We start from the raw sequence: 54,434 nt of genomic DNA, 5'->3' as shown, positions 1-54,434 counted from the left end.
CGCGTGGCGTTCCGCCGTGCGATGCGCAAGGGCCTGCAGGGCGCTCAGCGCGCCGGCGCTAAGGGTGTCCGCATCCAGGTGTCCGGCCGTCTCGGCGGCGCCGAGATGAGCCGCTCGGAGTTCTACCGTGAGGGCCGCGTTCCGCTGCACACCCTCCGCGCCAACATCGACTACGGCTTCTACGAGGCCAAGACGACGTTCGGCCGCATCGGTGTGAAGGTCTGGATCTACAAGGGCGACATCACCAACAAGGAGCTCGCTCGCGAGCAGGCCAACCAGAAGTCGTCGCGCCCCGAGCGCGGTGACCGTGACCGTCCGCGCCGCAACTCCGCCCCCAAGGCGGACGCACCGGTCGCAGCAGGAGTTGAGGCGTAACCATGCTTATCCCCCGTCGAGTAAAGCACCGCAAGCAGCACCACCCGGGACGCAGTGGCCAGGCCACCGGCGGCACCACGGTGAACTTCGGTGAGTACGGCATCCAGGCCCTCACCCCCGCCTACGTGACCAACCGTCAGATCGAGTCCGCTCGTATCGCGATGACCCGTCACATCAAGCGTGGTGGAAAGGTGTGGATCAACATCTACCCCGACCGTCCGCTCACGAAGAAGCCTGCTGAGACCCGCATGGGTTCCGGTAAGGGTTCTCCCGAGTGGTGGGTCGCCAACGTCAAGCCGGGACGCGTGCTGTTCGAGCTGAGCGGGGTCAACGAGACCATCGCTCGCGAGGCACTGACCCGTGCAATTCACAAGCTGCCTCTCAAGGCACGCATCATCAAGCGCGAGGAGGGCGACGCGTAATGGCGATCGGTTCTAAGGAGCTCGCCTCGGCGGAGCTCGACACGTTCGAAGATTCCCGACTTCTCGAGGAGCTTCGCAAGGCCAAGGAAGAGCTGTTCAACCTGCGCTTCCAGTCGGCCACCGGGCAGCTCGAAAGCCACGGACGCCTGCGCTCCGTGAAGCGCGACATCGCTCGGATCTACACCGTCATCCGTGAGCGCGAGCTCGGCATCCGTGCCACTCCCGCCCCCGTCGAGGCTCCGGCCAAGACGACCAAGAAGTCATCCAAGAAGGCCGCTGACGCTGCCGAGACCGAGGAGGCCAGCAAGTAATGGCTAAAACCGAAGAGAAGGTCACGGACGCCGGACACGAGTCGGCCGCCCACGACGTCAAGGACGAGGCAGCCCGCGGATACCGCAAGGCCCGCCGCGGCTACGTCACGAGCGACAAGATGGACAAGACCATCGTCGTCGAGGTCGAGGACCGCGTGAAGCACCCGCTGTACGGCAAGGTCATCCGCCGCACCTCCAAGGTGAAGGCGCACGACGAGACCAACAGCGCCGGCATCGGCGACCTCGTGCTCATCAACGAGACCCGTCCCCTGTCGGCGACCAAGCGCTGGCGTCTGGTCGAGATCCTGGAAAAGGCGAAGTAAATGCTGCAGCAAGAATCACGAGTCAAGGTTGCCGACAACACCGGCGCCAAGGAACTCCTGACGATTCGCGTGCTCGGTGGATCGGGCCGTCGTTACGCCGGCCTCGGCGATGTCATCGTCGCGACCGTCAAGGACGCCATCCCCGGCGGAAACGTCAAGAAGGGCGATGTGGTCAAGGCCGTCATCGTCCGCACCGTCAAGTCGACCCGTCGTCCCGACGGCTCGTACATCAAGTTCGACGAGAACGCCGCAGTGATCCTGAAGAACGACGGTGACCCCCGTGGCACCCGTATCTTCGGCCCCGTCGGTCGTGAGCTCCGTGACAAGAAGTTCATGAAGATCATCTCGCTGGCACCGGAGGTTATCTAGTCATGGCGAACATCAAGAAGGGTGACCTGGTTCAGGTCATCTCCGGATCCAGCGAGGCCCGCGGCGGAGACCGCGGCAAGCAGGGTCGTGTCATCGAGGTGCAGGTCGAGAAGGACCGCGTCATCGTCGAGGGCGTGAACTTCGTCACGAAGCACGTCCGCGTCGGCCAGTCGCAGCGCGGCACCAAGACCGGCGGCATCGAGACGATGGAGGCGCCGATCCACGTGTCGAACGTCGCCCTCGTCGACCCCGAGACCAAGAAGCCGACGCGCGTCGGCCACCGCAACGAAGAAGTCACGAAGGACGGCGTCACCAAGACGGTCCGCGTTCGTTACGCGAAGAAGTCAGGAAAAGACCTCTGATGAGCACCGAGACTGCCGCGCCCGCTGGCAAAATCCAGCCGCGCCTGAAGCAGAAGTACAAGAACGAGATCGTCGCGCAGCTGACGAAGGACTTCGACTTCACGAACGTGCACCAGGTGCCCGGACTCGTGAAGATCGTGGTCAACACCGGTGTCGGCGAGGCCGCCCGCGATGGCAAGGTCATCGACGGCGCGGTCAAGGACCTCACCGCGATCACCGGTCAGAAGCCGCAGGTCACGAAGGCCCGCAAGTCGATCGCGCAGTTCAAGCTGCGTGAGGGACAGCCCATCGGCGCCCACGTCACGCTCCGTGGTGACCGCGCCTGGGAGTTCCTGGACCGCCTGCTCTCGCTCGCGCTTCCCCGTATCCGCGACTTCCGTGGTCTCTCGGACAAGCAGTTCGACGGCCGCGGCAACTACACCTTCGGTCTGACCGAGCAGTCGATGTTCCACGAGATCGACCAGGACAAGATCGACCGCGTGCGTGGTTTCGATATCACCGTCGTGACCACCGCGAAGACCGACGACGAGGGACGCGCGCTGCTCAAGGCGCTCGGCTTCCCCTTCAAGACGGCCGAAAACTCCTAAGCACCACCCCACCCACGACGACCACAGGTCGGCTCGCTCGTAAAGCGTGTCCGAAACCAGGCGCGAAAGGCAACACATCATGACAATGACAGATCCGGTCGCAGACATGCTGACCAGACTGCGCAACGCGAACTCGGCACACCACGACACCGTGTCGATGCCGCACTCGAAGCTCAAGTCGCACATCGCCGAGATCCTCAAGTCGGAGGGCTACATCTCCGGCTGGGAGGTCGCCGACGCCAAGGTCGGCCAGACGCTCACGCTGAGCCTCAAGTTCGGCCCGAACCGCGAGCGTTCGATCGCGGGCATCAAGCGCGTCTCCAAGCCCGGTCTCCGCGTCTACGCGAAGTCGACCGAGATCCCCACCGTGCTCGGTGGCCTCGGCGTCGCGATCCTGTCCACCTCCTCTGGTCTCCTCACGGACCGTCAGGCGAGCAAGAAGGGCGTGGGTGGGGAAGTCCTCGCCTACGTGTGGTAACCGACAATGTCACGTATCGGACGTCTTCCCATCGACATCCCCACCGGCGTCACCGTCTCGATCGCCGGCCAGGACGTCACCGTCAAGGGCCCGAAGGGTGAGCTCGCGCTCACCATCGCCGCTCCCATCGCCGCCACGGTCGAGGAGAACCAGGTTCTCGTCACCCGTCCCGACGACGAGCGCACCTCGCGCTCGCTGCACGGTCTGACCCGCACGCTGATCGCCAACCAGATCATCGGCGTCACCACGGGCTACTCCAAGAGCCTCGAGGTCGTCGGCACGGGTTACCGCGTCGCCGCCAAGGGCTCCGGCGTGGAGTTCGCGCTCGGGTACTCCCACCCCATCTCGGTCGAACCGCCTGCGGGCATCACGTTCACCGTCGAGGGAAACAACAAGCTCACGGTCAACGGCATCGACAAGCAGGCCGTCGGTGAGGTTGCCGCCAACATTCGCAAGCTGCGCAAGCCCGAGCCCTACAAGGGCAAGGGCGTGCGCTACGCCGGCGAGGTCGTTCGCCGCAAGGCCGGAAAGAGTGGTAAGTAAGCCATGGCTACTGGAACCAGAGGAAAGTCGAAGTCCGCAGCCCGCGACCGCCGGCACGCGCGACTCCGCAAGAAGGTCGAAGGCACCCCGGCGCGTCCGCGTCTCGTGGTCACCCGTTCGGCTCGTCACGTCTTCGTGCAGGTCGTCGACGACAGCAAGGGCCACACCCTCGCGTCGGCCTCGACCCTCGAGACCGATCTCCGCAGCTTCGACGGTGACAAGACCGCCAAGGCGAAGAAGGTCGGCGAGCTCGTGGCCGAGCGCGCCAAGCTGGCCGGCATCGAGGCCGTGGTCTTCGACCGCGGCGGTAACCGTTACGCCGGTCGTGTCGCCGCGATCGCCGATGGAGCACGAGAGGGCGGTCTGAACCTGTGAGCGAGAACATCAAGGAGCCCGACGTGGCAGCAATCACCGAGGCGCCCGTGGAGACGGCCGCATCGAGCGGCCAGAACCAGAGCGAGCCCCGCGAGGCACGCCGTGGCGGCCGTGAGCGCAACCCCAACCGCGGTGACCGCGGCGGGCGCGACGCCGACAAGAGCCAGTTCCTGGAGCGCGTCGTCACCATCAACCGCGTCTCGAAGGTCGTGAAGGGTGGTCGTCGCTTCAGCTTCACCGCTCTCGTGGTCGTCGGCGACGGCAACGGTCTGGTGGGCGTCGGCTACGGCAAGGCCCGCGAGGTCCCGACCGCCATCTCCAAGGGCGTCGAGGAGGCGAAGAAGAACTTCTTCCGCGTCCCCCGCGTCGGCAACACGATCCCCCACCCGGTTCAGGGTGAGGCGGCCGCCGGTGTGGTGCTCCTGCGCCCCGCCGCCGCCGGTACCGGCGTCATCGCCGGTGGCCCGGTGCGCGCCGTCCTCGAGTGCGCCGGCATCCACGACATCCTCTCGAAGTCGCTCGGTTCGTCGAACACGATCAACATCGTGCACGCGACCGTCGAGGCACTGCAGCAGCTCGAAGAGCCGCGCGCCGTCGCCGCTCGCCGTGGCCTCGACTTCGAAGACGTCGCCCCTGCCCGCCTCGTGCGCGCCGAGGCCGACGCTCTAGCTGCGAAGGCAGGTGCATGATGGCGAACCTGAAGGTGACCCAGATCAAGTCCAAGATCAGCGAGAAGCAGAACCAGCGGGACACGCTGCGCAGCCTCGGACTGAAGCGCATCGGTCAGACCGTCGTGCGCGAAGACAACGCCCAGAACCGGGGCTACGTGCGCACCGTCGCACACCTGGTGAAGGTCGAGGAGATTGACTAATGGCTGAAGAAGAAGCCAAGGAGACCGCTAAGGCGGCTCCGAAGAAGGCTGCTGCCCCCAAGAAGGCACCTGCCGAGAAGGCCGCCCCCAAGGCTGCTGCGGAGAAGGCTCCGGCCAAGGCCGCCGCTCCCAAGAAGGCTGCTGCGCCGAAGGCCGCCGCGCCCAAGGCCGACAAGGCCGCCGACGCCGAGGTGAAGGCTCCGGCCGCCGCCAAGGCGCCCAAGGCCGCTGCCAAGTCCGACGAGGCCGCTGCTCCCCGCGAGCAGGTCCTGAAGGTGCACCACCTCCGTCCCGCTCCCGGCGCCAAGAAGGCACGCACGCGTGTCGGCCGTGGTGAGGGCTCGAAGGGTAAGACCGCCGGCCGTGGCACCAAGGGCACGAAGGCCCGCTACCAGGTGCGCGTCGGCTTCGAGGGTGGGCAGATGCCGCTGCACATGCGCACCCCGAAGCTCCGCGGTTTCAAGAACCCGTTCCGCGTGGAGTACCAGGTCGTGAACCTGGACAAGCTCGCGGAGCTCTACCCCGCCGGTGGAGATGTCACCATCTCCGACCTGGTGGCGAAGGGCGCGGTTCGCAAGAACGAGAAGGTCAAGGTCCTCGGTGATGGCGACATCTCCGTGAAGCTGACCGTCGCGGTCGACAAGGTCTCCGGCTCCGCTGAGCAGAAGATCGTCGCCGCGGGTGGTTCCGTCAAGTAGGTATCGCTGATCCGGTGACCCGATCCGTAGACCGAGCACAGATACGTCACGAGAATGATGTAGCCTGTCGAGGCCACGAATCGGGTCACCGGATTTCTTGGCATTGAGCCACACGAACGCAGGAGGCCCTTTTTGTTCAAAGCCGTCGCGAGGATCTTCCGTACGCCGGATCTCCGCAGAAAGATTGGCTTCACGCTCGGCATCGTCGCGCTGTTCCGTCTGGGATCATTCATCCCCGCCCCCTTCGTGGACTTCGGAAACGTGCAGACCTGTCTGGTGGCCAACCAAGGCACGTCGGGCCTCTACGAGCTCGTCAACCTGTTCTCAGGTGGCGCGCTGCTCCAGCTGTCGATCTTCGCGCTGGGCATCATGCCGTACATCACGGCGTCGATCATCGTGCAGCTGCTGCGCGTGGTCATCCCCCACTTCGAGACCCTCCACAAAGAGGGCCAGGCCGGTCAGTCGAAGCTCACGCAGTACACGCGCTACCTGACCATCGCCCTCGGCGTGCTGCAGTCGACGACGCTCATCACGGTGGCCCGCTCGGGCGCCCTGTTCGGCACCTCGACCGTCGCCGAGTGCGGCCAGCTCATCACCAACGACGCCTGGTACGCCATCCTGCTCATGGTCATCACCATGACCGCGGGCACCGGCGTCATCATGTGGTTCGGAGAGATGATCACCGAGCGCGGCATCGGCAACGGCATGTCGCTGCTGATCTTCACCTCGATCGCCTCGACCTTCCCGTCGTCGCTCTGGCTCATCGCCGAGACCCGCGGCTTCGAGACGTTCCTGCTGGTGCTCGGTGTGGGAATCGCGGTGGTCGCGGCCGTCGTGTTCGTGGAGCTCTCGCAGAGACGCATCCCCGTGCAGTACGCCAAGCGCGTGGTGGGCAGGCGCACCTACGGCGGCAACAACACCTACATCCCGATCAAGGTCAACATGGCCGGCGTCGTGCCCGTCATCTTCGCGTCGTCGCTGCTGTACCTGCCGGCCCTCATCGCCCAGTTCAACCAGCCCGCAGCGGGGGAGACCCCGGCCGGCTGGGTGACCTGGATCAACAACTATCTGGTGCGCGGCGATCACCCGCTGTACATGCTGTTGTATTTCCTGCTCATCGTCGGCTTCACCTACTTCTACGTCGCGATCACCTTCAACCCCGAAGAGGTCGCCGACAACATGAAGAAGTTCGGTGGCTTCATCCCCGGCATCCGTGCGGGGCGGCCGACGGCCGAGTACCTCGACTACGTGCTGACGCGCATCACGCTGCCCGGCTCGATCTACCTGGGTCTCGTCGCGCTGCTGCCGCTGATAGCACTCGTGCTGGTGGGCGCGAACCAGAACTTCCCGTTCGGTGGCGCGTCGATCCTGATCATCGTGGGCGTGGGTCTCGAGACCGTGAAGCAGATCGACTCCCAGCTGCAGCAGCGGCACTATGAGGGACTGCTTCGATGAGGCTGCTGCTCATCGGGCCGCCCGGTGCCGGCAAGGGCACGCAGGCGGCCCGGCTGTCGAAGACCTACGACATCCCCGCGATCTCGACCGGCGACATCTTCCGCGAGAACGTCAAGGGCGGCACGGAGCTCGGCCTGAAGGCCAAGGAGTACATGGACGCGGGGCAGTACGTGCCCGACGCGCTCACGAACGACCTGGTGCGCGACCGCCTCGGCCAGAGCGACGCGGCCGACGGGTTCCTGCTCGACGGCTACCCGCGCACTCTGCAGCAGGTCGAGGAGCTCGACGACATCCTGGGTGTGGCGGGCGTCACGCTCGACGCGGTCGTCGTGCTCACCGCCGACACCGACGAGGTCGTCTCCCGGCTGCTGAAGCGCTCGGCCGAGCAGGGTCGCAGCGACGACACCGAAGAGGTCATCCGCAAGCGGCTCGACGTCTACGCCGAGCAGACCGCTCCGCTGATCGAGGTCTACGCGGGGCGTCAGCTCGTGCTCGAGGTCGATGGCCTCGGCAGCGTCGACGAGGTCACCGAGCGCATCGTCGCCGCGCTGTCCGGCCACTGAGCAGGATGCTGGGTCGCAACAAGGGCATCTACAAGACGCCCGCCGAGCTCCGGCTCATGGTCGAACCCGGCCTCGTGACCGCGGCCTCTCTCGCAGCCGTGAGGGCTGCGATCGCCCCCGGCGTGTCGACCCTCGAGCTCGACGCGATCGCAGACAGGGTGATCCGCGAGCGGGGCGGCCGCTCGAACTTCCAGCTGGTGCCCGGCTACGCGCACACCGTCTGCGCGTCGGTCAACGACGACATCGTGCACGGCATCCCCGGTTCGCGCCTCCTGCAGCCGGGCGACATCGTGTCGATCGACAGCGGAGCCGACGTGGGCGGGTGGAACGGGGACTCGGCCATCACCGTGGTGCTCGACGACCCGACGCGTCCCGACGAGGTCGCCGCGCGCCGCCTCCTCTCCGAGGTCACGGAGCAGTCGCTCTGGCACGGCATCGCCCGGCTCGCGACCGCCCGGCACCTCAATGAGGTGGGCGAGGCGATCGAGGAGTACGTGGAGGAGCATCCGTCGGTGGCCGAGGGAGCCGTCTACGGCATCCTCACCGACTACATCGGGCACGGGATCGGGCGCAGCATGCACGAGGCGCCGCCGGTGTTCAACTACCGCGTGCGCCAGCGCGGCCCCGAGGTGAAGCCCGGGCTCGTGGTGGCGATCGAGCCGATGATCACTGCCGGCACGACCGAGACGTTCGTGCGCGACGACGAGTGGACCGTGGCCTCGGCCGACGGCAGCATGTCGAGCCACTGGGAGCACTCGGTGGCCGTGCACAAGGACGGCATCTGGGTGCTGACCGCCGAAGACGGGGGAGCGGCGGCGCTCGCGCCGCTCGGCGTGACGCCCGTCCCGATCCCGTAGGCTCCGACGGCGCTCAGGCCTCCATGACGTGCACGAGCTCGTCGATGAAGGAGGCGAAGTCGTTCGAGCGGCGCACGATGCGCTGCAGGTCGTCCCGGTCGGAGAAGACCTCGACCAGCTGGTCGAAGACGGTCTGGAAGCCGCGCCTGCCGCTCTCGCTGAAGGCGATCAGGGCGATGACGTTCACCCGGTTCTCACCCCAGGGCATGGGGGTCTCGTTGACGACGATCGAGATCGCCGTGCGGCTCGCGCTCATCACCATGGCGTGGGGAACGGCGATGGTGTCGGTGAAGGCGGTCGACGACATCCGCTCGCGCTCGATCGCGCCCTCGACGTAGCTGTCGTCGATCACCCGGAGTCCGACCATGGCGCGGCCGAGCGTGCGGATCATCTCGGCCTCGGAGTCGGCAGCGAGGTTCCGCCAGAAGAGGCGCTCGTCGAAGTACTGCAGCAGCTCGTCCTTCAACCGCATGCGCCGACGATGGCGGCGCACGGCGGTCACACCACGGCGGACTGCTTCGATATCGGCCTCGGTGAGGAAGGGCGGCACGACGACGACGTTCTCCCGCGCGGCCTGCACGGGGATGGTGGTGACGACGATGTCGGAGGAGAGGGCGTTCCAGTCGACGTCGGCGCGCGTGATGACGACCTCGACCTCCAGCTCGGAACCGAGAGCGGCCTCGAGCCGCTCGCGGAGCGCCAGGTGCATCTCGTAGTAGTTGGGGCTCACGATCGCGCAGCTCACGCGCTCCTGCCGGAGATTCCTCCGCTCGAGATACGAACCGACGTGCAGGGCGATGTAGGCGATCTCGTCTTCGTTGACCGTGATGTCGTAGCCGCGCTGGATCTGGCTGGCGATGAAGACAGCGAGCTCGTAGATCATGGGGTACGAGCCCTTGATGGAGCGCGTCATGGGATTGCGGGAGAACGAGTTCTCCTGAGCCCGCGCCACGAGGTTGCGGATGTGGAGGCCGAGCCGCACGGTGAAGTCCTCGTCATCGAGGTCGACGAGGTACTCGTCGCTCGCGAGCCGCACGATCCGCCGCATCTCGGCGAGATCCTCGGCGCCGAGATAGGTCTCGGCCACGAACTCGGTGGGTTCGTTGTGCCCAGGGGTCAGAACCCGCGTGGTCAGGAGCACCGAGAGGTAGCTGAGCTCACGCACGCCGAGTGCCGCGTCGAAGTGCGAGCGGATGAGCTCGTCGAGGTGACCTGCGACCTCGCGGATCGTCTCGGAGGCCTTCGGGCCCTCCGCCGGCTCGATCGAGAGGTTCTTGCCCACACGGTCGACCGCGATCACGATGTGCAGCAGCACGTTGTCGATCGAGTACTCATTGACGAAGTAGCCGTTGCCGTCGAGCATCGCGATGAGGTCCGACTTGAAGCCCGAGAGGTTCTCCGAGGAGAACTCGCGCTGGATGTTCTCCAGGTCGAGGAAGCCCTGCGCGCTCTCGTCGCGGAACACCCGGCTGAGCAGCCGCCGGCGATTGAGCTCGCTCCCGGCGAGCGACACGGTGCTGCCACGACGCACGAGCGAGAGCCCCGCGTCGTCGACGAGGAGCTTGGCCTTCCGGAGATCGGCTTCGACGGTGGACTCGCTCACGAAGAGGTTGGCCGCGAGGTCGTAGATGTCGAGTCCCGCGGGGGCGTCACCGAGCGCCCGGATGATGAAGTGGACGCGTTCGCGGGGACTCCCGGTATCGGTCTCGCGCGAACGGCGCGCGGCCATGAACGTGGCGTAGGCATCCCGGTTCAACCGGTACCCGCTCGTGGAGGAGGCGATGACCTCGAGCGGCTTCGCCGCCGTCTTGACGCTCGTGACGTAGCTCCGCACGCTCCGTGTCGTGACCCCGAGCCGGTCGGCGAGCTCGCCCGCCGTGACCCAGTCGTCGGCCGCCGCGAGGTAGTCCAGCAGACGCTCGTACTTCGCTCTCATCACCAGTCACCCTAGACGCTTCCGGGGGTGCGGAAGGAAAGCTGCTGGATGCGCGGGCGGGGATGACGGAGTATCGATGAAGATCGAAGCAGGACGCGAGGAGGCGTGCGTGGACAAGGTGCTCATCGTCTGCGGTGCAGGAGCATCGAGCACCTTTCTCGCGCTCCGGTTGCGCCGGGTGGCCCGGGATCGCGACCTCGATCTGATCGTCGAGGCCGGCACACTGCCGGACGTCAACGAGAGGCTCGCCGCCACGAGCGTCCTGATGGTCGGACCCCACCTCTTTGCGCAGTTCGAGGAACTGAACAGGCGCGCGGCAGCGGTGGGTGCGAGAGCCGCCCTTCTGCCGGACACCGTGTTCGGGCCGGAAGGGGCGGAGATCGCCGCCGACATCGTGACAGGACTCCTCGGTGCGCCACGGGGACCGCAGAACATCGCTCAGGGATGAGCGGGAGCTAAGGAGATTGACTGATGGCTGAACGTACCGTCGAGATGGCATCCGCCCATGGGCTGCACGCGCGCCCGGCGTCCCTCTTCACCCAGGCCGTCGCGAAGGCGGGCCTTCCGGTGCAGCTCTCCAAGGGCGACAAGTCGGTGAACGCCGCGAGCATCCTCGGCGTGATCTCGCTCGGGATCGAGCAGGGCGACACCGTGACCCTCGTCTCCGAGGCCGACGGCGCCGACGCTGTGCTCGACGAGCTCGCCCAGCTCCTCGCCACCGATCTGGACGCCGCCTGATGGGCGACGTGCTGCACGGCACCGGCATCGGCCGCGGCATCGCCGTGGGCACCGTGCTCCGGATGCCCGAACCCCTCCCCGAGCCCGCCGACGACACGAGCGCCCTGACGCCCGACGCCGAGAAGGAGCGCGCACGTGCCTCCCTCGCCGCCGCCGCCGCGATCATCCGCCTCCGCGGCGAGCGGGCGGGAGGCTCCGCCAAGGAGGTGCTCGAGGCGCAGGCCTTCATGGCCGAGGACCCGACGCTCATCGACGACGTGGGTGTGCGGATCGACTCGGGCAAGACCGCCGAGCGCGCCGTCTACGAGGCGTTCGCCGCGTTCCGCGACCTGCTCGTGAGCATGGGCGGTTACATGGGGGAGCGCGCCACCGATCTCGACGACGTCTCCCAGCGCGTGGTCGCTCACCTGCGGGGCGTGGCCGCACCCGGCGTTCCCGACCCGGAGCATCCGTTCGTGCTCGTCGCCCGCGATCTCGCGCCGGCCGACACCGCGCTCCTCGACCTCTCCAAGGTGCTCGCCCTGGTGACCAGCGACGGCGGACCGACCTCGCACACGGCCATCCTCGCCCGAGAGAAGTCGATCGTCGCGGTCGTGGGAGTCACCGGCGCGCTCGAGCTTGCCGACAGCACTGAGATCGTGGTCGACGCGGCGACCGGTGACGTGACGGTTGCGCCCGACGAGGCGACCCGCGCGGCCGCCCTGGCGCGTGCCGCCGAGCTCAAGGCCGCACGGAGTGCCGCGACCGGGCCCGGCGCGCTCGCCGACGGCACCCCGGTGCCGCTGCTCGCGAACCTCGGCTCGGCCGACGGCGCGGCGGATGCGGTGGAGAAGGGCGCCGAGGGCGTCGGGCTCTTCCGCACCGAGTTCCTGTTCCTGGATTCCGCGACGGCCCCCACGGTGGAGGAGCAGAAGGCGCAGTACGTGCGCCTCCTGCAGGCCTTCCCCGGCAAGAAGGTCGTCGTGCGCGCCCTCGACGCCGGCGCCGACAAGCCGCTGAGCTTCCTCAACGACGCCGCCGAGGAGAACCCGGCCCTCGGGCTCCGCGGTCTCCGCGCCCTCCGCGCCAACGAGCCCATCCTGCGCGACCAGCTGCGCGCGCTCGCCGAGGCCGACGCCGAGACCGACGCCGACGTCTGGGTCATGGCGCCGATGGTCTCGACCGTCGAGGAGACCCGCTACTTCACCGCCCTCGCGCGTCAGCTCGGGCTGAAGACCGCCGGCGTCATGGTGGAGGTGCCCTCCTCGGCGCTGCTCGCCGATCGCATCCTCGCCGACGCCGACTTCGCCTCCATCGGCACCAACGACCTCACCCAGTACACGCTCGCGGCCGACCGGTTGCTCGGCTCGGTCGCCTCGTTCCAGGATCCCTGGCACCCGGCCGTGCTGAAGCTCGTAGGCGAGGTCGGCAAGGCGGGCCGCACGACCGGCAAGCCCGTCGGCATCTGCGGCGAGGCGGCGGCCGACCCGCTGCTCGCCGTCGTGCTCGTGGGCCTCGGCGCCACGACGCTCTCGATGTCGCCGTCGGCGCTCGCCGACGTGCGGGCCGAGCTCGCTCGCTTCACGCTCGACGAGGCCCGCCGGTTCGCCGATCTGGCCCTCTCGGCCAACAGCGCTGTGGAGGCCCGCGCCGCGGTCACCTCCGCCGCGACCCCCTGAGACGCACCACAGAACACCACGCACCTGGCAACGCACCATCACCCGGACACCGAGAACACCACAGAAACGGAGCAGTCGTCATGACAACGACGTCAGAAACGAAGCAGGGAGGCGGAGCCCGAGTGCGCGTCCAGCGCTTCGGCACCTTCCTCAGCGGCATGGTCATGCCGAACATCCCGGCGTTCATCGCCTGGGGGCTCATCACGAGCCTCTTCATCGCCACCGGCTGGCTGCCCAACGGCATCCTGGGCGGGTTCGGCAACGCGGATCTGATCGGCTGGCAGGGCGCGGCCACGCAGCTCTCGCTCGCAGAGGACGGCACGACGTTCCCGCAGTACCTCGGCCTCGTGGGACCGATGATCACCTACATGCTGCCGCTGCTCATCGCGAACACCGGTGGCCGGATGGTCTACGGCGCGCGAGGCGGCGTGGTGGGTGTCGTGGCCACGATGGGTGTCATCGTCGGTGCGTCCGTCCCGATGTTCATCGGTGCCATGATCATGGGTCCCCTCGGCGCCTGGCTGATCAAGCAGGTCGACAAGATCTGGGCCGGCAAGATCAAGGCCGGCTTCGAGATGCTCGTGGACAACTTCTCCGCGGGCATCGTGGCGGGGATCCTCGCCATCGCCGGCTTCTTCGGCATCGCGCCGCTGATCTCGGGCCTGACCGCCATCCTGCAAGGCGCCATCCAGTGGCTCGTCGATCTCGGCCTGCTGCCCCTCGTGAGCCTCCTCGTGGAGCCGGCGAAGGTCCTCTTCCTCAACAACGCGATCAACCACGGTGTGTTCACGAGCCTCGGGGCGACCCAGGTGGCCGAGACGGGCAAGTCGATCCTGTTCCTCATCGAGGCCAACCCCGGCCCCGGCGTCGGAATCCTGATCGCGTTCTCGATCTTCGGCATCGGGCTCGCGAAGGCGAGTGCTCCTGGCGCGATCATCATCCAGTTCTTCGGGGGGATCCACGAGATCTACTTCCCGTACGTGCTGTCGAAGCCGCTCACCATCCTGGCAGCGATGGCCGGTGGGGCTGCGGGTGTGGCCGTGAACGTGCTCTTCAACACGGGCCTGCGGAGCCCCGCATCGCCCGGATCCATCATCGCGATCATGATCAATGCGGTTCCCGACAGCTACGTCGGCATCGCACTGTCGGTGATCGTCTCCGCAGCCGTGTCCTTCCTCATCACCGCAGTCATCCTGCGAGCGAGCCGGAAGCGCGACCTCGAGCGCGGCGATGACGGCGACCTGGCCGCGGCCGTGGCCCAGACCCAGGCCAACAAGGGCAAGGAGTCGAGCGTGCTCGGCAACCTCCGCGCCGAGGGCGTTCCCGCCGGAGATGCCGAGGCCGTGGCCGAGGAGACCTCGCTGCTCACCGACCAGCGCCCGATCTCGAACATCGTGTTCGCCTGCGACGCCGGAATGGGCTCGAGCGCCATGGGCGCATCGGTCCTGCGGAATAAGATCAAGAAGGCGGGCATCGACGGCGTCACCGTGGTGAACAAGTCGATCGCAAGCCTCGAGGATGACGTCGACCTCGTGATCACCCAGCGCGAGCTCACGCCGCGGGCGCAGGAGCGCACGCCGAGCGCGGAGCACGTGTCGGTCGACAACTTCATGAACAGCCCGCGGTACGAGGAAGTCATCGCGAAGCTCAAGCAGCAGCACGGCGTCGAGTAGACGCCTGCAGGAGAGGGAGAAGCCCATGGCCGTACTGGAACCGTCGCAGATCCGACTGAGCGGCACCGCGCGCACCAAGGAGGATGCGATCGCCGAGGCGGCCGCCATCCTGGTCGCTGCCGGAGCCGTCACCGGGGAGTACCTCGACTTCATGCTCCAGCGCGAGGAGACGGTCTCGACGTACATGGGCAACTTCCTCGCCATCCCGCACGGCACGAACGAGGGCAAGGACACGATCCTCGAATCCGCGCTCTCGTTCGTGCGGTACGACGACGCCCTCGACTGGGGCGGCGAAGAGGTGCGCTTCGTGGTCGGCATCGCCGGCAAGGAGGGTGGACACATGGAGATCCTCACCAAGATCGCCATCGTCTTCAGCGACGACGACGAGGTCGCGAAGCTGCTGGCCGCGGGAACCCCCGACGAGATCCTCGAGATCCTCGGCGACGTCAACGAATAGTGCCGCACTCGAGTCCGGCCGAATGAAGGAGAGCCCCATGAAAGCCGTGCATTTCGGAGCCGGGAACATCGGCCGGGGCTTCGTGGGGCTCATCCTTCACGAGGCAGGCTACGAGCTCGTCTTCGCCGACGTGAACGCCGAGCTCATCGACGCCTTGGCGGCATCGCCGAGCTACGACGTGCATGCGGTGGGGGAGAACTCCTCCACCCGCACGGTCACCGGCTATCGCGCCCTCAACAGCGGCAGCGACGAGGATGCGGTGGTCGCCGAGATCGCCACCGCAGCGCTCGTGACGACCGCTGTGGGCCCGAACATCCTGAAGTTCGTGGCGCCCGTGATCGCGCGCGCCCTCGAGGCGCGCGATGCCGCGCTGCCGCCCCTGCACGTCATGGCGTGCGAGAACGCCATCAACGCGACCGATGTGCTCAAGGCGGAGATCGTGGGCCGCCTCGACGGCGGCGAGGCCTCCGAGACGCTCGGCCGCGCGATCTTCGCGAACACCGCGGTGGACCGCATCGTGCCGAACCAGGCGCCCGGCGCCGGGCTCGACGTGACGGTCGAGGACTTCTTCGAGTGGGCGATCGAGGAGGGCCCGTTCCGCGGAGCCGCCCCGAGCATCCCGGCCGCCCACTTCGTGGCGGACCTGGCCCCCTACATCGAGCGGAAGCTCTTCACGGTCAACACCGGGCACGCCACCACGGCGTACCACGGCTGGATCGAGGGCGCCTCGACCCTTGCCGATGCGCTCGCCGTGCCGCAGGTCTTCCGCGAGGTGAAGGCGGTGCTCCAGGAGACCAAGGCGCTGCTCGTGGCGAAGCACGAGTTCGACCCGGCCACCCAGGAGGCCTACCTCGAGAAGAACCTCGTGCGGTTCGCCAACCCCTACCTCACCGACACCCCCGAGCGGGTCGGGCGGCAGCCGCTGCGGAAGATCAGCCGGCACGAGCGCTTCATCGGGCCGGCCGCCGAGCTGGCCGAGCGCGGGCTGCCGCGCGAGGCGCTGCTGCGCGCCGTGCGCGCCGCCCTGCGCTTCGACGCCCCGAGCGACCCGCAGAGCGCCGAGCTCGCCGAGCTGCTGACGCGCCTGAGCCCCGAGGAGTTCGCCGACCAGGTCTGCGGCATCGAGACCGGGCACCCGCTGCACGAGGAGCTCGCAGCCGTGGTGCGCTCTATAGACTCCGATCGGTGATTGCGCAAGGGCGATTCGTAGCGTAAGCTCGATCTTTGGTGTTTTGGGCCCGTTGTCACGTGACGACAGGCATCCGAATCTCCGCACGACCAGCAGAATCCTATTTTTAGCGACAGTGAGGCTATGGCCAAAAAAGACGGTGTTATCGAGATCGAAGGCGCAGTCGTCGAGGCGCTCCCGAACGCCATGTTCCGGGTGGAGCTGACGAACGGCCACAAGGTGCTTGCCCACATCTCGGGCAAGATGCGCCAGCACTACATCCGCATCCTCCCCGAGGACCGCGTGATCGTGGAGCTGAGCCCCTACGACCTCACCCGTGGCCGGATCGTCTACCGCTACAAGTAGCCGCTGCTGGAAAGTAACGGCCCCTGGCATTCCACGGGGTACGAGGACAGCGAAGAGAGAAAACAATGAAGGTCAACCCGAGCGTCAAGCCCATCTGCGAGCACTGCCGCGTCATTCGCCGCAACGGTCGCGTCATGGTGATCTGCAAGAGCAACCCGCGCCACAAGCAGCGCCAGGGCTAGCAAGAACTCCTGGGCTCCGGCCCGGACACAAGAAACGGCAGTGTCAGAAGCTGCCCGGTGAGAGCCGGGCAGCGGACACCTTCGGTCGGAGGCCGAAGCACATTCACTGTCACAGACCTCCACTCATCAACAGGAGATAGCCACAATGGCACGTCTAGCAGGAGTTGACATTCCCCGCGACAAGCGCGTGGAAGTTGCCCTCACGTACATCTACGGGGTCGGCCGCACGCGCGCGCTGAAGACCCTCGCCGACACCGAGATCTCGGGCGACATCCGCGTCAAGGATCTCTCCGACGACCAGCTGGTCGCTCTCCGCGACTACATCGAGGGCAACTACAAGGTGGAGGGTGACCTCCGCCGTGAGGTCGCCGCCGACATCCGCCGCAAGGTCGAGATCGGCTCCTACGAGGGCGTCCGCCACCGCAAGGGCCTCCCCGTTCGCGGTCAGCGCACCAAGACCAACGCTCGCACCCGCAAGGGCCCGAAGCGCACCGTCGCCGGCAAGAAGAAGGCCGGCCGCTAAGCGCGCCGACTGACAGGACCAGGAGAGAATTATGGCAACCCCCAAGTCGGCCGTTCGCAAGCCGCGCAAGAAAGAGAAGAAGAACGTCGCCGTGGGCCAGGCCCACATCAAGTCGACCTTCAACAACACCATCGTGTCGATCACCGACACCACCGGTGCCGTCATCAGCTGGGCCTCCTCGGGTGGCGTCGGCTTCAAGGGCTCGCGCAAGTCGACCCCGTTCGCCGCACAGCTCGCTGCCGAGTCGGCCGCGCGCCAGGCTCAGGAGCACGGCATGAAGAAGGTCGACGTCTTCGTCAAGGGACCGGGCTCCGGCCGCGAGACCGCGATCCGCTCGCTCCAGGCCGCCGGCCTCGAGGTGGGTTCGATCAACGACGTCACCCCGCAGGCGCACAACGGCTGCCGCCCGCCCAAGCGCCGCCGCGTTTGACCTTTCCGCACTGAACCGACGGGGCCCTCATGGGCCCCGTCGGTGAAGTCGTTCACAACTCAATACCTCGTCACGTGAGTGTCATATAGCGGACACTCAGCCGAAAGGAATAACAGTGCTCATTGCACAGCGCCCCACTCTCACCGAGGAGAACATCTCGGAGTTCCGTTCGCGGTTCGTCATCGAGCCGCTCGAGCCCGGCTTCGGCTACACCCTCGGCAACTCGCTCCGCCGCACCCTCCTCTCGTCGATCCCGGGTGCTGCCGTCACGAGCATCCGTCTCGACGGCGTGCTGCACGAGTTCAGCACCATCCCGGGTGTGAAGGAAGACGTCACCGAGATCATCCTCAACGTCAAGGGCCTCGTCGTCTCGAGCGAGCACGACGAGCCGATCACGGCGTACCTCCGGAAGCACGCTTCCGGTGAGGTCACCGCGGCCGACATCTCGGCTCCGGCCGGTGTCGAGATCCACAACCCCGAGCTCGTGATCGCGACGCTCAACGACAAGGCGAAGTTCGAGCTCGAGCTCATCATCGAGCGCGGCCGCGGCTACGTCTCGGCGACCCAGAACCGCAGCGAGTTCTCCGAGGCCGGTCAGATCCCGATCGACTCGATCTACTCGCCCGTGCTCAAGGTCACCTACCGTGTCGAGGCCACCCGTGCCGGTGAGCGCACCGACTTCGACCGCCTCGTGGTCGACGTGGAGACGAAGCCAGCCATCACGCCGCGCGACGCCATCGCCTCGGCCGGCCGCACCCTGACCGAGCTGTTCGGTCTGGCCCGCGAGCTCAACTCCGCTGCCGAGGGCATCGAGATCGGCCCCGCGCCGGTCGACGCCGTCCTCTCGAGCGAGCTCTCGGTTCCGATCGAGGACCTCGACCTGTCCGTGCGCTCGTACAACTGCCTCAAGCGCGAGGGCATCAACACGGTCTCCGAGCTCGTCGCCCTCTCGGAGACGCAGCTCATGAACATCCGCAACTTCGGACAGAAGTCGGTCGATGAGGTGAAGGACAAGCTCGTGGAGCTCGGACTCTCACTGAAGGACACCGTTCCCGGTTTCGACGGCGCCCACTTCTACGGCGGCTACGACGAAGAGAACGTCTGACCACGTCTCGTCGTCTGCCTCACCACCCGACCAACTGACCCACATCTGGAGATAAGAAATGCCCAAGCCAACCAAGGGACCCCGTCTCGGTGGCGGACCGGCGCACGAGCGCCTGCTCCTCGCGAACCTGGCTGCCGCCCTGTTCACCCACAAGAGCATCAAGACGACCGAGACCAAGGCCAAGCGGATGCGTCCGCTGACCGAGCGTCTCATCACGTTCGCCAAGCGCGGCGACCTGCACGCGCGCCGTCGCGTGCTCGCCGTGATCGGCGACAAGTCGGTCGTGCACGAGCTCTTCACCGAGATCGCTCCGCTCGTCGCCGAGCGTGAGGGCGGCTACACCCGGATCACGAAGCTCGGCTTCCGCAAGGGCGACAACGCCCCCATGGTGCAGATCGAGCTCGTGCTCGAGCCCGTGACCCCGAAGAAGAAGTCGACCGCGAAGGCCGCTCCGGCTGCCGCCGCTGCGGCTCCTGCCGAGGACGAGGTCGTCGAGACCCCCGCCGAGGATGCTCCCGCCGAGGAGACCTCGACCGAGGAGACCGCCGACGAGACCACCGAGGCGCCCGCCGCCAAGGAGTCGACCGAGGCTCCCGCGGAGGAGACCAAGTAGTTCCCGCTGCAGACAGAGGGCCCCGCCATCCGTGAGGAAGGCGGGGCCCTCTTCGGTTTAACATGGATGCTGTGATCGAGTCGAGCGGGACCAGGCGCATCCGGCTGGACATCGCCTACGACGGCACCGACTTCTCCGGCTGGGCCCGCCAGCCCGGCCTCCGCACCGTGCAGGGCGTGCTCGAGGAGACGATGGCGACGATCCTGCGCCGCTACCCACCGCATCCGGAACTGATGGTGGCGGGGCGCACGGACGCCGGTGTGCACGCGACCGGGCAGGTCGCGCACGTCGACCTCGCGCCCGGCCAGTTGAAGAGCCTTCGCCGGCGAGGCGCTCCCGCGGGGATCGGCGAGGCGGAGCTCGCTGCTCTGCTGGGCCAGCGGATCAACGGGGTGCTGGGCGCCGACTCCGACGTGGTCGTGACCCGATCCGCCCTCGCCCCCGCCGGGTTCGATTCGCGCTTCTCCGCGAGCTGGCGGCGCTACCGCTACCGGATCGCCGACGCCGCTGCCGTGCACGATCCGCTCGAGCGCAGACGCACGGTGCGGCACCCGACCGTGCTCGACGTCGACGCCATGGACACGGCGGCGAGGGCCCTGCTCGGCCTCCACGACTACGCGACCTTCTGCAAGCCGAGGCCGCACTCCACGACCATCCGCACCCTCCGCTCGTTCGCGTGGCGTCGCCAAGGCGACGGGGTGCTGGTCGCGGCGCTCGAGGCGGACGCCTTCTGCCACAGCATGGTGCGCTCGCTCGTGGGGGCGACGGTCGCGGTGGGCGACGGTTCGCTGACGGGCGACGACATCCTGCGCCTTCGCGACGATCGGCGACGCACGGGGGAGTTCCTCGTGATGCCGGCCAAGGGCCTCGTGCTCACCGAGGTGGGCTACCCGCCGGACGACGAGCTCGCGGAGCGAGCGGAGCGGACGAGGGCGCGTCGCGAACTCATTTGACGGGTGAGGTGGTATCGCGTAACCTAGACCCTTGGTGTGCGTGCCCTGGTGCGTCGCCCGAAGTTGAGCCCTCCATCGGCTGCCTTCTCCTTCTCAACTGAAGCGGAAGACCCACCGGAGTGGGATTCACGAACTCCTCACCTCGAACAAGAAAGCAGCACTCCTGTGACGCGCACTTACACCCCGAAGGCCAGCGAGATCCAGCGCGGCTGGGTCATCATCGACGCGACCGACGTCGTCCTCGGCCGTCTGGCCAGCCACGCCGCCGCCATCCTCCGTGGCAAGAACAAGGCCACCTTCACCCCCCACATGGACATGGGTGACTTCGTCATCATCGTGAACGCCGACAAGGTCGCGCTCACCGGTTCCAAGCTGGCCCAGAAGAAGGCGTACCGCCACTCCGGCTACCCGGGCGGCCTCACCGCCGTCTCGTACTCCGAGCTGCTCGAGAAGAACCCCGAGCGCGCTGTGGAGAAGGCCATCCGCGGAATGCTGCCGAAGACCTCGCTCGGTCGTGACCAGTTCCGCAAGCTGAAGGTCTACTCGGGTGGAGAGCACCCGCACGCTGCCCAGCAGCCCACCCCGTACACCATCGACCAGGTCGCCCAGTAGCGTCCCTCGCTTCAGCAGACTCAGACAAAGGACACATAACTACCGTGGCGAAGATCGCAGACCAGATTGACGTGGCTCCCGAGAGCTACACCACCGAAAGTTCGGCCGACGAGGCGCCCCGCGCCCCCCGCGCCGTGCTCAACGTCTCCGGCGCAGCCGTGGGCCGCCGCAAGCAGGCCATCGCCCGCGTGCGCCTCGTCCCCGGTGCCGGCACCCTCACGGTGAACGGCCGCGAGTTCGAGCACTACTTCCCCAACAAGCTGCACCAGCAGCTCATCAACGACCCGTTCAAGGTGCTCGACCTGCTCGGCTCGTACGACGTGGTCGCGAAGATCACCGGCGGTGGCCCCTCGGGCCAGGCCGGTGCGCTCCGTCTCGCCATCGCCCGCGCGCTGAACGAGATCGACCGCGAGAACAACCGCGCCCAGCTCAAGAAGGCGGGCTTCCTCACTCGTGACGCCCGCGTCATCGAGCGCAAGAAGGCCGGTCTCAAGAAGGCACGTAAGGCGTCGCAGTTCTCGAAGCGCTGATCGCGCCTCGGCTCTACGCTTAGCGCATGGCTCGCCTTTTCGGCACCGATGGGGTGCGGGGGCTCGCGAACCAGGACGTCACGGCCGATCTCGCTCTGCGGATCGCACAGGCCGGTGCACGTGTCCTCGGTGAAGCGGCCCGGGCGGCCGGTCGACGACCGGTCGCAGTGGTTGCTCGCGACCCGCGCCAATCGGGTGATTTCATCGCAGCCGCCGTCTCGGCAGGCTTCGCGAGCTCCGGCGTCGACGTCCTCGACGCCGGAGTGCTGCCGACCCCGGCAGCGGCATTCCTCATCGCCGACATCGGCGCCGACTTCGGCGTCGTCATCTCGGCCTCGCACAATCCGGCGCCGGACAACGGCATCAAATTCTTCGCCGCGGGCGGCAAGAAACTGCCGGACGAGGTGGAGATCGGCATCGAGGCGGCTCTCGAGCACCCTCAGCTGACCCCGCTCGGCGGTGACATCGGTCGCATCCGCCGGTTCGCGGATGCCGAGGACCGTTACGTCGTGCACCTGCTGACGACGCTCCCGCACCGGCTCGACGGCATCCACGTGGTGCTCGACTGCGCCCACGGCGCCGCCGCCGGGGTGTCGCCCGAAGCGTTCAGCCAGGCGGGCGCACGCATCACCGTGATCGGCAACGATCCCGATGGCATGAACATCAACGACGGAGTGGGCTCGACCCACCTCGGTCAGCTGGCCGAGGCCGTCGTCGCCGCGGGAGCCGACGTGGGCATCGCGCACGACGGCGACGCCGACCGGTGCCTCGCCGTGGACGCGCAGGGCAACACCATCGACGGTGACCAGATCATGGCCATCCTCGCCCTGGGCTCACTCGACCGGGGAGCGCTGCGCGAGAACACCCTCGTGGCGACGGTGATGTCGAACCTCGGACTCAAGCTCGCGATGGCCAAGCACGGCATCTCGATGCTCGAGACCCGCGTGGGCGACCGCTACGTGCTCGAGGCCATCAACGAGAAGCACCTGAGCCTCGGCGGCGAGCAGTCGGGCCACATCATCTTCGCCGACCACGCCACCACGGGTGACGGCATCCTCACGGGTCTGCAGCTGCTCAGCCGCATGGCCGCGACCGGCAAGAGCCTCGCCGACCTCGCGAGCGTCATGAAGGTCTATCCGCAGACGCTCGTGAACGTGCGTGGGGTCGACCGCGACGGCGTGGCGACCGATCGCGTGCTCGCCACGGCGGTCGCCGAGGCCGAGGCCGACCTGGGTGAGACGGGCCGCGTTCTCCTCCGCCCCTCCGGCACCGAGCCGCTCGTGCGCGTCATGGTGGAGGCCGGCGACCAGGCCACGGCCGACCGCATCGCGGAGGCTCTGGCCGATGTCGTGCGACAGCGCCTGTCGACGGGCGTGGAGCAGGGTATCTGACGACCGTCACTTCCGGGCGGCTCGAGCTCCCACGAATCTGAACGCAACGGGCCCTACTCGACGACCCAGAGAATCAGCGCTGCTGACGCCTGCTACAACTTCCGGAGCAATACCCTGTTCACCGTGTGATCCGCGTCCTTGCGCAACACGAGGGTGGCTCGGGAGCGGGTGGGGCGGATGTTGTCCATCAGGTTGGGGAGGTTGATCGACTCCCAGATGGAGCGGGCCGTCTCGCGCGCCTCGACCTCGGACAGGCTCGAGTAGCGGTGGAAGTACGACTTGGGGTTGGCGAACGCGCCCTGCTGGAGCGCGAGGAAGCGGCTCTCGTACCACTGCGCGATGTCGCGCGTGCGGGCGTCGACGTAGACCGAGAAGTCGAACAGGTCGCTCACCGCGAGGCGGTTTCCCGACGCCGGCGGCTGCAGCACGTTGAGGCCCTCGACGATGAGGATGTCGGGCTGGCGCACGACGATCTGCGCCTCCGGCACGATGTCGTAGCTGAGATGCGAGTAGAAAGGCGCCCTGACCTCCGGGTTGCCGCTCTTCACGGCACTCACGAAGCGGAGCAGGGCCCGCCGGTCGTAGGACTCGGGGAAGCCCTTGCGCTGCATGAGGCCACGGCGCTCGAGCTCGGCGTTGGGCAGCAGGAAGCCGTCGGTGGTGATGAGCTCCACCCGCGGCGTGTCGGCCCAGCGCGCGAGCAGTTCGCGGAGCAGCCGCGCCGTCGTCGACTTGCCGACCGCCACCGATCCGGCCACGCCGATGACGAACGGCGTGGACTTCGACTTCTCGCCGAGGAAGTCGGTCGAGGCCCTGTGCAGCTGCTGCGCGCTCGTGGCGTAGAGGTTGATGAGCCTGGCCAGCGGCAGGTAGACCTCGGTGACCTCACGGAGGTCGAGCGGGTTGCCGAGACCGCGCAGCTGCACGATCTCCGTCTCCTTCAGCGGCAGGGGAGTCGTCGGTGCGAGAGCCGCCCAGTGCGCCCGGTCGAACTCGACGAACGGGCTGAACTGCGCGAGGCCGGAGGACGCGGGGGAATCGGGCATGGGCTCCCCATTCTGCCCGATCCGCGACGTGCCGGGCGCGCCGCACGCTGACCGGTCGCCCAGGCGCGCTCGGCTAAACTCGCTCGCATGTGTGGAATCGTGGGTTATGTCGGCAGCAACAGCAGTCTCGAGGTGCTCCTCGGCGGGCTGCGCCGGCTCGAGTACCGCGGATACGACTCGGCGGGAGTCGCCGTGATCGGCGAGGACGGAACGCTCTCGACCCGCAAGCGCGCGGGCAAGCTCGCCGTGCTGGCCGACGACCTCGAGGCGCGCCCCATGGCCGACGGACAGACCGGCATCGGTCACACCCGCTGGGCGACCCACGGCGGGCCCACCGACGGCAACGCGCATCCGCATCTCTCGGCAGACGGGCGCATCGCGCTCATCCACAACGGCATCATCGAGAACTTCGCCGTGCTCAAGCAGGAGCTGCACGACGACGGCTTCACCTTCGACAGCGAGACCGACACCGAGGTGGCCGCCAAGATGCTCGGCCGCGAGTACGAGGTGGGCGACGGCCTGCCGAACGCTCTGGCCCGCGTGGTGTCGCGCCTCGAGGGGGCCTTCACCCTGCTAGCGCTGCACCAGGACGAGCCGGGCGTCGTGGTCGGTGCCCGCCGCAACTCGCCGCTCGTGATCGGGCTCGGCGAGGGCGAGAACTTCCTCGGCTCCGACGTCGCGGCCTTCGTGGAGCACACGCACCGTGCCGTGGCCATCGGCCAGGACCAGATCGTCGTCATCACGCCGGATGACGTGGCCGTGACCGACTTCGACGGCAACCCGGTCGAGGTCGAGGAGTTCGAGGTGTCGTGGGATGCGTCGGCCGCCGAGAAGGGCGGCTGGTCGAGCTTCATGGCGAAGGAGATCAGCGAGGAGCCCGAGGCCGTGGCGAACACGGTGCTCGGCCGCGTCGACGACGGGCAGGTCGTGCTGCGCGAGCTCGCCGACGTGGACGACATGCTGAAGGACATCGACCGCATCGTCGTGATCGGCTGCGGCACCGCCGCCTACTCCGGCATGCTCGGCAAGTACGCCATCGAGAAGTGGGCCCGCGTGCCCGTGGAGGTCGAGCTCTCGCACGAGTTCCGCTACCGGGAGCCGGTGCTCAACGCGCGCACGCTCGTGATCTCGATCAGCCAGTCGGGCGAGACGATGGACACGCTCATGGCCGTCAAGTACGCCATCGCGAACGGCGCCCGCACCCTCTCGATCTGCAACACGCAGGGCGCCACGATCGCCCGGGAGTCCGACGCCGTGGTCTACACGCACGCCGGACCCGAGGTCGCCGTGGCCTCGACCAAGGCCTTCGTGGCGCAGATCACCGCCCTCTACCTGTTCGGCCTGCACCTGGCCCGGGTGCGCGGCACGCTCGACCCCACGGTCGCTGCCCTGCAGCTCGCGGAGCTGCAGGGCATCCCCGCCAAGATCGCGAAGGTGCTGAAGAACGGCGCCGAGATCACCCAGTTGGCCAAGTGGATGTCGGACAGCCGCGCGGTGCTCTTCCTCGGCCGCCACGTCGGCTACCCGGTGGCCCTCGAGGGCGCGCTGAAGCTCAAGGAGCTCGCCTACATCCACGCCGAGGGCTTCGCAGCCGGCGAGCTCAAGCACGGGCCGATCGCGCTCATCGAGCCGGGCCAGCCCGTGTTCGTGGTGGTGCCGAGCCCGCGCGACCCGAACTCGCTGCACGCCAAGGTGGTCTCGAACATCCAGGAGATCCGCGCCCGCGGCGCCCGCATCCTTGCGATCGCCGAGGAGGGTGACGTGGCCGTGCTGCCGTTCGCCGACGAGGTCATCCGCATCCCGCTCGCGGCGCCGCTGTTCGAGCCGCTGCTGACGGTCATCCCGCTCCAGCTGTTCGCGATGGAGCTCGCCACCGCGAAGGGCCTCGACGTCGACCAGCCGCGGAACCTCGCGAAGTCCGTCACGGTCGAGTAGGCCGTCGTGATCGTCGGAGTCGGAGTCGATCTCGTCGACGTCGCGCGATTCGAGCGCGCCCTCGAGAAGACGCCCCGGCTGCGCGATCGCCTGTTCGCTCCTGGCGAACGCGGGCTGCCGGTCCGCTCCCTCGCGGCTCGCTTCGCCGCGAAGGAGGCGCTCATCAAGGCGGTGGGGCACTCGACCGAGTTCCGCTGGCACGACATGGAGGTGGTCTCGGACGAGCACCGCAACCCGGCATTCTCACTCTCCGGGGGTGTGGCGGCGGCCGTCGCGGGTATCGGCGCGAGCCGCGTGCACCTCAGCCTCACCCACGACGGCGGGCACGCGATGGCGTTCGTCGTGGCCGAGTCGGGCGGGGCGTGATGGGCGACGCGCACGCATCCGCAACGGGGGAGCTCCCGGCACTCCGCCGCGCGATCGTCGACCCGTCCGCGATCCGCGAGAACGTGGCGCACGTCGCCTCTCTCGTGGCTCCGGCCGCCGTGATGGCGGTCGTGAAGGCCGACGGATACGGGCACGGGGCGCTGACAGCCGCCAGGGCCGCCCTCGAGGGTGGTGCCGAGCGGCTCGGCGTGGCCGACGTCGACGAAGCTCTCGCGTTGCGGGCAGCCGGCATCCAGGCGCCCGTGCTCGCCTGGCTGCACGGGCACGACCCGTCGTTCGGTGAGGCCGTCGAACACGGCATCTCTGTGGGCGTCAGCACCCGGCTCCAACTCGAGCGGGCCGTGGAGGCGGGCACGACCACGAGGCCCGCCCTCGTGCACCTCAAGATCGATACCGGTCTGGGGCGCAACGGACTGCAGAAGGCCGAGTGGGAGCCCGTGTTCGAGGCTGCCGGCGATGCGATCGCGAGCGGGCGCATCCGGCTCGAGGGGCTCTTCAGCCATCTCTCCAACGCCGATGACGAGGAGGACCGTGCTCAGCTCGACGCCTTCCTCGAGGCGGAGCAGCTGCTGCGGAGCCTCGGTGCCGACCCCGGCATCCGGCACCTCGCCTCCACTGCCGGCGCGCTGCGACTGCCCGAGACCCGCCTCGACCTCGTGCGGCTGGGCATCGGCGCCTACGGGCTCTCGCCTTTCGACGACGCGACCTCCGCCGAGCTCGGCCTGAGGCCCGCGATGAGACTCGAGAGCCGCCTGTTCTCGGTCAAGCGGGTCGCGGCCGGCACCGGGGTCTCCTACGGCTACACCTACCGCACCGACCGCGACACCTGGCTCGGGCTCGTGCCGCTCGGCTACGCCGACGGGATCCCGCGGCACGTCTCGAACACCGGCAGCGTGCGGGTGGGCGACCAGGTGCATCGGATCGTGGGCCGAGTGGCCATGGACCAGTTCGTGGTGGACCTCGGCGAGCACGAGGCGCAGGTGGGCGACCGCGTGGTGCTCTTCGGCGACGCAGAACGGGGCGAGCCCACGGCCAACGACTGGGCGCGGGCCGCCTCGACCATCAACTACGAGATCGTGACGCGGCTCGGCCGCCGGGTGAAGCGGGTGACGGCATGAGCGGGGCAGCTCCGGATCGCGAGGCCCTGATCGACCTCGAGGCCTTCCGGCACAATGTGCGCACCCTGTCGGCTCTCGCGAGGCCGGCCGACACGATGCTCGCCGTGAAGGCCGACGCCTACGGGCACGGCATGGTGCCGATGGCGCGCGCTGCACTGGAGTCGGGCGCGACCTCGCTCGCGGTGCTCGACATCCCGGCGGCCCTGGAGTTGCGGGCCGCGGGGATCACCGCGCCCATCTTCGCCTGGATGCACGATCCGGACGCGCTCTTCGGCGAGGCCGCGGAGGCCGACATCGACCTCGGCATCTCGGCCGTCTGGCAGCTCGACGCGATCGCGGCCGCCGGCGCCTCCCGCGCCCCGCGCGTGCACCTCAAGATCGACACGGGGCTGAGCCGCAACGGCTCGACCGAGGCCGACTGGCCGGCCCTCGTGCGGTCCGCGCTCGCGCACGATGCCGCCGGCGCCGTGAAGCTCCACGCCGCCTGGTCGCACCTCGCAGACGCCTCGCCCGAGGACGACCGTGTCGCCCTCGACAAGCTGCACCGGGCCGTCGCCGTGGCGGAGGAGCTCGGCGCGCGATTCGAGCTCGTGCACCTCGCGGCGTCGTCGGCGGGCATCCGGATGCCCGAGGCGCGCCTCGGGGTCGTGCGCTTCGGCATCGCCGCCTACGGGGTGTCGCCCTTCGACGACGAGTCGGCGCGCGATCTCGGCCTGCGGCCCGTGATGACCCTCCGCAGCCGCGTGGTGTCGACCAAGCGGGTGCCGGCCGGCCACGGTGTGTCCTACGGGCTCACCTACCGCACCGAGCGCGAGTCGACCCTCGCGCTCGTGCCGCTCGGCTATGCCGACGGCATCCCTCGGATCGCCACGGGCCGCGCCCGGGTGTGGATCGGCGGCCGCCGGTACCCGATCGCCGGACGGATCGCGATGGACCAGTTCGTGGTCGACCTCGGCGACGGTGCCGTCGAGGTGGGCGACGAGGTCGTGGTGTTCGGCGAGGGCGACGACGGCGAGCCGACGGCGGAGGAGTGGGCGGGCTGGGCGGAGACCATCGGCGACGAGATCGTGGCGCGGGTGGGGCCGCGGGTCGAGCGGGTGTACCTGAACACAACCGATGCGCTGGTCGGTTCCGTGCGGGAGATCGCGACCCCCGAGGAGATGCACGAGTTCGGGCGGAGCATCGGAGCGACTCTCGCCGCCGGTGACGTGATCGTGCTCTCTGGCGACCTCGGCGCGGGCAAGACCACCTTCACGCGCGGCCTCGGGGAGGGGATGGGGGTGCGCGGCCCCGTGACGAGCCCCACCTTCGTGCTCGCGCGGACGCATCCGTCGCTCGTGGGCGGACCCGCCCTCGTGCACGTCGATGCCTACCGGCTCGGCAGCGCGCTCGAACTCGACGACCTCGACATCGACTTCGCCGGATCGGTCGTGGTCGTGGAGTGGGGCAGAGGGCTCGTGGAGGCGCTCGCCGAGTCGTTCCTCGCGATCGACATCGAACGGCCGCACGGCGCGGGTGCCGGCGGCGGATCCGATGCCGGCACCGATGCCGATGTCGACGGCGCGGAGGCGGGCGATGCTCCGGTCGAACCGCGCACGGTGCGGATCACGGGGACCGGGGAGCGCTGGCGCTGAACCGGCCCGCGGCTCCTCCCGGCCGCGAGCACCCGCGGCGGCGTTAGGCTTCTGGGGTGCTGCTCGCCATCGACACCTCCGCCGGAAGCTCCGTGGCCGTCGTCGACGGCGACCTCGTGCTCGCCGAGAACTCGACCGAGGACACCATGCGGCACGCCGAGGTGATCGGCGACATGATCCGGCAGACCCTCGACGACGCCCGTGTCGAGCCCCGGCAGCTCGACCTCGTGGTGGCAGGCATGGGGCCCGGCCCGTTCACGGGGCTCCGGGTGGGGATCGCTGCAGCGCGCGCGTTCGCGCTCGGCATCGGGCGCCCGGTCGTGCCCGCCGTCAGCCACGACGCCGTGGCCTTCGACGAGTGGTCGGCCGGCGTGCGCGGTGCCGTGCTCGTGGTGACGGATGCGCGCCGTCGCGAGGTCTACTGGTCGAGCTACGATCTCACCGACGCGGGCGCCGTGCGGAGCGACGGACCGGCGCTCTGCCGGCCCGACGAACTGCCCTACCCCGACTTCGAGCGGATCGACGCCACCCAGATCGGTGCCGGTGCCCTCGGCCGCGTGGTTCGGCTGCAGCGCGAGCGCGGCGAACAGCCCGAGTTCACCGAACCGCTCTACCTGCGCTCGCCCGACGTGACGATGCCGGGGGCGCGGAAGCGGGTGACCCGATGAGCTGGCGGCTGCGACGGGCGGGCTCGGCGGACCTCGACGCCGTGATGGCGCTCGAGGAGGCCTCCTTCGAGACCGATGCCTGGTCGCGCGAATCGATGGCCCGCGAGATCGGCCACCCCTACGGCTACTACCTCGTGGGGCTCGACGCCGAGGGTCCCGATCCCGATCTCGCCACCGACCCCGGAGCCCTCCGCGGCTATGCGGGGCTCCTGTGCCCGCCCGGATCGGACTTCGCCGACATCCAGACCATCGCGGTGGCCCCGTCGGCGCGAGGCAGAGGGCTCGGGCGGCAGCTCATGGCGCGACTGCTCGCCGAGGCCACCGACCGGGGCGCACGGAGCGTGCTGCTCGAGGTGCGCGCCGACAATCCGGTGGCCCATTCGCTCTACCTCTCGCTCGGCTTCGCCGACATCGCCCGGCGGCCGAAGTACTACCAGCCCGACGGGGTCGACGCCGTCGTGATGCAGCTCGAGCTGCCGAGCAGGGGCCCGGCGTTCGCCGACACCCGAGGAGAGACCCCATGACGCGAGAGCCTGTCGTGCTCGGCATCGAGACCTCGTGCGACGAGACGGGCGTGGGGATCGTGCGCGGACGCACCCTGCTCGCGAACGTGATCGCCTCGTCGATGGACGAGCACGCCCGCTACGGCGGCGTGGTGCCCGAGGTGGCCGCGCGCGCCCACCTCGAGGCGATGAACCCGACGATCGAGGCGGCGCTCGCCGAGGCGGGCATCGGCCTCGACGCCGTCGACGCGATCGCAGTGACGAGCGGCCCCGGGCTCGCGGGCGCGCTGATGGTAGGGGTCGGCGCCGCGAAGGCGCTCGCTGTGGCCACCGGCCGCCCGCTCTACGCCGTCAACCACCTCGTAGGGCACGTGGGAGCCGATGTGCTCGCCGACGAGCCGCTCGAGTATCCGACGATCGCGCTGCTGGTCTCCGGTGGGCACACCTCGCTGCTCGTCGTGCGCGACCTCGTGGGCGACGTGGAACTGCTCGGCGAGACCATCGACGACGCCGCCGGCGAGGCTTTCGACAAGGTCGCGCGCATCCTGGGCCTGCCCTACCCCGGCGGGCCCCAGATCGACCGGGTGGCCGCCGGTGGCGATCCGAAGGCGATCCACTTCCCGCGCGGGCTCATGCAGCCCAAGGACGATGCGAAGCACCGCTACGACTTCTCGTTCTCCGGCCTCAAGACCGCGGTGGCGCGGTGGGTCGAGCGGGCGGAGGACGCGGGGGAGGAGGTGCCCGTGGCCGATGTGGCGGCGAGCTTCCGGGAGGCCGTGGTCGACGTGCTGCTCACGAAGGCGTTCCGCGCGTCGGCCGACTTCGGCATCCCCCGCCTGCTGCTCGGCGGCGGCGTGGTGGCGAACGCTCGCGTGCGCGAGGAGGCCGCTCGCAGGGCCGGACTCGCGGGTGTCTCCCTGCGCATCCCGCCGCTGTCGCTGTGCACCGACAACGGCGCCATGATCGCCGCTCTCGGCGCGCAGCTGATCATGGCGGGGCACCGGCCGTCGGAACTCGGATTCGGCGCGGATTCCACTCTTCCCGTGACCGAGATCCAGGTGGCGAGGAGCTAGGCCGCGCCTTCCGGCCCCGGGTTTTTGCGTGAGCTAGTGTGACGCCTCGCATTGACACTTTCTCAGCGAGCCTGCGACGATGGGTGCCGTCCTTGTCATCTCAGGCGAATTGGAGCCCTCCCTTGACTGAATCCACCCCCGGCTACGCAGCGGTGCCTGCAGCCCAGAAGACGAACGTGCTCGCGATCGTCTCTCTCGTCATCTCGATCCTCGGCTTCAACGTCATCGCGATCATCCTCGGCGCCATCGCCCTGAACCAGATCAAGAAGACCGGCGAGAACGGCCGTGGGCTCGCGCTCGCCGGCATCATCATCGGTGCGATCTCGCTCGTGCTGGGCATCATCCTCATCATCGTCGCCGTGGGCATCGCGGCGTCGAACCCGTCGATCACCACGTACTGACGTGCTGGGCGCAGGTGGCGCGAGCCACCTGCGCCTAGTCTGGTAATCGACCCGAAGTCCCGCGGCCGCATCGGCCACTTCGCAGAAGGGCGTTCCTTGTGAGCGACACGAACAATTCCACACCGTCGGCCGGAGAACCTCCCGTTCCCCCGGTCACGCCGCCCGGGCAGTCCGGCCCGCCGCCGGCGCCCTCCTACACGCCGCCGCCCCCGAGCTACCCGTCCGCACCTGCGGCGCCCAACCTCGAGAAGCCGCCGGCACCCTCCTACCAGCAGCCCCCGGCCGGCTACCAGGCCCCGCCGGCCAACCCCGGCTACCAGCAGGCGCCTCCCGGCTACCAGCCGCCCCAGGGTCAGCAGCCGTACTACGGCTATCAGACCCCCGCGGCGCCGCCCACGAACACGCTCGCGATCGTCACGATCATCCTGGCGTTCCTCTTCTCGATCGCGGGCATCGTCACCGGCCACATCGCGCTCAAGCAGATCGACCGCACGGGGGAGTCGGGTCGTGGACTCGCGAAGGCGGGACTCATCCTGTCGTACGTGTTCACCGGTCTCGCGGTGCTGGGCGTCATCGCCTACATCATCTTCGTCGTGGTGATCATCGCGGCAGCGGGAGCCGGAACGTACTACTCCTACTGATCTCCGGCCGACCGGTCCACGGTCGACCCGAGAAGGGCTCCGGGGCCGCCACTCACACGTCAGCCCGCTCGACGAGCAGCGCAGCATGCGCGCCATCGATGCGGGTGAGCACGAGGGTGGCGGACTCGGGGCCCTTCAGCGCTAGACGGGTGCGGAGCGACGCCGGGTCGACGTCGATCCCGCGCTTCTTGATCTCGAGAGTGCCGATGCGCCGCTCCCGGAGCGCCTTCTTGAGCGCGCCCTCGCCGGCGGGCAGGCGCTCGAGCACGCGGAAGGCCCGGGCGAACGGGGTGGGTGTGAGGGTGTCGGCGGTCAGGTAGGCGATCGAGGCGGAGACCATCCCGGCGCCGAGCCGCCCTGCGAGGGCACCGATGAGTCGAGCACGGATGACCGCACCGTCCGGCTCGTAGAGGTAGTCGCCGAGCTCGCGAACCTCGACATCCGGGCTGTCGGCCTCGGCCGTGAGCTCGGCGGAGGAGCCTCCGGAGACCACGAGGGCGGCCCGGCGGACGCCCGGGCGGGCGAGAGCGCCGAACCAGAGTCCCATCTCGACGAGCTGGCCGTCGACCGAGACCCACTGCGCCTCTGCCTCGGAGGGGATGAGCTCCCGGTCGAAGCCCGGACCGAGCTTGACGCCGACGGGCCTAGCGGCGGCGAGGCCGAACGCGAAGCCGACCGAGGGGGAGTAGTCTTCGGGTCGCGTGAGCCGAGTGGTCGAGCCCGAGCCCGCCGAACGGCGCGCGGGGTCGAGATAGACCGCATCGACGCCGGCCGCCTCGAGGTCGAAGGTCTCCGCGTCGCCGTGCACGACCTCGACGTGCGGGAACGCCGCGAGGTTGTAAGCGGCGACGGCGGCCGTGACCTCGTCGAGCTCGACGGCGACGACCGGGATGTCGAGGGCGGCGATCGCGAGGGCGTCGGTGCCGAGCCCGCAGCCGAGGTCGGCCACCTTGCCCACCCCGGCGGCCCGGAAGCGACCGGCGTGCAGTGCCGCGATCGGCAGTCGGGTGGCCTGCTCGAGGCCCGCCTGGGTGTACAGCAGGCGCGAGGCGAAGTCGCCGAACTTCGTCACGGCACGCTCCCGCAGCCGCGCCTGGGTGAGCACGGCGGTGACGAGTCCGGGCGGATGACCGGCCTTCCGGAGCGCGGAGACCTGGGCGACGGGATCGAGGGAGGAATAGGGCGGCAGCTCGTCGACCAGCCTCAGGCCCTCGGCGGTGAAGAGGTGCGAGAGCTCGGCGGAGTCCATCCGGCAACGGTACCAAGGCGTTGGCGCAACGAGGCGTCATCCTCTGGCACTCACGTTGCGCGAGTGCCAGAGGTGCCTCTAAACTCGCATTAGCACTCTCGGTGTGAGGGTGCTAACCCAGACGTTTTGAAACTGAGAAAGAAGAGGTCAACCGTGTCGGTCTCCATCAAGCCGCTCGAGGATCGCATCGTCATCAAGCAGGTCGAAGCTGAGCAGACCACTGCTTCCGGTCTCGTCATCCCCGACACCGCGAAAGAGAAGCCCCAGGAGGGTGAAGTCGTCGCCGTCGGCCCCGGCCGCATCGACGACAACGGCAACCGCGTTCCGCTCGACGTCGCAGTCGGCGATAAGGTCATCTACTCCAAGTACGGCGGAACCGAGGTGAAGTACGGCGGAGAAGACCTGCTCGTGCTCTCGGCTCGCGACGTGCTCGCTGTCGTGGTGCGCTGACGCAGCTCACGCTCTGAGAACCCGGGTGGCTTCGGCCGCCCGGGTTCTTCGCGTTCCGGAGTAGAGTGACGCGGTGCCACCGTCTCCGCTCGCCATCGCAGGCACCGAGTCGGAGAAGTTCCGCTCCGGGCTCCTCAACGCCGTCGGCGCCTATGCGCTGTGGGGGATCTTCCCGCTCTACTTCCTCCTGCTGCGGCCGGCCTCGGGCTTCGAGATCGTCGGCTGGCGCATCCTGTTCTCCCTGGTGTTCTGCGCGCTGCTCCTGACGGTGACGCGGGCCTGGCCCGCGTTCCTCGCCATCGCGCGCCAGGGCCGCCTGCTCGGGCTGATGGCCGTGGCCGCCGTGCTGATCTACATCAACTGGCAGACGTACATCCTCGCCACCCTCGCGGGCCAGGTGGTCGAGACCTCGCTCGGCTACTTCATCAATCCGATCGTCACCGTGCTGCTCGGAGTGCTCGTGCTGCACGAGCGACTGAGGCGGATGCAGTGGGTCGCCATCGCGATCAGCGCGATCGCCGTGCTCGTGCTGGCGTTCGGGCACGGCTCGGTGCCGTGGGTCGCGCTCGTGCTCGCCGGCTCCTTCGGCTCCTACGGCCTCGTCAAGAAGCACGTGGGCCCGCGGGTCGACGCGGTGAGCGGGCTCACGCTCGAGACGGCGTGGCTCGCGCCCGTGGCCGTCGTGGTGCTCGTGCTGGTCGGCCAGTTCGGCCCCGGCGGGATCGTGCTCGGCAGCGCGGGCTGGGGGCACAGCGTGCTCATCGTGCTCTCCGGGGTGGCCACGGCTCTGCCCCTCCTGCTGTTCGCGGCGGCCGCCAGGCGTCTGCCGTTGATCTGGGTGGGGCTCGTGCAGTTCATCGCCCCCGTCATCCAGTTCGTGATCGGCGTCGTGGTGCTCGGCGAGCCCATGCCGCCCGAGCGCTGGGCCGGATTCGTCATCGTCTGGGTGGCTCTCGTCATCCTCGTGATCGACATGGTGCGTGCCGCCGGGCGCGCGCGTGGCGCCGCCTCGACGGCTGTGGAGGGACCGATAGGGTGATGCGAGCATGACTCACACCGCCCTCCTCCGCGCCTCGACCGCCGCTGTGCTGGCCGCATCCCTCGGTCTCGTGCTCACCGGATGCTTCGGCGGGGCCGACGCGGCGACCCCCTCCTCGCCGACGCCGATCCCCACGATGGCGCAGCCCATCCCCTCGGGCGACGGCACTCTGCTGATCGGGCTCGTCGTGCCCCTCTCGGGCACGGAGTCGGCACTCGGCACAGCCTCCCTCGCCGGTGCGGAGCTCGCCGCGCGCGACATCCAGCAGGTGGGCGGTGTCAACGGCGGGCCCGTGCACCTCGTGCACGCCGACGCCGGAGACGCCTCCGCGTCGCGAGCCGCCGAGTCGGTGACGGCCCTCGATGCCCGCGGCGTCGACGCCCTCGTGGGCCCGAACGCCCAGGGGGTGACGCCGGCGCTGGCCGAGGCCGCCGCGACGAGCGGCATCGCCGCGGTGGGCGCCACCGGCGAGCCCATCTCGGTCGACGAGGCGTTCAGCGCACGGCTGCGCTCGGCCGACCCCACCCTCACCGACACCCGGTACGGCGCCGAGAGCTACGACGCGGTCGTCATGACCGCGCTGGCCGCCGCGCTCGCGGGCGACGACGGGCGCACCTCGGTGCAGCAGTTCCTGCCCGCCGTCACGACCGGAGCGGTCTCGTGCGCCACCTACGGAGCCTGCCTCGACGTGCTCACGACGCGGTCCGACATCCGCTACACCGGCGTCACCGGGCAGTTGTCGACGGGTGTCGTGCAGGTCACCGACAGGTAACGATTTGGCCGTGTTACACGGCTGTAACACCAATGTATTGTTCCGGGCCCGAACACCGCTTACCGTGAATCCACGGCCGGTTCTTCGAACCTGCCACGAAACTGCACACATTCTAATAAGGAGCACCATGAGCGTATTCGCGAAGGTCACCACCTCGCGCTCGAAGCCCCTCTCCATCGTTGCCGGCGTCGCCGCGTTCAGTGCCGGCGCTCTGCTGCTGGCATCCTGCGCCTCGACGCCGAGCACCGACGGGGGAGACAGCACCGCCGCTGCGGCCGTCTGCGGCCCCGACGCCGCCACCGCGGCCGCGGAGATCACCCCGGCAGCGCCCGAGACCGCGCAGTCGCGCGAGACCAAGCTGAAGCTCGGCTCGATCCTCCCGACCACCGGTAGCCTCGCCTACCTCGGCCCGCCCGAGATCGCGGGTGTGGATCTGGCCATCGCCGAGATCAACGCCTCCTCCGCCGGTGTGCTGGGCGGCAACGCCGAGGTCATCCACCGCGACTCGGGTGACACCACCACCGACATCGCCACCCAGTCCGCCAGCGACCTGCTCAGCCAGGGCGTCTCCGGCATCGTGGGAGCAGCGTCGTCGGGTGTCTCGTTCACCTTCATCGACCAGGTGACCGGAGCCCAGGTGGTGCAGGTCTCGCCGGCGAACACCTCGCCCGACTTCTCGACCTACAACGACGGCGGCTTCTACTTCCGCACCGCTCCCTCCGACGTGCTGCAGGGCCGCGTGCTCGGCAACCTGATGGTCAACGACGGTGCCGAGAACGTGGGCATCATCTACCTCAACGACGCCTACGGCTCGGGCCTCGAGTCCAACGTCACGACCGCCATCGAGAACGCCGGCGGCACCGTCGTCGCGTCCGAGGCGTTCAACGAGGGCGACAGCCAGTTCGCCTCGCAGATCGACGCCGTGCTCGCCGAGGACCCCGACTCGATCGCGCTCATCGCGTTCGACCAGACCAAGGTCATCGTCCCCGAGCTCGTGGGCACCAAGGGCTTCGACGGCAGCAAGCTGTACTTCGTCGACGGCAACCTGGCCGACTACTCCGAGGACTTCGAAGAGGGCGTGCTGAACTGCGCGAAGGGCACCCTGCCCGGTGTCCTCGCCGATGACGCGTTCAAGGCGAAGCTGTTCGGCATCAACCCGGACCTGAAGGACTTCAGCTACGCGGCTGAGTCCTACGACGCCGTCAACCTGATGGCACTCGCTGCCGTCGCCGGTGGCGCCACCGACGGTCCCACCATCCAGAAGAACATGCAGGCAGTCTCCGAGGGTGGCACCAAGTGCACCACCTTCGCCGAGTGCGCCGACCTGCTGGCCGCTGGGACCGACATCGACTACGACGGCATCTCCGGCCCGATCACGTTCGACGAGAACGGTGACCCGACCGAGGCGTACATCGGTGTCTACCAGTACGGCGCGGACAGCACCTACTCGCCGCTGAACGTCGAGTTCGGCTCGCTCGCGGAGTAGTCACCCCCGCACACCGAAGGCCCGGCCCCTCCTCGGAGGGTGCCGGGCCTTCTGCTGTGCCCCGACACGACAAGAGGCCCGGCCCACTCGGGGCCGGGCCTCTCATCCGCTGCTCTAGTGGCCCTGGTCGGCGGCCAGGGTGCCCAGGTAGAGCTCGATGACCTTCGGGTCCTTCATGAGCTCACGGCCGGTGCCCGTGTACGCGTCGCGGCCCTGGTCGAGCACGTAGGCGCGATCGCAGATCTGCAGGCAGCGGCGAGCGTTCTGCTCCACCATGATGACGGACACGCCCGCACGGTTGATCTGGTGCACGCGCATGAACGTCTCGTCCTGGCGCACGGGCGAGAGACCGGCGGAGGGCTCGTCGAGCAGCAGCACGGAGGGCTCCATCATGAGCGCGCGGCCCATGGCCACCATCTGCCGCTCACCGCCCGAGAGCGAGCCCGCACGCTGCTTGCGGCGCTTGCCCAGCTCGGGGAAGAGGGTCGTGACGAACTCGAACCGCTCGGCGAAGATCGACGGCTTCTGGAACAGGCCCATCTCGAGGTTCTCCTCGATGGTGAGGCTCGGGAAGACGTTGTTGTTCTGGGGCACCATGCCGACACCCTTGGTGACGAGCTTGTTGGCCTTCAGGCCCGTGATGTCCTCGCCCTTCAGGATGACGCGGCCGCTGCGGATCTTGATCTGGCCGAAGATCGCCTTCAGCACCGTCGACTTGCCGGCTCCGTTCGGGCCGATGATGCCGATCAGCTCACCCGGGTAGGCCTCGATGGTGCAGCCGTTCAGGATGTTGACGCCGGGGAGGTAGCCGCCGACCAGGTTCTCGGTCTTCAGCACCACGTCGCCGCGGTCGGTGGGCGCCGCGGTGCGCGCCGCAGCGCGCTCGGCAGCGAGTTCGTTGGTCTCGGCGTTGACCTCGTTGGGATCGATGTCGCTCATGCTGACTACTTCTCCTCGCTGTGGGCGTCGTGAGCCTTGCGCTCGGCCTCGAGGGCCACCTCGACCGGGTTGGGGCCGTCGTCCATGAGGTCGCCGAGGTCGGTGTCGTGATGAGCGCCCAGATAGGCATCGATCACGGCCGGATCCTTCATGACGGTCTCGGGCGGGCCCTCGGCCACGACGCGGCCCTCGGCCATCACGATCACCCAGTCCGAGATGTGCATCACCATGTGCATGTCGTGCTCGACGAAAAGCACCGAGGTGCCGTCGGCCTTGAGGTTCTTGATGTGCCCGAGGAGCGACTGCGTGAGAGCGGGGTTCACTCCCGCCATCGGCTCGTCGAGCATGATGAGCTCGGGCTTCGACATGAGCGCGCGCGCCATCTCGAGCAGCTTGCGCTGGCCTCCGGAGAGTGACGCCGCGTAGTCCTCGCGCTTGGCATCGAGCTTGAAGCGGGCGAGGAGTTCGTCGGCGCGAACCGTGTTCTCCTCCTCCTGGCGGCGCCAGAGGGGCTTCACGAGCGAGCTGAAGAGGCCCTCGCCGCGCTGACCGGTCGCACCGAGCAGCATGTTCTGCAGCACCGAGAGGCGGCCGAGCGACTTGGTGAGCTGGAAGGTGCGGACCATGCCGGAGCGGGCGACCTTGAACGCCGGGACACCCGCGAGCGACTTGCCGTCGAACTCCCACGTGCCGGTGTTGGGCTTGTCGAAGCCCGTCAGCAGGTTGAACATCGTGGTCTTGCCGGCGCCGTTCGGGCCGATGAGAGCCGTGATCTGGCCGCGCGGGATCTCGAGGTGGTCGACGTCGACCGCCTTGAGACCGCCGAACTGGCGCGTGACGTGATCGGCGATCACGATGGGATCCACCTTGGCGCACCCGGGCTCGACCGTGCCCTTGACGAGCGGGTGCGTGACGGCGGCGGCAGGCGACTGGACGGGGTTCTTGTCGAGATTAGACACTGAAGGACAGCTCCTTCTTGTTTCCGAAAATACCTTGCGGTCTGAAGATGACGAGGAGCATGAGCGCGACACCCACCAGGATGAAGCGCACCTGCCCGGCCTGGGTGGTGGTCATGAAGCCGAGGGCGCCCGACTCGATGGCACCGTAGAGGATGCCCTGGGTGAGCGAGAGCACGACCCAGAAGATCATCGCTCCGACGATCGGCCCGAAGATGGTGGCGGCACCACCCAGCAGCATGATCGTCCAGATGAAGAACGTAAGGCCCGTGGTGTAGTTCGCGGGCTGCACGGCTCTCGGCAGGATGAAGATGATGCCGGCGACGGAGCCCATGACACCACCGATCACGAGCGACTGCATCTTGTAGCTGTAGACGTTCTTACCGAGGCTGCGCACGGCGTCCTCGTCTTCGCGGATGCCCTTCACCACGCGGCCCCAGGGGCTCCGCATGAGGAGGAACACGAGCACGCTCGCGAGCACCACGAGGGTCCAGCCGACGATGCGCACCCACCAGTCGTATTCGTTGTACATGAACGGACCGAAGCCGTAGCGGCCCTCGGGGATCGGGTTGATGGCGGCGAAGGTGCCCTTGAAGCCCGACAGGCCGTTCGCGGCGCCCGTGAAGTCGGTGAGCCCCGTGGTGGTGACGACGTAGCGCACCACCTCGGCCGAGGCGATCGTGACGATGGCGAGGTAGTCGGCCCGGAGCCTCAGCGTGGGGATGCCGAGGATGAAGGCGAAGATGACAGAGCAGATGATCGCCGAGAGCACCGCGACGATGATCGGGGCGCCCGCGAGCGTCGGGATCGCGAAGGCGTAGGCGCCGATGAGAAGGAAGGCGGCCTGACCGAAGTTGAGCAGGCCGGTGTAGCCGAAGTGCACGCCGAGGCCGATGGCCGCGAGAGCGTAGGCAGCCGTGGTCGGGCTGATGATCTCGCCGATGGCGTTGCCGAAGATGTTTCCCCAGTCCATGAGTCTCTCCTCCCCTAACCGATTCGTTCTTTGCGGCCGAGGATGCCCTGAGGTCTGACGAGCAGAACCAGGATGAGCACGACGAGCGCGGCGGCGTACTTGAGGTCGGCCGGGATGATGAGGGTGGACAGCTCGACGAACAGACCCACCACGATGGAGCCGACGAGCGCGCCGTAGGCGGATCCGAGACCACCGAGCGTGACGGCGGCGAACATGAGAAGCAGCACCTGGAAGCCCATGTCCCACGAGACCTGGCGGTAGAGGCCCAGCATGACGCCCGCCAGGGCGGCGAGGGCACCGGCCAGCACCCACACGGTGCGGATGATCCGGTCGACGTCGATGCCGGACGCCGCCGCGAGCGACGGGTTGTCCGAGACGGCTCTCGTGGCCTTGCCCACGCGGGTGCGGGTGAGGAACAGTCCGACCGCCACGAGCGCCACGACGGAGATGACCATGCTGACGACGGATCCGGTGGTGATGCGCACAGGGCCGATCACGATGGCCTCCGAGAGCCCCACGTTCATGGTCTTCGTGCTGCCGTCGATGAAGAAGAGGTAGAGGTAGCGCAGCGCGATCGCGAGACCGATGGAGACGATCATCGCCTGAACGAGCTTCACCCCCTTCTTCCTCAAGGGTTTCCAGAGGAGCCAGTCCTGCACATAGCCGAAGGCTCCACCGAGCACGAGCGCGACGAGCATGGCCACGAAGATGTTGACCCCGAGGAGCACCGCGACGATCCACGCGATGATGGCGCCGAAGGTCACCATCTCGCCGTGGGCGAAGTTGTTGAGCCCGGTGGTGCCGAAGATCAAGGTGATGCCGATAGCCGCGAGGGCGATGAGGAGGCCGAAGTTGAGGCCCGCCGCCAGCCGCTGCAGGAACTGCTCGAAGAAGCCCGTGGTCTGGCGGTCGTCGACGCCGAGCGGGAACGAGCGTGTGATCGAGTTCGTCTGCCACTCGTTCGCCGCCACCGTGGCGGAGACGCGATCAGGGTCTCGCAGCTCCACGCCGTCGGGCAGCGTCTCGGGGTCGATCGTGACCGTGTACTCGCCCTTCTCGGGCACGACGACCGACCAGCGGCCGGTGTCGTCGCTCGTGGCCACCTCGGAGAATCCTCCTGCGCCCTCCACGGTGACCTCGGCACCCTCCACCACGTTGTCGTCGTCCCGGAGGACGCCGCCGATGGTGAGGGTGTTCGTGAAGTCACTCGTCGGAGTGGGCGTGGGCGCAGGTGCTGACGCCGAGGCGGACAGCGCTCCCGAGCCCAGCACCACGCCGAGGCACAGCGCGAGCGCCAGGAGTGCCATCGTGATGAAGCGGACTCCAGGCCCGATTCGGATACCTGCGATCAAGACAGCACCTCCTGTAGGAAAGCGCCGGGGGTGGTGGCGCCTCTCCATGTCTTCGGTCGTAGCGACAGTGGTAGACCATACATACGAATTGTGTCCACGGTGTTTCAAGTGGACACCCAATTCGACGTCGGTCATTTCTACACGGAATAGTGCCGAGTGCCTAACCGTTAGCATTGACGAGTATTCGGGCGTGAGGAGAACGATGGACCAGGCGGATCCGTTCGGCTTTGTTGGACTGACCTACGACGACGTGATGCTCCTCCCCGGGCACACCGATGTCATCCCCAGTGAGGCCGACACCACGTCTCGCCTGACCAAGCGCATCCACGTGGCCACTCCACTGCTCTCGGCCGCCATGGACACCGTCACGGAGTCGCGCATGGCGGTGGCGATGGCCCGCCAGGGCGGGCTCGGCATCCTGCACCGCAACCTCTCGATCTCCGACCAGGCCGAGCAGGTCGACCGCGTGAAGCGCAGCGAGTCCGGGATGGTGACCGACCCGGTGACGACGACCCCCGACGCCACCGTGGCCGAGGTCGACGCCCTGTGCGGCGTGTACCGCGTGAGCGGCCTTCCCGTGGTCGACGGCAGCGGCGTGCTGGTGGGCATCATCACCAACCGCGACATGCGCTTCGTCTCGCAGTTCGAGAAGTCGACGACCTTCGTGCGCGACGTGATGACCAAGATGCCGCTCATCACCGCCAAGGTCGGGGTCGACCCGGATGACGCCGTGGCGATCTTCGCGCAGCACAAGATCGAGAAGCTCCCGATCGTGGACGACGCGGGCCGGCTCTCCGGCCTCATCACGGTGAAGGACTTCGACAAGAGCGAGAAGTACCCGAACGCCACGAAGGACGGCGCGGGCCGACTGCGCGTGGGCGCCGCGATCGGCTTCTTCGGAGACGCGTGGCAGCGAGCCACCAACCTCCTCGACGCCGGAGTCGACGTGATCGTGGTCGACACCGCCAACGGCGACAGCGCGGGCGTTCTCGAGATCATCCGCCGCCTCAAGAACGACCCGGCCTTCGCCGAGGTCGACGTCATCGGCGGCAACGTGGCCACCCGCTCGGGCGCGCAGGCGCTCGTCGACGCGGGGGCCGACGCCATCAAGGTGGGCGTGGGGCCCGGCTCCATCTGCACCACGCGCGTGGTGGCGGGCGTGGGCGTGCCCCAGGTGACCGCCGTCTACGAGGCCTCGCTCGCCGCGCGCGAGTCGGGAGTCCCCGTGATCGCCGACGGCGGGCTGCAGTACTCCGGCGACATCGCGAAGGCCCTCGTCGCCGGCGCCGACACCGTCATGCTCGGCTCGCTCCTCGCGGGCTGCGACGAGAGCCCTGGCGACCTCGTGTTCGTGAACGGCAAGCAGTTCAAGAACTATCGCGGCATGGGCTCGCTCGGCGCTCTGCAGACCCGCGGCGAGAAGACCTCCTACTCCAAGGACCGCTACTTCCAGTCGGACGTGCCCTCGGATGACAAGCTCATCGCCGAGGGCATCGAGGGGCAGGTGCCCTATCGCGGCCCGCTCGCCAACGTGGCCTACCAGCTGGCCGGCGGCCTCCGCCAGTCGATGTTCTACGTGGGCGCCCGCACCATCCCCGAGCTCAAGGAGAAGGGCCGCTTCGTGCGCATCACGGCGGCCGGACTCAAGGAGTCCCACCCGCACGACGTGCAGATGGTGGTCGAGGCACCCAACTACCGCCGTTAGCGCGGCGCACTCTCGGGTAGCGGGCCGGCGCCGGCCGGTTCGCTAAGGTTGGGGGGTGAGTATGGAGTTCGAAATCGGCCGCGCCAAGCGCGCCCGCCGTGTCTACGCGTTCGACGACATCGCGGTGGTGCCCTCGCGGCGCACCCGCGACCCCCAGGACGTGTCGGTGAGCTGGGCGATCGACGCCTACCACTTCGACATCCCGGTGCTCGCCGCGCCGATGGACTCCGTGGTCTCGCCGCAGACCGCGATCATGATCGGCCAGCTCGGCGGCGTCGGCGTGCTCGACCTCGAGGGCGTCTGGACGAGGTACGAGGATCCCGAGCCGCTGCTCGAGGAGATCCGCAACCTGCCCGAGGGCCGGGCGACCGAGCGCATGCAGCAGATCTACTCCGAGCCCATCAAGCCCGAGCTGGTCACCGCGCGCCTGGCCGAGATCCGTGCCTCCGGCGTCACCGTGGCCGGCGCGCTCTCACCGCAGCGCACCCAGGAGCTCTATGAGACCGTGGTGGCGGCCGGGGTCGACCTGTTCGTCATCCGCGGCACCACCGTCTCGGCCGAGCACGTCTCGAAGACGGTCGAGCCGCTCAACCTCAAGAAGTTCATCTACGAGCTCGATGTGCCCGTGATCGTGGGCGGTGCCGCCACCTACACCGCGGCACTGCACCTCATGCGCACGGGAGCCGCCGGTGTGCTCGTGGGGTTCGGCGGGGGAGCAGCGTCCACCACGCGCGCGACCCTGGGCATCCACGCCCCGATGGCCACCGCTGTGGCCGACGTGGCCGGTGCCCGCCGCGACTACATGGACGAGTCGGGGGGCCGCTACGTGCACGTGATCGCCGACGGCGGCCTCGGCACCTCCGGTGACATCGTCAAGGCGATCTCGGTCGGTGCCGACGCCGTCATGCTCGGCACAGCTCTGGCCCGCGCGAGCGATGCACCGGGCGGCGGTTGGCACTGGGGCCCCGAGGCGCACCACGCGCAGCTGCCTCGCGGCAACCGCGTGCACGTGGGCTCGGTCGCGCCGCTCGAGCAGGTGCTCTACGGCCCCTCGCCGGTGGCCGACGGCACGGCCAACCTGATCGGCGCTCTCCGCCGCTCGATGGCGACCACCGGCTACTCGGATCTGAAGGAGTTCCAGAGGATCGAAGTGGTTGTCGCTCCCTACCGGGTTGACTAGCGTGGGAAGCGGACGCGGCTAGCCCGCCGCTCTGCAGCGAAGGAGAGTCCCATGCCCAAGACGAACGTCTCGCACTCCACCAAGATCGGTCCGGAGGAGCGCACCGCGGCCATCGAGACTCTCAAGGAGAAGGAACTCGACATCCTCGTGGTGGGCGGCGGAATCGTGGGCACCGGCGCCGCCCTCGACGCCGTGACGCGGGGGCTTCGCACAGGCATGGTCGAGGCGCGCGACTGGGCCTCCGGCACGTCGAGCCGCTCGTCGAAGCTCGTGCACGGTGGCATCCGCTACCTCGAGCAGCTCGACTTCAGGCTCGTGCGAGAGGCCCTCACCGAGCGCGGGCTCCTGCTGCAGCGCATCGCGCCGCACCTCGTGAAGCCCGTCCGGTTCCTCTACCCGCTCAACAAGCGCATCATCGAGCGGGCGTACATCGGCGCCGGCATGCTGCTCTACGACATCTTCAGCTACTCGGGCGGCCGGCCTCCCGGGGTGCCCCACCACCGCCACCTCTCGAAGAAGCAGGTGCAGGCGCTCATGCCGAGCCTCGCGAAGGACGCCCTCATCGGCGGCATCACCTACTACGACGCTCAGGTCGACGACGCGCGCTACGTGTCGAGCCTCGCCCGCACCGCGGCCTCCTACGGAGCCCATGTGGCGAGCCGGGTGAAGGTCGAGGGCTTCATCAAGGTGGGTGAGCGTGTCGTGGGGGTGCACGCGCACGACCTCGAGACGGGCGAGACGTTCGAGATCCGCGCCAAGCAGGTCGTGAACGCCACCGGGGTCTGGACCGACGAGACGCAGGCCATGGTGGGCGAACGCGGCCAGTTCAAGGTGCGCGCCTCCAAGGGCATCCACCTCGTGGTGCCGCGCGACCGCTTCCAGGGCAAGTCGGGGCTCCTGCTGCGCACCGAGAAGAGCGTGCTGTTCGTCATCCCGTGGGGGCGGCACTGGCTCATCGGCACGACCGACACCGACTGGAAGCTCGACAAGGCGCATCCGGCCGCCACTGCAGCCGACATCGACTACGTGCTCGAGCACGTCAACAAGGTGCTCGCCGTGCCCCTCACCCGGGAGGACGTGGAGGGCGTCTACGCGGGCCTCCGCCCGCTTCTGGCCGGAGAGTCTGACCAGACGTCGAAGCTCTCGCGCGAGCACCTCGTGGCGCATTCGGTGCCCGGCCTCGTGGTGATCGCGGGCGGCAAGTGGACCACGTACCGGATCATGGCGAAGGACGCGATCGACGCCGCCGTCTCGGCGCTCGACGGCCGCATCTCGCCCTCGGTGACGCAGGACATCGCGCTGCTGGGCGCGGAGGGCTATCAGGCCGCCTGGAACAAGCGGCAGAAGATCGCCCGCCGGTTCGGCGTGCACACCGTGCGGATCGAGCACCTGCTGAACCGTTACGGCACGCTCACCGACGAACTGCTCGATCTCATCCACGAGGATCCGAGCCTCGCCGAGCCGCTGCCGGGGGCCGACGACTACATCGGCGCCGAGGTGGTCTACGCCGCCTCGCACGAGAGCGCGCTGCACCTGGACGACGTGCTCGCCAGGCGCACCCGCATCTCGATCGAGGCCTGGGACCGCGGCGTCTCGGCGGCACCCGTGGCGGCGAAGCTCATGGGAGGTGTGCTCGGCTGGGACGACGACACGATCGAGCGCGAGGTGGCCTTCTACCTCGAGCGCGTGGCGGCCGAGCGGGCCAGCCAGCTGCAGCCAGACGACGAGTCGGCCGAGCGCATCCGGCTCGAGGCCCCCGACATCGTGCCGACCGACTGAGGCGGCGGACCGGGAGGGCTGCGTCGCCGTGCGCTCACTGCGAACGGCGACGTGACCCCGTGGCGGCTTGACTAAACTGGAGTCACCGCCGACTCACCGTGATGTCGTGGCGGCGTTTCTCGGAGGAGACAGCCATGGTCGATGTTCGGCGAGTCAAGCTTCCCGGCGTGGGTGTGCTGCACACGTTCATCACCTCGGACGGCGGCAAGGTGGGCGTGATCGCGCACCGCTCGGGCCACAGCGACCTCATCACGTTCGCCGACGACGCCGACGGTCCCGACTCCACGAAGGTGTCGCTGCGCCTGTCGGAGGACGAGGCGCACACGCTGGCGGAACTGCTCGGCGGCACGCAGATCACCGAGTCGCTGTCGGCCCTCGATCAGGTGCCCGGGCTCAGCATCGACTGGTTCACGGTCGACTACGAGGACCACATCGCGGGCCAGCCGCTCGGCAGCCCCGCCGAGCGCGGCATCGCCGGGCTGACGGTCGTGGCGGTCGTGCGCGGCGACTCCGCGAACCCCGCCCCTGCCCCCGACTTCAAGGTCTTCCCCGGCGACACCCTCGTCGTCGCGGGCTCGCCGGAGAAGGTCGCCAAGGCCTTCAACTTCTTCCGCACGGGCGAGCTCAAGAAGCTCGCAGACGCTCCGCCCGGAAACAGCTAGGCCGCCGCGGATGCACCTCGGCCCCGATCTCCTCGTTCTCGGCGTCCTGTTCGTCATCGCCTACGTCCTGGGGCGTCTCGGCAAGTCCATCGGCCTCCCGGCCATCCCGATCTACATGGTCGTCGGGCTCCTCGCGAGCCCGTATTTCGGCTGGTTCCCCATCTCGTTCGAGCACGGGGAGTACATCGAGCTGATCGCGGTGGTCGGCCTCATCCTGCTGCTGTTCAACCTCGGTCTGGAGTTCGACCAGGACGAGTTCTACTCCAACGCCGGCAAGCTGCTCATCTCGGGCGGCTCCTACATCCTCATCAACATGCTCGTGGGCTTCGCCTTCGGGTTCATGGTGGGCTGGGGCACGCGAGAGGCGCTCATCATCGCCGGCATCACGGCGACCTCCTCGAGCGCGATCGTGACGAAGCTCCTGATCGAGCTGAACCGGCTGGCCAACCGCGAGACGCCGATGATCCTCGGCGTGACCGTGGTGGAGGACGTCTTCATCGCGGTCTACCTCGCGATCGTCTCCGTGGTGCTCTCGGGCGAGACCGAGGTGTGGCCGGTCATCGGCAAGCTCGCCGTCTCGTTCCTCTTCCTCGTGGTGATGTTCTCGATCGCCCGGTGGGGAGGGAAGTTCGTCTCGAGGCTCTTCCGCACGAAGGACGACGAGCTCTTCACCATCCTGTTCTTCGGTCTCGCGCTGGCCTTCGGCGGTCTCGGCGAGATCCTCGGCGTGACGGATGCGATCGGTGCGTTCCTGATCGGCCTCGTGCTGGGCGCCACCAGGTACCGCAACCGGATCGAGCAGATAGCCATCCCGCTCCGCGACGTCTTCGGAGCCTTCTTCTTCCTGAACTTCGGGCTCGGACTCGATCCCTCGAAGTTCCCCGACGTGATCGTGCCCGTCGTGCTCGCGGTCGTGATGACGATGGTGCTCAACATCATCGCGGGGCAGTTCGTGGCGTGGCTCAACGGACTCGGGCCGCAGGCGGGCATCAACACCACGGCCATTCTGCAGAACCGGGGGGAGTTCGCGCTCATCCTCGCGACCCTCGCTCTGGCCGCAGGCCTCGACGAGCGCATCCAGCCGTTCGCGGGGCTCTACGTGCTCATCATGGCGATCCTCGGGCCGATCCTCGCCGTCAACTCCGAGCGGATCGGCGGTGTCGTGCTCGGCACCACGCGGAAGCGCAAGGCCGCTGCGTCGCTGGCTGCCGCTGCCGCGGCGAACGCCGAGCCCGCGGCCGCGGCCGTCGAGAGCCCCGAGAGGGTCACAGCCTCCGGGACGCCCGAGGTCACGGGTGACCGTGACGTCGATCGACTGATCGAACAGGCCATGCTGCAGTCGGACGAGGACGGCCCTCGCGCCCGGAGCAGCGATTCTAGGGACAGCGAGTATTGAGCACCACAGGAACCCCGCGCACCGGCTCGACCGTGTTCGAGGTGATGCGGCGACCGCGCTGGATCGGGATGCTCGTGCTCGCGCTCGCCGTGGCGGCGGGCTTCGCGCTGCTCGGCCAGTGGCAGCTCGGGCGGGCCGTCTCGAGCGGTGAGGTCGTGGGAACACAGAGCGAGACCGTGCGGCCGCTCGCCGAGATCGGGGTGCCACAGGCCCCGGTGTTCGAGTCGCAGGCTGCGCAGAAGGCCGAGGCGGTGGGCGGGTACACGATCTCGGGCTTCGACATCCTCGGCGATCGGCTGAACGGCGACGAGGCCGGCTACTGGGTGATCGGGCAGTTCACGGTGAGGGATCCCGCCGACACCCACCTGGCCGTCGCGCTGGGCTGGACGGCCGACCCGGACGAAGCCCGCAGGATCGCGGAGCAGCTCTCGTCGGGCCGCGGTGACATCCTCGAGACGATCGTCGGCCGCTACCTGCCGACCGAGGCGCCCCAGGCATCCGACCTGTACGAGCCCGTCGACGGCATCACTTCGCTCGACGGATCTCCGCTGGAGACCACGATGTCGGTGGCCTCGCTCGTGAACCGGTGGAGCGAGTTCGACGACGACGCCGAGGTGTACGGGGGTTACCTCGTGCTCGACGATCCCGCGCCCGGCCTCGAGGCGATCCTCTCGCCCGAGCCCGATCGCTCGGTGCAGCTGAACTGGCTCAACATCTTCTATGCCGCCGAATGGGTGGTGTTCGCGGGCTTCGCCGTCTACCTCTGGTACAGGCTCGTGCGGGATGCATGGGAGCGCGAGAACGAGGACGACGACGACGAGGGGACGGCCGGGCCCGAGCCGCTGCGCGGGTAGGCTTGACCCATGGCCCTCGCTCCCAAACCGAAGGACTTCCCGCGCATCCGCGGGGCGCTGAAGTTCTACCAGGTCGCTTCCGTCATCACGGGCGTCATGCTGCTGCTCCTGTGCGCCGAGATGCTGCTCAAGTACACCCCGCTCGGCCTCGAGCTCGAGCTCGGCGGCCCGCGCGGGCTGCTCGCCCTCGTGCCGGAGGGCACGGTCGTGGCGGTCAACCTCAGCACCGGCATCCTGATCGCGCACGGCTGGTTCTACGTGGTCTACCTGTTCTCCGACTTCCGGCTCTGGAGCCTCATGAGGTGGCCGTTCTGGGCCTTCATCGTGATCGCGCTCGGCGGCGTCATCCCGTTCCTGTCCTTCTTCCTCGAGGCCTCCGTGGGCCGGCGGGTGAAGGCCTACCTGGCCGCGCGCGAAGCCGAGGCCGCCCGACCCCAGACCGTGGAGGCATCCCATTAGCGAGGCACACACCCCCGACCACGGCGAGCTCACCCGCCCGGTGCTCGTCGTCGACTTCGGGGCCCAGTACGCCCAGTTGATCGCTCGCCGCGTGCGCGAGGCGAGCGTCTACTCCGAGATCGTGCCGCACTCCATCTCGGCAGCCGAGATCGCGGCGAAGAATCCCGTCGGCATCGTGCTGAGCGGCGGTCCCTCGAGTGTCTACGAGGAGGGCGCCCCGGCACTGGATCCCGGGATCCTCGAGCTGGGTGTGCCCGTGATGGGCATCTGCTACGGCTTCCAGGTGATGGCCAAGGCGCTCGGCGGCGAGGTCGCCAAGACCGGTGCCCGCGAGTACGGCTCGACGGATGTGGCGATCGACGCCTCGGGCAGCTCGCTGCTCGGCGAGCAGCCGACCGCGCAGACGGTGTGGATGAGCCACGGCGACTCTGTGGTGCAGGCCCCGGACGGCTTCGACGTGCTCGCCAGCACCTCCTCCACGCCGGTCGCCGCGTTCTCCAACACCGATCGCGGGCTCTACGGTGTGCAGTGGCACCCCGAGGTCAAGCACTCGCCCTACGGGCAGGACCTGCTGGAGAACTTCCTGCACCGCGCCGCGGGCATTCCCGCCGACTGGAACCCGGGCAACGTGATCGCCGACCAGGTCGCAGCCATCCGCGCCCAGGTGGGCTCGGGCAAGGTCATCTGCGGTCTCTCCGGCGGCGTCGACTCCGCGGTGGCCGCAGCGCTCGTGCACGAAGCGGTGGGCGACCAGCTCGTCTGCATCTTCGTCGACCACGGGCTGCTGCGCGAAGGGGAGCGGCGCCAGGTCGAGGAGGACTACGTGGCCTCCACCGGCGTGCGCCTCGTGACCGTCGACGCCCGGGAGCAGTTCCTCGGCGCCCTCGCCGGCGTGAGCGACCCCGAGCAGAAGCGCAAGATCATCGGGCGCGAGTTCATCCGCACCTTCGAGCAGGCGCAGGCCGACCTCATCGCCGAGGCCGCCGCAGACGGCGACCCGATCCGCTACCTCGTGCAGGGCACGCTCTACCCCGACGTGGTGGAGTCGGGCGGCGGCAGCGGCACGGCCAACATCAAGAGCCACCACAACGTGGGAGGCCTTCCCGAAGACCTGCAGTTCGAGCTCGTGGAGCCGCTGCGGGCGCTCTTCAAGGACGAGGTGCGGGCGATCGGGCGCGAGCTCGGCCTCCCCGAGGTCATCGTGGGGCGCCAGCCCTTCCCCGGCCCCGGCCTCGGCATCCGGATCGTGGGCGAGGTGACCTTCGAGCGCCTCGAGCTGCTGCGGCACGCCGACGCGATCGTGCGTGCCGAGCTCACCGCCGCCGGCCTCGACGCCGAGATCTGGCAGTGCCCCGTGGTGCTGCTCGCCGACGTGCGCTCCGTGGGGGTGCAGGGCGACGGCCGCACCTACGGGCACCCGATCGTGCTGCGGCCGGTGTCGAGCGAGGATGCGATGACCGCGGACTGGACCCGGCTGCCCTACGACGTGCTCGCGCGCATCTCGAACCGCATCACGAACGAGGTGACGGGGGTCAACCGGGTCGTGCTCGATGTGACGTCGAAGCCGCCGGGAACCATCGAGTGGGAGTGACGCGCGGCTGACGCTGCGTGTGGTGACACTGTGCGCAGTGGGTGCTGCGCATCGACGCCGTGCTCGGCTAGTAGTGCTGCGCGCTGACGCTGCGTGGCGTGCGCCACGGGCGCTGGGTGCTCAGGCGGCTCACGAGCCACTCGAGGGGCCCTTGGCGAAAGCGCAGGCTCCAGAGCGTCGCGAAGACGACGGCGGGCACCGCGAGTGCGAAGAACAGGGGAGTGGCCTGCCAGGCGAGACCGTCGCCGCCGGCAGGTGACAGGTGCACGATGAGCGCGATCGCGATGATCTGGGCCGAGTAGAGCGTGAGCGGCATCGACCCCGCCGCCGCGAGCGGTCTCGCGATGGTGCGAACCACAGGGCGCCAGCGCGCAGGGTTCTGGCTCCGGCCCGGGCCGAGCAACAGGAGGAGAAGCCCGGTGATCGCGACGGCGAGACCGCCGGTGGCGACGACCTCCGACGTCGTGTTGCTGTGGGCCTCGACCGGCGCACCCCCGAGGATCGCGCCGAGGTAGCCGGCCGCGGCGAGCACACCGCCGATCACGAGCATGCCGGCCTGCGTGCGGGTGCGGCGGAGGTCGCACCGGGCGATCAGGATGCCCGTGGCGATGTAGGCGAGCCACACCGGTGCCGGGTAGACGCCGTACAGCCAGGCCTCGGGGAAGTAGGCCCACGGGCTCTGCAGCAGGCGGACCACGTCTCCCGAGGCGGTGTCGGCGCGCTCGGTGAGCAGGGTGACGACCCGGGGGCCGGCCACCGCCGCGAGGGCGGCGACGACGCCGAGGAGCCAGCGCGGAGCGGAGAGCAGGGGGATCGAGACCGCGAAGAGCAGGCCGTACGTGTCGAGGATGATCGCGATCGGGGTCTCGAGCAGCGTGAGGCCGATGCCGAGGACGATGAGCAGGACGGCGCGAAGAGCGACCACCCGTGCCGAGCGGGCACGCGTGTCGGGCCTCGGTGCGCCTGCCCCTCCGGCCCCTCCCGAGATCAGGCCGAGGGAGACGCCCGCGACGAGGGCGAAGAGCACGGAGGAGCGGCCGTCCCAGACCGCTTCCCCGCCGTCTTCGGGGATCGTGTGGGCCGCGAACATGCCGAGGAGGGCGAGACCGCGGGCTGCGTCGAGGCCGAGGAGACGGGCGGTGCCGGACCGGGTGCGGGTGCCGGTGGGCGTTCCGCTGTCGCCTGAACGACGAACGGGGCCGCCCTCGTGGGCGACCCCGTCGTGGCTGTCTATGGCTTCCGCCGGTGCTTCTGCGCTCGGCCGGAGCGGCTAGTTGCGGAAGATGGCGATGATGCGAAGGAGCTCGAGGTAGAGCCAGATGAGCGTGAGGACGAGGCCGAAGGCGCCCGACCACTCGTACTTGCGGGGAGCACCGCTCTTGACGCCACGCTGGATGGAGTCGAAGTCGAGCACGAGCGAGTAGGCCGCGAGGAGCACGGCGAACAGGCCGATGACGATGCCGATCGGGAAGCCGCCGATGGTCGCTCCGCGCAGGCCCCACGGGTCGTCGACGACGCCCGTGATCATGAGCACGAAGTTGAGCAGCGAGAACAGCCCGTAGCCGATGATCGCGATCAGGAAGACCTTGGTGGCCCGCTTGGAGGCGCGGATCTTGCCGCTCGCGAAGAGGGCGAGGGTGACGCCGAACACCGCGAGGGTGGCGAGCACGGCCTGCACGATGATTCCGGACCACTGCGACTCGAAGACGCTCGAGATGCCGCCGATGAACAGACCCTGGAACGCCGCGTAGAGCATGATCAGCGGAACCGAGGGCTCCCGCTTGAACGCGTTGACGAGGCCCAGCACGAGGCCGATGATGGCGCCCCCGAACGTGAGGCCCATGCCGAGGGCGGTGGGCTGGGGCTGGTTGGTCAGGAAGCTCACAGTGGCCGTGACCAGGAGCACCACGAACATGCCGGCCGTCTTGAGGATGACACCGTCGTAGCTCATCCGGTCGGTCTGGGACGGCGTCGCGGCAGGCTTGTCGAACATCGTCTGCAGCCCCTCGGCCGAGATGTTCTGCACCTCCTTGCCGTTGAACACGGGGTTGCGGGAGAAGGCGGGATTGCTGGAGGACGCGGGGCCGGCCATGTCAGTCTCAATCTGTCGTGGGAACGTGAACGTGGTGCTCCCAGGGTAGTGCACCGCTCCCCGCGATTCGCTGGTAGTCCGCCGGATTCCAGCGGATCTGAACGCCCTGGGCGAACACCATGCTGCCCCGGCGCGTAGCGTGTGAGCGTGGATCAGCAGACACTCGTCATCGGGCACCGCGGTGCCAGCGGCTACCGCCCGGAGCACACCGCCTCGGCCTACGAACTGGCGTTCGCGCTCGGAGCCGACGCGGTCGAACCCGACGTGGTGCTCTCGCGGGACGGCGTGCCGGTCGTGCGGCACGAGAACGAGATCTCGGGCACCACGGACGTGGCCTCCCGCGCCGAGTTCGCCGACAGGCGGACGACCCGTGAGGTGGACGGCGTCGCCCACACGGGCTGGTTCACCGAGGACTTCACCTGGCCCGAGCTGCAGACGCTCCGCGCCATCGAGCGGCTGCCCGGCATCCGGCCCTCGAGCGCGAGCTTCGACGGGCGCTTCGGGCTGCTGAGGCTCCGTGACGTGCTGCGCATCGCCGAGGAGGCGGGAGGCGGAGCGGTGGTGGAGCTCAAGCACGGCACCCACTTCTCGGCCGCAGGCCTCGCGCTCGCGGAGGCCGTGGCCCACGAGATCGACGAGGCCGGCTGGGGGCGCATCGGTCGCGAGAGACTCACCGTCGAGTCGTTCGAGCAGACGGTGCTCGGGGAGCTCCAGGCGACCGGGCTCGACGCCCGCTGGATCTACCTGCTGGAGGACTCCGGGACGGCGTTCGACCTCCTGGCACGGCTCGGCACCGCCGCGCCCGGCTACGCCGACCAGCTCACCGACTCCGGCCTGCGCTCGCTCGCGGAATCCGTCGACGGCATCAGCGTGGACAAGGCGACCATCCTCCCTCGCGACCTGCTCGGCGTCTCCCACGGCGCATCCGACGTCGTCGACCGGGCCCACGCGGCCGGACTCGAGGTGTTCACCTGGACGCTCCGGGCCGAGAACCGCTTTCTGCCCCGCAACTTCAGGCTCGGTCATGACAAGGCGGCGTTCGGCCGGTGGGAGGAGGAGTTCCAGGAGATCCTCGCCACCGGCGTCGACGGAGTCTTCGCCGACCAGCCCGATCTCGCGGTGGCCGCTCGCAGCGCTGTCGGAGGTGCGGCCTAGACTTGGCGGAGCATG

64 protein-coding genes (2 of these 64 cut by a window edge) are annotated in these 54,434 nt (G+C 68.7%); 55 read left to right on the top strand and 9 right to left on the bottom strand.

Annotated elements, in window-relative coordinates:
- The 16 genes from rpsC to map form a co-directional block, all read left to right on the top strand.
- Positions 1-375, top strand: the 3' end of a protein-coding gene (gene rpsC, locus N1028_RS03065) for a 30S ribosomal protein S3 (protein ID WP_173183340.1). It extends 390 nt beyond the left edge of the window; only the last 375 of its 765 coding nucleotides appear in the window; its start codon lies beyond the left edge, outside the window; it ends in the stop codon at positions 373-375.
- 2 nt (positions 376-377) lie between these two features.
- Positions 378-797, top strand: a complete 420-nt coding sequence (gene rplP, locus N1028_RS03060; protein ID WP_259479945.1) for a 50S ribosomal protein L16 — start codon at positions 378-380, stop codon at positions 795-797.
- Complete coding sequence (gene rpmC, locus N1028_RS03055) at positions 797-1,108, top strand: 50S ribosomal protein L29 (protein ID WP_259525304.1); 312 nt, start codon at positions 797-799, stop codon at positions 1,106-1,108. Before rplP ends, rpmC begins: the two co-directional genes overlap by 1 nt.
- Positions 1,108-1,431, top strand: a complete 324-nt coding sequence (rpsQ, locus tag N1028_RS03050) for a 30S ribosomal protein S17 (RefSeq protein ID WP_259525303.1) — start codon at positions 1,108-1,110, stop codon at positions 1,429-1,431. The genes rpmC and rpsQ overlap by 1 nt, the downstream gene beginning before the upstream one ends.
- The gene (rplN, locus tag N1028_RS03045) at positions 1,432-1,800 is read left to right on the top strand and encodes a 50S ribosomal protein L14 (RefSeq protein WP_137837171.1); all 369 of its coding nucleotides are present in this window, start codon (positions 1,432-1,434) and stop codon (positions 1,798-1,800) included.
- 2 nt (positions 1,801-1,802) lie between these two features.
- Entirely contained in the window at positions 1,803-2,162 is a 360-nt protein-coding gene (gene rplX / locus N1028_RS03040; RefSeq protein WP_259525301.1) for a 50S ribosomal protein L24, read from the top strand.
- Positions 2,162-2,749, top strand: coding sequence for a 50S ribosomal protein L5 (gene rplE / locus N1028_RS03035; protein ID WP_259525300.1), 588 nt, complete (start codon positions 2,162-2,164; stop codon positions 2,747-2,749). The genes rplX and rplE overlap by 1 nt, the downstream gene beginning before the upstream one ends.
- Before the next feature lie 79 nt (positions 2,750-2,828).
- Entirely contained in the window at positions 2,829-3,227 is a 399-nt protein-coding gene (gene rpsH, locus N1028_RS03030) for a 30S ribosomal protein S8 (RefSeq protein WP_259525299.1), read from the top strand.
- Positions 3,228-3,233: 6 nt separating this feature from the next.
- Complete coding sequence (rplF, locus tag N1028_RS03025) at positions 3,234-3,770, top strand: 50S ribosomal protein L6 (protein ID WP_259525298.1); 537 nt, start codon at positions 3,234-3,236, stop codon at positions 3,768-3,770.
- Between the two features lie 3 nt (positions 3,771-3,773).
- The gene (gene rplR / locus N1028_RS03020) at positions 3,774-4,145 is read left to right on the top strand and encodes a 50S ribosomal protein L18 (RefSeq protein WP_259525297.1); all 372 of its coding nucleotides are present in this window, start codon (positions 3,774-3,776) and stop codon (positions 4,143-4,145) included.
- Positions 4,146-4,177: 32 nt separating this feature from the next.
- Entirely contained in the window at positions 4,178-4,834 is a 657-nt protein-coding gene (rpsE, locus tag N1028_RS03015; protein ID WP_291045857.1) for a 30S ribosomal protein S5, read from the top strand.
- Positions 4,834-5,016 carry a 50S ribosomal protein L30 gene (gene rpmD / locus N1028_RS03010; protein WP_259525341.1) on the top strand — a complete coding sequence of 61 codons (183 nt, stop codon included), beginning with the start codon at positions 4,834-4,836 and terminating at the stop codon, positions 5,014-5,016. The genes rpsE and rpmD overlap by 1 nt, the downstream gene beginning before the upstream one ends.
- Complete coding sequence (gene rplO / locus N1028_RS03005; protein ID WP_259525296.1) at positions 5,016-5,714, top strand: 50S ribosomal protein L15; 699 nt, start codon at positions 5,016-5,018, stop codon at positions 5,712-5,714. The genes rpmD and rplO overlap by 1 nt, the downstream gene beginning before the upstream one ends.
- Before the next feature lie 132 nt (positions 5,715-5,846).
- Positions 5,847-7,169: a preprotein translocase subunit SecY gene (gene secY / locus N1028_RS03000; RefSeq protein ID WP_259525295.1), complete on the top strand. Its 1,323-nt coding sequence runs from the start codon at positions 5,847-5,849 to the stop codon at positions 7,167-7,169.
- On the top strand, positions 7,166-7,732 hold the full coding sequence (locus N1028_RS02995) for an adenylate kinase (protein WP_259525294.1): 567 nt from the start codon (positions 7,166-7,168) through the stop codon (positions 7,730-7,732). The genes secY and N1028_RS02995 overlap by 4 nt, the downstream gene beginning before the upstream one ends.
- A gap of 5 nt (positions 7,733-7,737) precedes the next feature.
- The gene (gene map, locus N1028_RS02990) at positions 7,738-8,589 is read left to right on the top strand and encodes a type I methionyl aminopeptidase (RefSeq protein WP_259525293.1); all 852 of its coding nucleotides are present in this window, start codon (positions 7,738-7,740) and stop codon (positions 8,587-8,589) included.
- A 13-nt stretch (positions 8,590-8,602) separates the two neighbouring features.
- Here the strand turns inward: map and N1028_RS02985 are convergent, their stop codons facing one another.
- Entirely contained in the window at positions 8,603-10,525 is a 1,923-nt protein-coding gene (locus N1028_RS02985; RefSeq protein ID WP_259525292.1) for a BglG family transcription antiterminator, read from the bottom strand.
- Between the two features lie 76 nt (positions 10,526-10,601).
- Between N1028_RS02985 and N1028_RS02980 the strand changes: the two genes are divergently transcribed.
- The 16 genes from N1028_RS02980 (at position 10,602) to glmM (ending at position 22,924) form a co-directional block, all read left to right on the top strand.
- Positions 10,602-10,973 carry a PTS sugar transporter subunit IIB gene (locus N1028_RS02980; RefSeq protein WP_259525291.1) on the top strand — a complete coding sequence of 124 codons (372 nt, stop codon included), beginning with the start codon at positions 10,602-10,604 and terminating at the stop codon, positions 10,971-10,973.
- Positions 10,974-10,996: 23 nt separating this feature from the next.
- Positions 10,997-11,263 carry an HPr family phosphocarrier protein gene (locus N1028_RS02975; protein WP_259525290.1) on the top strand — a complete coding sequence of 89 codons (267 nt, stop codon included), beginning with the start codon at positions 10,997-10,999 and terminating at the stop codon, positions 11,261-11,263.
- Positions 11,263-12,921 (top strand): phosphoenolpyruvate--protein phosphotransferase, encoded by a 1,659-nt coding sequence (gene ptsP / locus N1028_RS02970; RefSeq protein ID WP_259525289.1) that lies wholly within the window; start codon positions 11,263-11,265, stop codon positions 12,919-12,921. Before N1028_RS02975 ends, ptsP begins: the two co-directional genes overlap by 1 nt.
- A gap of 80 nt (positions 12,922-13,001) precedes the next feature.
- A complete protein-coding gene (locus N1028_RS02965; RefSeq protein WP_259525288.1) occupies positions 13,002-14,594 on the top strand; it encodes a PTS mannitol transporter subunit IIBC in 1,593 nt (530 codons plus the stop codon).
- 25 nt (positions 14,595-14,619) lie between these two features.
- Positions 14,620-15,051 (top strand): PTS mannitol transporter subunit IIA, encoded by a 432-nt coding sequence (locus N1028_RS02960; RefSeq protein WP_259525286.1) that lies wholly within the window; start codon positions 14,620-14,622, stop codon positions 15,049-15,051.
- Between the two features lie 37 nt (positions 15,052-15,088).
- On the top strand, positions 15,089-16,240 hold the full coding sequence (locus N1028_RS02955; protein ID WP_259525285.1) for a mannitol-1-phosphate 5-dehydrogenase: 1,152 nt from the start codon (positions 15,089-15,091) through the stop codon (positions 16,238-16,240).
- A gap of 123 nt (positions 16,241-16,363) precedes the next feature.
- On the top strand, positions 16,364-16,585 hold the full coding sequence (infA, locus tag N1028_RS02950; protein ID WP_022883252.1) for a translation initiation factor IF-1: 222 nt from the start codon (positions 16,364-16,366) through the stop codon (positions 16,583-16,585).
- Positions 16,586-16,650: 65 nt separating this feature from the next.
- The gene (gene rpmJ, locus N1028_RS02945; protein ID WP_022898361.1) at positions 16,651-16,767 is read left to right on the top strand and encodes a 50S ribosomal protein L36; all 117 of its coding nucleotides are present in this window, start codon (positions 16,651-16,653) and stop codon (positions 16,765-16,767) included.
- A gap of 145 nt (positions 16,768-16,912) precedes the next feature.
- Complete coding sequence (gene rpsM, locus N1028_RS02940) at positions 16,913-17,290, top strand: 30S ribosomal protein S13 (protein WP_066041126.1); 378 nt, start codon at positions 16,913-16,915, stop codon at positions 17,288-17,290.
- A gap of 31 nt (positions 17,291-17,321) precedes the next feature.
- Positions 17,322-17,720, top strand: coding sequence for a 30S ribosomal protein S11 (rpsK, locus tag N1028_RS02935; RefSeq protein WP_022896808.1), 399 nt, complete (start codon positions 17,322-17,324; stop codon positions 17,718-17,720).
- 115 nt (positions 17,721-17,835) lie between these two features.
- Positions 17,836-18,825: a DNA-directed RNA polymerase subunit alpha gene (locus tag N1028_RS02930; protein WP_259525284.1), complete on the top strand. Its 990-nt coding sequence runs from the start codon at positions 17,836-17,838 to the stop codon at positions 18,823-18,825.
- A 58-nt stretch (positions 18,826-18,883) separates the two neighbouring features.
- The gene (rplQ, locus tag N1028_RS02925; protein WP_259525283.1) at positions 18,884-19,438 is read left to right on the top strand and encodes a 50S ribosomal protein L17; all 555 of its coding nucleotides are present in this window, start codon (positions 18,884-18,886) and stop codon (positions 19,436-19,438) included.
- 62 nt (positions 19,439-19,500) lie between these two features.
- On the top strand, positions 19,501-20,391 hold the full coding sequence (locus N1028_RS02920; protein ID WP_375163400.1) for a tRNA pseudouridine synthase A: 891 nt from the start codon (positions 19,501-19,503) through the stop codon (positions 20,389-20,391).
- A gap of 165 nt (positions 20,392-20,556) precedes the next feature.
- Positions 20,557-21,003, top strand: a complete 447-nt coding sequence (gene rplM / locus N1028_RS02915; protein WP_259525279.1) for a 50S ribosomal protein L13 — start codon at positions 20,557-20,559, stop codon at positions 21,001-21,003.
- Positions 21,004-21,047: 44 nt separating this feature from the next.
- Positions 21,048-21,533: a 30S ribosomal protein S9 gene (gene rpsI / locus N1028_RS02910; protein ID WP_259525277.1), complete on the top strand. Its 486-nt coding sequence runs from the start codon at positions 21,048-21,050 to the stop codon at positions 21,531-21,533.
- Positions 21,534-21,559: 26 nt separating this feature from the next.
- Positions 21,560-22,924 (top strand): phosphoglucosamine mutase, encoded by a 1,365-nt coding sequence (glmM, locus tag N1028_RS02905; RefSeq protein ID WP_259525275.1) that lies wholly within the window; start codon positions 21,560-21,562, stop codon positions 22,922-22,924.
- Between the two features lie 92 nt (positions 22,925-23,016).
- On the opposite strand, the gene coaA is transcribed toward glmM, so the two are convergent.
- The gene (gene coaA, locus N1028_RS02900) at positions 23,017-23,970 is read right to left on the bottom strand and encodes a type I pantothenate kinase (RefSeq protein ID WP_259525273.1); all 954 of its coding nucleotides are present in this window, start codon (positions 23,968-23,970) and stop codon (positions 23,017-23,019) included.
- A gap of 87 nt (positions 23,971-24,057) precedes the next feature.
- Between coaA and glmS the strand changes: the two genes are divergently transcribed.
- The 9 genes from glmS to N1028_RS02855 all read left to right on the top strand — a co-directional run bounded on the left by glmS (position 24,058) and on the right by N1028_RS02855 (position 32,330).
- Positions 24,058-25,905, top strand: coding sequence for a glutamine--fructose-6-phosphate transaminase (isomerizing) (gene glmS / locus N1028_RS02895; RefSeq protein WP_259525272.1), 1,848 nt, complete (start codon positions 24,058-24,060; stop codon positions 25,903-25,905).
- 6 nt (positions 25,906-25,911) lie between these two features.
- Complete coding sequence (locus N1028_RS02890) at positions 25,912-26,271, top strand: holo-ACP synthase (RefSeq protein WP_259525271.1); 360 nt, start codon at positions 25,912-25,914, stop codon at positions 26,269-26,271.
- Positions 26,271-27,410 carry an alanine racemase gene (gene alr / locus N1028_RS02885; protein WP_259525270.1) on the top strand — a complete coding sequence of 380 codons (1,140 nt, stop codon included), beginning with the start codon at positions 26,271-26,273 and terminating at the stop codon, positions 27,408-27,410. Before N1028_RS02890 ends, alr (N1028_RS02885) begins: the two co-directional genes overlap by 1 nt.
- Positions 27,407-29,044 (top strand): alanine racemase, encoded by a 1,638-nt coding sequence (gene alr / locus N1028_RS02880; protein ID WP_259525269.1) that lies wholly within the window; start codon positions 27,407-27,409, stop codon positions 29,042-29,044. The genes alr (N1028_RS02885) and alr (N1028_RS02880) overlap by 4 nt, the downstream gene beginning before the upstream one ends.
- Before the next feature lie 56 nt (positions 29,045-29,100).
- Positions 29,101-29,712, top strand: coding sequence for a tRNA (adenosine(37)-N6)-threonylcarbamoyltransferase complex dimerization subunit type 1 TsaB (gene tsaB / locus N1028_RS02875; protein WP_259525268.1), 612 nt, complete (start codon positions 29,101-29,103; stop codon positions 29,710-29,712).
- Positions 29,709-30,236, top strand: coding sequence for a ribosomal protein S18-alanine N-acetyltransferase (gene rimI, locus N1028_RS02870; RefSeq protein ID WP_259525266.1), 528 nt, complete (start codon positions 29,709-29,711; stop codon positions 30,234-30,236). The genes tsaB and rimI overlap by 4 nt, the downstream gene beginning before the upstream one ends.
- Positions 30,233-31,288: a tRNA (adenosine(37)-N6)-threonylcarbamoyltransferase complex transferase subunit TsaD gene (tsaD, locus tag N1028_RS02865; protein ID WP_259525265.1), complete on the top strand. Its 1,056-nt coding sequence runs from the start codon at positions 30,233-30,235 to the stop codon at positions 31,286-31,288. Before rimI ends, tsaD begins: the two co-directional genes overlap by 4 nt.
- A gap of 122 nt (positions 31,289-31,410) precedes the next feature.
- A complete protein-coding gene (locus N1028_RS02860) occupies positions 31,411-31,689 on the top strand; it encodes a DUF4190 domain-containing protein (protein WP_259525263.1) in 279 nt (92 codons plus the stop codon).
- A 98-nt stretch (positions 31,690-31,787) separates the two neighbouring features.
- Positions 31,788-32,330 (top strand): DUF4190 domain-containing protein, encoded by a 543-nt coding sequence (locus tag N1028_RS02855; RefSeq protein WP_259525262.1) that lies wholly within the window; start codon positions 31,788-31,790, stop codon positions 32,328-32,330.
- 52 nt (positions 32,331-32,382) lie between these two features.
- On the opposite strand, the gene N1028_RS02850 is transcribed toward N1028_RS02855, so the two are convergent.
- Positions 32,383-33,579, bottom strand: coding sequence for a THUMP-like domain-containing protein (locus tag N1028_RS02850; protein WP_259525261.1), 1,197 nt, complete (start codon positions 33,577-33,579; stop codon positions 32,383-32,385).
- Positions 33,580-33,732: 153 nt separating this feature from the next.
- Between N1028_RS02850 and groES the strand changes: the two genes are divergently transcribed.
- The 4 genes from groES to N1028_RS02830 all read left to right on the top strand — a co-directional run bounded on the left by groES (position 33,733) and on the right by N1028_RS02830 (position 37,326).
- On the top strand, positions 33,733-34,029 hold the full coding sequence (gene groES / locus N1028_RS02845) for a co-chaperone GroES (protein ID WP_259525260.1): 297 nt from the start codon (positions 33,733-33,735) through the stop codon (positions 34,027-34,029).
- A 73-nt stretch (positions 34,030-34,102) separates the two neighbouring features.
- Positions 34,103-35,068: an EamA family transporter RarD gene (rarD, locus tag N1028_RS02840; protein ID WP_259525259.1), complete on the top strand. Its 966-nt coding sequence runs from the start codon at positions 34,103-34,105 to the stop codon at positions 35,066-35,068.
- Between the two features lie 7 nt (positions 35,069-35,075).
- Positions 35,076-35,840 (top strand): ABC transporter substrate-binding protein, encoded by a 765-nt coding sequence (locus tag N1028_RS02835; RefSeq protein ID WP_259525258.1) that lies wholly within the window; start codon positions 35,076-35,078, stop codon positions 35,838-35,840.
- A 127-nt stretch (positions 35,841-35,967) separates the two neighbouring features.
- A complete protein-coding gene (locus N1028_RS02830) occupies positions 35,968-37,326 on the top strand; it encodes an ABC transporter substrate-binding protein (protein ID WP_259525257.1) in 1,359 nt (452 codons plus the stop codon).
- 114 nt (positions 37,327-37,440) lie between these two features.
- Here N1028_RS02830 and N1028_RS02825 read toward each other — a convergent pair whose 3' ends face one another.
- The 4 genes from N1028_RS02825 to N1028_RS02810 are packed head-to-tail and all read right to left on the bottom strand — an operon-like array spanning position 37,441 to position 41,501.
- The gene (locus N1028_RS02825; protein ID WP_259525256.1) at positions 37,441-38,265 is read right to left on the bottom strand and encodes an ABC transporter ATP-binding protein; all 825 of its coding nucleotides are present in this window, start codon (positions 38,263-38,265) and stop codon (positions 37,441-37,443) included.
- A 5-nt stretch (positions 38,266-38,270) separates the two neighbouring features.
- A complete protein-coding gene (locus N1028_RS02820; RefSeq protein ID WP_375163399.1) occupies positions 38,271-39,224 on the bottom strand; it encodes an ABC transporter ATP-binding protein in 954 nt (317 codons plus the stop codon).
- Complete coding sequence (locus N1028_RS02815) at positions 39,217-40,194, bottom strand: branched-chain amino acid ABC transporter permease (RefSeq protein WP_259525255.1); 978 nt, start codon at positions 40,192-40,194, stop codon at positions 39,217-39,219. The genes N1028_RS02820 and N1028_RS02815 overlap by 8 nt, the downstream gene beginning before the upstream one ends.
- A 14-nt stretch (positions 40,195-40,208) precedes the next feature.
- Positions 40,209-41,501: a branched-chain amino acid ABC transporter permease gene (locus N1028_RS02810; RefSeq protein WP_259525254.1), complete on the bottom strand. Its 1,293-nt coding sequence runs from the start codon at positions 41,499-41,501 to the stop codon at positions 40,209-40,211.
- Positions 41,502-41,748: 247 nt separating this feature from the next.
- Here N1028_RS02810 and guaB point away from each other — a divergent pair, with 247 nt between their 5' ends.
- The 8 genes from guaB to guaA all read left to right on the top strand — a co-directional run bounded on the left by guaB (position 41,749) and on the right by guaA (position 51,172).
- Positions 41,749-43,251, top strand: a complete 1,503-nt coding sequence (gene guaB, locus N1028_RS02805) for an IMP dehydrogenase (RefSeq protein WP_259525253.1) — start codon at positions 41,749-41,751, stop codon at positions 43,249-43,251.
- A 61-nt stretch (positions 43,252-43,312) separates the two neighbouring features.
- Positions 43,313-44,431: a GuaB3 family IMP dehydrogenase-related protein gene (locus tag N1028_RS02800; protein WP_259525252.1), complete on the top strand. Its 1,119-nt coding sequence runs from the start codon at positions 43,313-43,315 to the stop codon at positions 44,429-44,431.
- A 51-nt stretch (positions 44,432-44,482) separates the two neighbouring features.
- Positions 44,483-46,210 (top strand): glycerol-3-phosphate dehydrogenase/oxidase, encoded by a 1,728-nt coding sequence (locus N1028_RS02795; protein ID WP_259525249.1) that lies wholly within the window; start codon positions 44,483-44,485, stop codon positions 46,208-46,210.
- Between the two features lie 134 nt (positions 46,211-46,344).
- Positions 46,345-46,872 (top strand): cation:proton antiporter regulatory subunit, encoded by a 528-nt coding sequence (locus N1028_RS02790; RefSeq protein ID WP_259525248.1) that lies wholly within the window; start codon positions 46,345-46,347, stop codon positions 46,870-46,872.
- 10 nt (positions 46,873-46,882) lie between these two features.
- On the top strand, positions 46,883-48,268 hold the full coding sequence (locus N1028_RS02785; protein WP_259525247.1) for a cation:proton antiporter: 1,386 nt from the start codon (positions 46,883-46,885) through the stop codon (positions 48,266-48,268).
- Positions 48,265-49,122 carry an SURF1 family cytochrome oxidase biogenesis protein gene (locus N1028_RS02780; protein WP_259525246.1) on the top strand — a complete coding sequence of 286 codons (858 nt, stop codon included), beginning with the start codon at positions 48,265-48,267 and terminating at the stop codon, positions 49,120-49,122. Before N1028_RS02785 ends, N1028_RS02780 begins: the two co-directional genes overlap by 4 nt.
- Positions 49,123-49,131: 9 nt before the next feature.
- The gene (locus N1028_RS02775) at positions 49,132-49,581 is read left to right on the top strand and encodes a DUF3817 domain-containing protein (protein ID WP_259525245.1); all 450 of its coding nucleotides are present in this window, start codon (positions 49,132-49,134) and stop codon (positions 49,579-49,581) included.
- Positions 49,577-51,172 (top strand): glutamine-hydrolyzing GMP synthase, encoded by a 1,596-nt coding sequence (guaA, locus tag N1028_RS02770; RefSeq protein WP_445727700.1) that lies wholly within the window; start codon positions 49,577-49,579, stop codon positions 51,170-51,172. The genes N1028_RS02775 and guaA overlap by 5 nt, the downstream gene beginning before the upstream one ends.
- A gap of 67 nt (positions 51,173-51,239) precedes the next feature.
- Here the strand turns inward: guaA and N1028_RS02765 are convergent, their stop codons facing one another.
- Both N1028_RS02765 and N1028_RS02760 read right to left on the bottom strand, forming a co-directional pair.
- Positions 51,240-52,262 carry a DUF418 domain-containing protein gene (locus N1028_RS02765; protein ID WP_259525243.1) on the bottom strand — a complete coding sequence of 341 codons (1,023 nt, stop codon included), beginning with the start codon at positions 52,260-52,262 and terminating at the stop codon, positions 51,240-51,242.
- Positions 52,263-52,442: 180 nt separating this feature from the next.
- Positions 52,443-53,264, bottom strand: coding sequence for a Bax inhibitor-1/YccA family protein (locus tag N1028_RS02760; RefSeq protein WP_259525242.1), 822 nt, complete (start codon positions 53,262-53,264; stop codon positions 52,443-52,445).
- Positions 53,265-53,405: 141 nt separating this feature from the next.
- Here N1028_RS02760 and N1028_RS02755 point away from each other — a divergent pair, with 141 nt between their 5' ends.
- Both N1028_RS02755 and N1028_RS02750 read left to right on the top strand, forming a co-directional pair.
- Positions 53,406-54,419 carry a glycerophosphodiester phosphodiesterase family protein gene (locus N1028_RS02755; RefSeq protein ID WP_375163398.1) on the top strand — a complete coding sequence of 338 codons (1,014 nt, stop codon included), beginning with the start codon at positions 53,406-53,408 and terminating at the stop codon, positions 54,417-54,419.
- Between the two features lie 12 nt (positions 54,420-54,431).
- Positions 54,432-54,434, top strand: the start of a protein-coding gene (locus N1028_RS02750; RefSeq protein ID WP_259525240.1) for an ATP-dependent helicase. 2,418 nt of this gene lie beyond the right edge of the window; 3 of the gene's 2,421 nt are visible here — the first part of the coding sequence; it begins with the start codon at positions 54,432-54,434; the stop codon falls past the right edge of the window.

The sequence above is a fragment of the Herbiconiux oxytropis genome (assembly GCF_024979315.1).
Lineage (GTDB): Bacteria > Actinomycetota > Actinomycetes > Actinomycetales > Microbacteriaceae > Herbiconiux > Herbiconiux oxytropis.
The sequence above is the reverse complement of the archived record's forward strand: the minus strand, read 5'-3'. Positions and strand labels throughout refer to the sequence as shown.

Bases quoted from the DNA above. Each gene is read 5' to 3' on its own strand.
- N1028_RS02790 (WP_259525248.1), top strand. From the start codon at position 46,345: ATGGTCGATGTTCGGCGAGTCAAGCTTCCCGGCGTGGGTGTGCTGCAC.
- rpsH (WP_259525299.1), top strand. From the start codon at position 2,829: ATGACAATGACAGATCCGGTCGCAGACATGCTGACCAGACTGCGCAAC.
- N1028_RS02765 (WP_259525243.1), bottom strand. From the start codon at position 52,262: ATGTTCGCGGCCCACACGATCCCCGAAGACGGCGGGGAAGCGGTCTGG.
- N1028_RS02980 (WP_259525291.1), top strand. From the start codon at position 10,602: ATGAAGATCGAAGCAGGACGCGAGGAGGCGTGCGTGGACAAGGTGCTC.
- N1028_RS02850 (WP_259525261.1), bottom strand. From the start codon at position 33,579: ATGGACTCCGCCGAGCTCTCGCACCTCTTCACCGCCGAGGGCCTGAGG.
- rpsQ (WP_259525303.1), top strand. From the start codon at position 1,108: ATGGCTAAAACCGAAGAGAAGGTCACGGACGCCGGACACGAGTCGGCC.
- glmS (WP_259525272.1), top strand. From the start codon at position 24,058: ATGTGTGGAATCGTGGGTTATGTCGGCAGCAACAGCAGTCTCGAGGTG.
- rimI (WP_259525266.1), top strand. From the start codon at position 29,709: ATGAGCTGGCGGCTGCGACGGGCGGGCTCGGCGGACCTCGACGCCGTG.
- rpsM (WP_066041126.1), top strand. From the start codon at position 16,913: ATGGCACGTCTAGCAGGAGTTGACATTCCCCGCGACAAGCGCGTGGAA.
- N1028_RS02955 (WP_259525285.1), top strand. From the start codon at position 15,089: ATGAAAGCCGTGCATTTCGGAGCCGGGAACATCGGCCGGGGCTTCGTG.
- N1028_RS02825 (WP_259525256.1), bottom strand. From the start codon at position 38,265: ATGAGCGACATCGATCCCAACGAGGTCAACGCCGAGACCAACGAACTC.
- rplO (WP_259525296.1), top strand. From the start codon at position 5,016: ATGGCTGAAGAAGAAGCCAAGGAGACCGCTAAGGCGGCTCCGAAGAAG.
- rpmJ (WP_022898361.1), top strand. From the start codon at position 16,651: ATGAAGGTCAACCCGAGCGTCAAGCCCATCTGCGAGCACTGCCGCGTC.
- alr (WP_259525270.1), top strand. From the start codon at position 26,271: ATGGGCGACGCGCACGCATCCGCAACGGGGGAGCTCCCGGCACTCCGC.
- glmM (WP_259525275.1), top strand. From the start codon at position 21,560: ATGGCTCGCCTTTTCGGCACCGATGGGGTGCGGGGGCTCGCGAACCAG.
- rplF (WP_259525298.1), top strand. From the start codon at position 3,234: ATGTCACGTATCGGACGTCTTCCCATCGACATCCCCACCGGCGTCACC.
- N1028_RS02975 (WP_259525290.1), top strand. From the start codon at position 10,997: ATGGCTGAACGTACCGTCGAGATGGCATCCGCCCATGGGCTGCACGCG.
- N1028_RS02965 (WP_259525288.1), top strand. From the start codon at position 13,002: ATGACAACGACGTCAGAAACGAAGCAGGGAGGCGGAGCCCGAGTGCGC.
- N1028_RS02835 (WP_259525258.1), top strand. From the start codon at position 35,076: ATGACTCACACCGCCCTCCTCCGCGCCTCGACCGCCGCTGTGCTGGCC.
- N1028_RS02800 (WP_259525252.1), top strand. From the start codon at position 43,313: ATGGAGTTCGAAATCGGCCGCGCCAAGCGCGCCCGCCGTGTCTACGCG.
- rplQ (WP_259525283.1), top strand. From the start codon at position 18,884: ATGCCCAAGCCAACCAAGGGACCCCGTCTCGGTGGCGGACCGGCGCAC.
- N1028_RS02810 (WP_259525254.1), bottom strand. From the start codon at position 41,501: ATGGCACTCCTGGCGCTCGCGCTGTGCCTCGGCGTGGTGCTGGGCTCG.
- N1028_RS02785 (WP_259525247.1), top strand. From the start codon at position 46,883: ATGCACCTCGGCCCCGATCTCCTCGTTCTCGGCGTCCTGTTCGTCATC.
- rplP (WP_259479945.1), top strand. From the start codon at position 378: ATGCTTATCCCCCGTCGAGTAAAGCACCGCAAGCAGCACCACCCGGGA.
- coaA (WP_259525273.1), bottom strand. From the start codon at position 23,970: ATGCCCGATTCCCCCGCGTCCTCCGGCCTCGCGCAGTTCAGCCCGTTC.
- guaB (WP_259525253.1), top strand. From the start codon at position 41,749: ATGGACCAGGCGGATCCGTTCGGCTTTGTTGGACTGACCTACGACGAC.
- rplX (WP_259525301.1), top strand. From the start codon at position 1,803: ATGGCGAACATCAAGAAGGGTGACCTGGTTCAGGTCATCTCCGGATCC.
- rpmD (WP_259525341.1), top strand. From the start codon at position 4,834: ATGGCGAACCTGAAGGTGACCCAGATCAAGTCCAAGATCAGCGAGAAG.
- N1028_RS02830 (WP_259525257.1), top strand. From the start codon at position 35,968: ATGAGCGTATTCGCGAAGGTCACCACCTCGCGCTCGAAGCCCCTCTCC.
- N1028_RS02795 (WP_259525249.1), top strand. From the start codon at position 44,483: ATGCCCAAGACGAACGTCTCGCACTCCACCAAGATCGGTCCGGAGGAG.
- N1028_RS02775 (WP_259525245.1), top strand. From the start codon at position 49,132: ATGGCCCTCGCTCCCAAACCGAAGGACTTCCCGCGCATCCGCGGGGCG.
- rplR (WP_259525297.1), top strand. From the start codon at position 3,774: ATGGCTACTGGAACCAGAGGAAAGTCGAAGTCCGCAGCCCGCGACCGC.
- rplN (WP_137837171.1), top strand. From the start codon at position 1,432: ATGCTGCAGCAAGAATCACGAGTCAAGGTTGCCGACAACACCGGCGCC.
- N1028_RS02920 (WP_375163400.1), top strand. From the start codon at position 19,501: ATGGATGCTGTGATCGAGTCGAGCGGGACCAGGCGCATCCGGCTGGAC.
- rpsK (WP_022896808.1), top strand. From the start codon at position 17,322: ATGGCAACCCCCAAGTCGGCCGTTCGCAAGCCGCGCAAGAAAGAGAAG.
- N1028_RS02985 (WP_259525292.1), bottom strand. From the start codon at position 10,525: ATGAGAGCGAAGTACGAGCGTCTGCTGGACTACCTCGCGGCGGCCGAC.
- N1028_RS02760 (WP_259525242.1), bottom strand. From the start codon at position 53,264: ATGGCCGGCCCCGCGTCCTCCAGCAATCCCGCCTTCTCCCGCAACCCC.
- infA (WP_022883252.1), top strand. From the start codon at position 16,364: ATGGCCAAAAAAGACGGTGTTATCGAGATCGAAGGCGCAGTCGTCGAG.
- rpmC (WP_259525304.1), top strand. From the start codon at position 797: ATGGCGATCGGTTCTAAGGAGCTCGCCTCGGCGGAGCTCGACACGTTC.
- N1028_RS02995 (WP_259525294.1), top strand. From the start codon at position 7,166: ATGAGGCTGCTGCTCATCGGGCCGCCCGGTGCCGGCAAGGGCACGCAG.
- tsaD (WP_259525265.1), top strand. From the start codon at position 30,233: ATGACGCGAGAGCCTGTCGTGCTCGGCATCGAGACCTCGTGCGACGAG.
- N1028_RS02815 (WP_259525255.1), bottom strand. From the start codon at position 40,194: ATGGACTGGGGAAACATCTTCGGCAACGCCATCGGCGAGATCATCAGC.
- alr (WP_259525269.1), top strand. From the start codon at position 27,407: ATGAGCGGGGCAGCTCCGGATCGCGAGGCCCTGATCGACCTCGAGGCC.
- map (WP_259525293.1), top strand. From the start codon at position 7,738: ATGCTGGGTCGCAACAAGGGCATCTACAAGACGCCCGCCGAGCTCCGG.
- rplE (WP_259525300.1), top strand. From the start codon at position 2,162: ATGAGCACCGAGACTGCCGCGCCCGCTGGCAAAATCCAGCCGCGCCTG.
- ptsP (WP_259525289.1), top strand. From the start codon at position 11,263: ATGGGCGACGTGCTGCACGGCACCGGCATCGGCCGCGGCATCGCCGTG.
- N1028_RS02960 (WP_259525286.1), top strand. From the start codon at position 14,620: ATGGCCGTACTGGAACCGTCGCAGATCCGACTGAGCGGCACCGCGCGC.